The sequence below is a fragment of the Streptomyces sp. NPDC028928 genome (genome assembly GCF_055564915.1).
The window spans coordinates 115,098-171,468 of the sequence record NZ_JBVHVI010000012.1 but is presented as its reverse complement, the minus strand read 5'-3'; the positions used below and the strand labels follow the sequence as shown (position 1 = coordinate 171,468).

General features: G+C 72.1%; 50 protein-coding genes, 2 tRNA genes and 1 riboswitch (1 of these 53 running past the window's edge). Of the genes, 35 read left to right on the top strand and 17 right to left on the bottom strand.

The window, feature by feature from the left end; all coding sequences use genetic code 11:
* The 5 genes from ACZ4U1_RS27805 to nudC form a co-directional block, all read left to right on the top strand.
* On the top strand, positions 1 to 126 hold the 3' portion of the coding sequence (locus ACZ4U1_RS27805) for an MGMT family protein (RefSeq protein ID WP_467906889.1). 261 nt of this gene lie to the left of the window's left edge; 126 of the gene's 387 nt are visible here — the last part of the coding sequence; its start codon lies beyond the left edge, outside the window; it ends in the stop codon at positions 124 to 126.
* Positions 127 to 383: 257 nt separating this feature from the next.
* Complete coding sequence (locus tag ACZ4U1_RS27800) at positions 384 to 3,752, top strand: ATP-dependent helicase (protein WP_467906888.1); 3,369 nt, start codon at positions 384 to 386, stop codon at positions 3,750 to 3,752.
* Between the two features lie 151 nt (positions 3,753 to 3,903).
* Positions 3,904 to 7,467: a UvrD-helicase domain-containing protein gene (locus ACZ4U1_RS27795; protein ID WP_467906887.1), complete on the top strand. Its 3,564-nt coding sequence runs from the start codon at positions 3,904 to 3,906 to the stop codon at positions 7,465 to 7,467.
* Between the two features lie 53 nt (positions 7,468 to 7,520).
* On the top strand, positions 7,521 to 8,924 hold the full coding sequence (locus ACZ4U1_RS27790; RefSeq protein ID WP_467906886.1) for a dipeptidase: 1,404 nt from the start codon (positions 7,521 to 7,523) through the stop codon (positions 8,922 to 8,924).
* Positions 8,925 to 9,096: 172 nt separating this feature from the next.
* On the top strand, positions 9,097 to 10,041 hold the full coding sequence (gene nudC / locus ACZ4U1_RS27785) for an NAD(+) diphosphatase (RefSeq protein ID WP_467906885.1): 945 nt from the start codon (positions 9,097 to 9,099) through the stop codon (positions 10,039 to 10,041).
* Positions 10,042 to 10,185: 144 nt separating this feature from the next.
* Here the strand turns inward: nudC and ACZ4U1_RS27780 are convergent, their stop codons facing one another.
* Complete coding sequence (locus ACZ4U1_RS27780) at positions 10,186 to 10,428, bottom strand: mycoredoxin (RefSeq protein ID WP_030338954.1); 243 nt, start codon at positions 10,426 to 10,428, stop codon at positions 10,186 to 10,188.
* A 202-nt stretch (positions 10,429 to 10,630) separates the two neighbouring features.
* On the opposite strand from ACZ4U1_RS27780, the gene ACZ4U1_RS27775 reads away from it, so the two are divergent.
* The 5 genes from ACZ4U1_RS27775 to ACZ4U1_RS27755 all read left to right on the top strand — a co-directional run bounded on the left by ACZ4U1_RS27775 (position 10,631) and on the right by ACZ4U1_RS27755 (position 14,523).
* The gene (locus tag ACZ4U1_RS27775) at positions 10,631 to 12,826 is read left to right on the top strand and encodes an ATP-dependent DNA helicase UvrD2 (RefSeq protein WP_467906884.1); all 2,196 of its coding nucleotides are present in this window, start codon (positions 10,631 to 10,633) and stop codon (positions 12,824 to 12,826) included.
* Positions 12,827 to 12,990: 164 nt separating this feature from the next.
* On the top strand, positions 12,991 to 13,314 hold the full coding sequence (locus tag ACZ4U1_RS27770; protein WP_467906883.1) for a hypothetical protein: 324 nt from the start codon (positions 12,991 to 12,993) through the stop codon (positions 13,312 to 13,314).
* A 170-nt stretch (positions 13,315 to 13,484) separates the two neighbouring features.
* A complete protein-coding gene (locus ACZ4U1_RS27765) occupies positions 13,485 to 13,853 on the top strand; it encodes a WhiB family transcriptional regulator (RefSeq protein WP_023546912.1) in 369 nt (122 codons plus the stop codon).
* On the top strand, positions 13,850 to 14,173 hold the full coding sequence (locus ACZ4U1_RS27760) for a hypothetical protein (protein WP_467906882.1): 324 nt from the start codon (positions 13,850 to 13,852) through the stop codon (positions 14,171 to 14,173). Before ACZ4U1_RS27765 ends, ACZ4U1_RS27760 begins: the two co-directional genes overlap by 4 nt.
* A gap of 137 nt (positions 14,174 to 14,310) precedes the next feature.
* The gene (locus ACZ4U1_RS27755) at positions 14,311 to 14,523 is read left to right on the top strand and encodes a hypothetical protein (RefSeq protein ID WP_467906881.1); all 213 of its coding nucleotides are present in this window, start codon (positions 14,311 to 14,313) and stop codon (positions 14,521 to 14,523) included.
* Between the two features lie 46 nt (positions 14,524 to 14,569).
* On the opposite strand, the gene ACZ4U1_RS27750 is transcribed toward ACZ4U1_RS27755, so the two are convergent.
* The gene (locus tag ACZ4U1_RS27750; RefSeq protein ID WP_467906880.1) at positions 14,570 to 15,943 is read right to left on the bottom strand and encodes an ABC1 kinase family protein; all 1,374 of its coding nucleotides are present in this window, start codon (positions 15,941 to 15,943) and stop codon (positions 14,570 to 14,572) included.
* Positions 15,936 to 17,150, bottom strand: coding sequence for a TOMM precursor leader peptide-binding protein (locus tag ACZ4U1_RS27745; RefSeq protein WP_467906879.1), 1,215 nt, complete (start codon positions 17,148 to 17,150; stop codon positions 15,936 to 15,938). Before ACZ4U1_RS27745 ends, ACZ4U1_RS27750 begins: the two co-directional genes overlap by 8 nt.
* Positions 17,151 to 17,477: 327 nt before the next feature.
* On the opposite strand from ACZ4U1_RS27745, the gene ACZ4U1_RS27740 reads away from it, so the two are divergent.
* The 4 genes from ACZ4U1_RS27740 to ACZ4U1_RS27725 all read left to right on the top strand — a co-directional run bounded on the left by ACZ4U1_RS27740 (position 17,478) and on the right by ACZ4U1_RS27725 (position 21,364).
* The gene (locus tag ACZ4U1_RS27740) at positions 17,478 to 18,083 is read left to right on the top strand and encodes a M48 metallopeptidase family protein (protein ID WP_467906878.1); all 606 of its coding nucleotides are present in this window, start codon (positions 17,478 to 17,480) and stop codon (positions 18,081 to 18,083) included.
* Positions 18,084 to 18,218: 135 nt separating this feature from the next.
* On the top strand, positions 18,219 to 19,898 hold the full coding sequence (locus ACZ4U1_RS27735) for a TerD family protein (RefSeq protein WP_467906877.1): 1,680 nt from the start codon (positions 18,219 to 18,221) through the stop codon (positions 19,896 to 19,898).
* Between the two features lie 12 nt (positions 19,899 to 19,910).
* The gene (locus ACZ4U1_RS27730) at positions 19,911 to 20,591 is read left to right on the top strand and encodes an AIM24 family protein (protein ID WP_467906876.1); all 681 of its coding nucleotides are present in this window, start codon (positions 19,911 to 19,913) and stop codon (positions 20,589 to 20,591) included.
* A 17-nt stretch (positions 20,592 to 20,608) separates the two neighbouring features.
* Entirely contained in the window at positions 20,609 to 21,364 is a 756-nt protein-coding gene (locus ACZ4U1_RS27725; RefSeq protein ID WP_467906875.1) for an AIM24 family protein, read from the top strand.
* Between the two features lie 46 nt (positions 21,365 to 21,410).
* Here the strand turns inward: ACZ4U1_RS27725 and ACZ4U1_RS27720 are convergent, their stop codons facing one another.
* Entirely contained in the window at positions 21,411 to 21,926 is a 516-nt protein-coding gene (locus ACZ4U1_RS27720; RefSeq protein WP_467906874.1) for an NUDIX hydrolase, read from the bottom strand.
* Complete coding sequence (locus ACZ4U1_RS27715) at positions 21,923 to 23,332, bottom strand: zinc-dependent metalloprotease (RefSeq protein WP_467906873.1); 1,410 nt, start codon at positions 23,330 to 23,332, stop codon at positions 21,923 to 21,925. The genes ACZ4U1_RS27720 and ACZ4U1_RS27715 overlap by 4 nt, the downstream gene beginning before the upstream one ends.
* Positions 23,333 to 23,523: 191 nt before the next feature.
* Here ACZ4U1_RS27715 and ACZ4U1_RS27710 point away from each other — a divergent pair, with 191 nt between their 5' ends.
* The 4 genes from ACZ4U1_RS27710 (at position 23,524) to ACZ4U1_RS27695 (ending at position 26,702) form a co-directional block, all read left to right on the top strand.
* Positions 23,524 to 24,687: an SDR family oxidoreductase gene (locus tag ACZ4U1_RS27710; RefSeq protein ID WP_467906872.1), complete on the top strand. Its 1,164-nt coding sequence runs from the start codon at positions 23,524 to 23,526 to the stop codon at positions 24,685 to 24,687.
* 95 nt (positions 24,688 to 24,782) lie between these two features.
* On the top strand, positions 24,783 to 25,244 hold the full coding sequence (locus tag ACZ4U1_RS27705; protein ID WP_467906871.1) for a molybdenum cofactor biosynthesis protein MoaE: 462 nt from the start codon (positions 24,783 to 24,785) through the stop codon (positions 25,242 to 25,244).
* A gap of 136 nt (positions 25,245 to 25,380) precedes the next feature.
* A complete protein-coding gene (locus ACZ4U1_RS27700) occupies positions 25,381 to 25,554 on the top strand; it encodes a hypothetical protein (protein WP_467906870.1) in 174 nt (57 codons plus the stop codon).
* Between the two features lie 50 nt (positions 25,555 to 25,604).
* Positions 25,605 to 26,702 carry a YlbL family protein gene (locus ACZ4U1_RS27695; RefSeq protein WP_467906869.1) on the top strand — a complete coding sequence of 366 codons (1,098 nt, stop codon included), beginning with the start codon at positions 25,605 to 25,607 and terminating at the stop codon, positions 26,700 to 26,702.
* Positions 26,703 to 26,774: 72 nt separating this feature from the next.
* On the opposite strand, the gene ACZ4U1_RS27690 is transcribed toward ACZ4U1_RS27695, so the two are convergent.
* Complete coding sequence (locus ACZ4U1_RS27690; protein WP_467906868.1) at positions 26,775 to 27,317, bottom strand: PPA1309 family protein; 543 nt, start codon at positions 27,315 to 27,317, stop codon at positions 26,775 to 26,777.
* Positions 27,318 to 27,482: 165 nt separating this feature from the next.
* Here ACZ4U1_RS27690 and ACZ4U1_RS27685 point away from each other — a divergent pair, with 165 nt between their 5' ends.
* The 4 genes from ACZ4U1_RS27685 (at position 27,483) to ACZ4U1_RS27670 (ending at position 32,641) form a co-directional block, all read left to right on the top strand.
* Positions 27,483 to 30,368, top strand: coding sequence for a UPF0182 family membrane protein (locus ACZ4U1_RS27685; protein ID WP_467907039.1), 2,886 nt, complete (start codon positions 27,483 to 27,485; stop codon positions 30,366 to 30,368).
* Positions 30,369 to 30,409: 41 nt separating this feature from the next.
* Positions 30,410 to 30,483, top strand: a tRNA-Met gene (locus ACZ4U1_RS27680).
* A 205-nt stretch (positions 30,484 to 30,688) separates the two neighbouring features.
* Positions 30,689 to 32,500, top strand: a complete 1,812-nt coding sequence (locus tag ACZ4U1_RS27675) for a sel1 repeat family protein (RefSeq protein WP_467906867.1) — start codon at positions 30,689 to 30,691, stop codon at positions 32,498 to 32,500.
* Positions 32,501 to 32,567: 67 nt separating this feature from the next.
* A tRNA-Met gene (locus ACZ4U1_RS27670) sits at positions 32,568 to 32,641 on the top strand.
* 126 nt (positions 32,642 to 32,767) lie between these two features.
* On the opposite strand, the gene ACZ4U1_RS27665 is transcribed toward ACZ4U1_RS27670, so the two are convergent.
* Entirely contained in the window at positions 32,768 to 33,184 is a 417-nt protein-coding gene (locus tag ACZ4U1_RS27665; protein ID WP_467906866.1) for a Fur family transcriptional regulator, read from the bottom strand.
* A gap of 145 nt (positions 33,185 to 33,329) precedes the next feature.
* On the opposite strand from ACZ4U1_RS27665, the gene ACZ4U1_RS27660 reads away from it, so the two are divergent.
* On the top strand, positions 33,330 to 34,784 hold the full coding sequence (locus ACZ4U1_RS27660) for a catalase (protein ID WP_467906865.1): 1,455 nt from the start codon (positions 33,330 to 33,332) through the stop codon (positions 34,782 to 34,784).
* A gap of 67 nt (positions 34,785 to 34,851) precedes the next feature.
* Here ACZ4U1_RS27660 and ACZ4U1_RS27655 read toward each other — a convergent pair whose 3' ends face one another.
* A complete protein-coding gene (locus tag ACZ4U1_RS27655) occupies positions 34,852 to 35,247 on the bottom strand; it encodes a CBS domain-containing protein (protein ID WP_467906864.1) in 396 nt (131 codons plus the stop codon).
* A 144-nt stretch (positions 35,248 to 35,391) separates the two neighbouring features.
* Positions 35,392 to 36,192, bottom strand: coding sequence for a histidinol-phosphatase (hisN, locus tag ACZ4U1_RS27650; protein WP_467906863.1), 801 nt, complete (start codon positions 36,190 to 36,192; stop codon positions 35,392 to 35,394).
* A 162-nt stretch (positions 36,193 to 36,354) separates the two neighbouring features.
* On the opposite strand from hisN, the gene ACZ4U1_RS27645 reads away from it, so the two are divergent.
* A complete protein-coding gene (locus tag ACZ4U1_RS27645) occupies positions 36,355 to 36,960 on the top strand; it encodes a TetR/AcrR family transcriptional regulator (RefSeq protein WP_467906862.1) in 606 nt (201 codons plus the stop codon).
* An 8-nt stretch (positions 36,961 to 36,968) separates the two neighbouring features.
* Here ACZ4U1_RS27645 and ACZ4U1_RS27640 read toward each other — a convergent pair whose 3' ends face one another.
* From ACZ4U1_RS27640 to ACZ4U1_RS27620, 5 genes are all read right to left on the bottom strand, one after another.
* Positions 36,969 to 37,583: a hypothetical protein gene (locus ACZ4U1_RS27640; RefSeq protein ID WP_467906861.1), complete on the bottom strand. Its 615-nt coding sequence runs from the start codon at positions 37,581 to 37,583 to the stop codon at positions 36,969 to 36,971.
* Between the two features lie 11 nt (positions 37,584 to 37,594).
* Complete coding sequence (locus ACZ4U1_RS27635; protein ID WP_361697499.1) at positions 37,595 to 37,918, bottom strand: DMT family transporter; 324 nt, start codon at positions 37,916 to 37,918, stop codon at positions 37,595 to 37,597.
* 84 nt (positions 37,919 to 38,002) lie between these two features.
* Positions 38,003 to 39,013 (bottom strand): ribosome small subunit-dependent GTPase A, encoded by a 1,011-nt coding sequence (gene rsgA / locus ACZ4U1_RS27630; RefSeq protein WP_467906860.1) that lies wholly within the window; start codon positions 39,011 to 39,013, stop codon positions 38,003 to 38,005.
* 11 nt (positions 39,014 to 39,024) lie between these two features.
* The gene (gene aroA, locus ACZ4U1_RS27625; protein WP_467906859.1) at positions 39,025 to 40,341 is read right to left on the bottom strand and encodes a 3-phosphoshikimate 1-carboxyvinyltransferase; all 1,317 of its coding nucleotides are present in this window, start codon (positions 40,339 to 40,341) and stop codon (positions 39,025 to 39,027) included.
* A 28-nt stretch (positions 40,342 to 40,369) separates the two neighbouring features.
* Positions 40,370 to 41,092: a M50 family metallopeptidase gene (locus ACZ4U1_RS27620; protein ID WP_467906858.1), complete on the bottom strand. Its 723-nt coding sequence runs from the start codon at positions 41,090 to 41,092 to the stop codon at positions 40,370 to 40,372.
* 50 nt (positions 41,093 to 41,142) lie between these two features.
* Here ACZ4U1_RS27620 and ACZ4U1_RS27615 point away from each other — a divergent pair, with 50 nt between their 5' ends.
* The 10 genes from ACZ4U1_RS27615 to ACZ4U1_RS27570 all read left to right on the top strand — a co-directional run bounded on the left by ACZ4U1_RS27615 (position 41,143) and on the right by ACZ4U1_RS27570 (position 51,157).
* Positions 41,143 to 41,958, top strand: coding sequence for an SOS response-associated peptidase (locus ACZ4U1_RS27615; RefSeq protein ID WP_467906857.1), 816 nt, complete (start codon positions 41,143 to 41,145; stop codon positions 41,956 to 41,958).
* Between the two features lies 1 nt (position 41,959).
* The gene (locus tag ACZ4U1_RS27610; RefSeq protein WP_467906856.1) at positions 41,960 to 42,586 is read left to right on the top strand and encodes an alpha/beta hydrolase family protein; all 627 of its coding nucleotides are present in this window, start codon (positions 41,960 to 41,962) and stop codon (positions 42,584 to 42,586) included.
* 258 nt (positions 42,587 to 42,844) lie between these two features.
* Positions 42,845 to 43,540 (top strand): sigma-70 family RNA polymerase sigma factor, encoded by a 696-nt coding sequence (locus ACZ4U1_RS27605; protein ID WP_467906855.1) that lies wholly within the window; start codon positions 42,845 to 42,847, stop codon positions 43,538 to 43,540.
* Positions 43,537 to 43,848, top strand: a complete 312-nt coding sequence (gene rsrA / locus ACZ4U1_RS27600; RefSeq protein WP_059252525.1) for a mycothiol system anti-sigma-R factor — start codon at positions 43,537 to 43,539, stop codon at positions 43,846 to 43,848. The genes ACZ4U1_RS27605 and rsrA overlap by 4 nt, the downstream gene beginning before the upstream one ends.
* Before the next feature lie 133 nt (positions 43,849 to 43,981).
* Positions 43,982 to 45,286, top strand: coding sequence for an HD-GYP domain-containing protein (locus ACZ4U1_RS27595; RefSeq protein WP_467906854.1), 1,305 nt, complete (start codon positions 43,982 to 43,984; stop codon positions 45,284 to 45,286).
* Positions 45,283 to 46,611 carry an HD-GYP domain-containing protein gene (locus tag ACZ4U1_RS27590; RefSeq protein WP_467906853.1) on the top strand — a complete coding sequence of 443 codons (1,329 nt, stop codon included), beginning with the start codon at positions 45,283 to 45,285 and terminating at the stop codon, positions 46,609 to 46,611. The genes ACZ4U1_RS27595 and ACZ4U1_RS27590 overlap by 4 nt, the downstream gene beginning before the upstream one ends.
* A gap of 99 nt (positions 46,612 to 46,710) precedes the next feature.
* Positions 46,711 to 47,691, top strand: coding sequence for a tetratricopeptide repeat protein (locus ACZ4U1_RS27585; protein WP_467906852.1), 981 nt, complete (start codon positions 46,711 to 46,713; stop codon positions 47,689 to 47,691).
* 62 nt (positions 47,692 to 47,753) lie between these two features.
* The gene (gene def / locus ACZ4U1_RS27580) at positions 47,754 to 48,404 is read left to right on the top strand and encodes a peptide deformylase (protein WP_467906851.1); all 651 of its coding nucleotides are present in this window, start codon (positions 47,754 to 47,756) and stop codon (positions 48,402 to 48,404) included.
* Between the two features lie 291 nt (positions 48,405 to 48,695).
* Positions 48,696 to 49,781, top strand: a complete 1,086-nt coding sequence (gene cyc1, locus ACZ4U1_RS27575) for an epi-isozizaene synthase (protein ID WP_467906850.1) — start codon at positions 48,696 to 48,698, stop codon at positions 49,779 to 49,781.
* Entirely contained in the window at positions 49,778 to 51,157 is a 1,380-nt protein-coding gene (locus ACZ4U1_RS27570; protein WP_467906849.1) for a bifunctional albaflavenone monooxygenase/terpene synthase, read from the top strand. Before cyc1 ends, ACZ4U1_RS27570 begins: the two co-directional genes overlap by 4 nt.
* A 19-nt stretch (positions 51,158 to 51,176) precedes the next feature.
* On the opposite strand, the gene ACZ4U1_RS27565 is transcribed toward ACZ4U1_RS27570, so the two are convergent.
* A complete protein-coding gene (locus ACZ4U1_RS27565) occupies positions 51,177 to 52,139 on the bottom strand; it encodes a GlxA family transcriptional regulator (protein ID WP_467906848.1) in 963 nt (320 codons plus the stop codon).
* A gap of 93 nt (positions 52,140 to 52,232) precedes the next feature.
* On the opposite strand from ACZ4U1_RS27565, the gene ACZ4U1_RS27560 reads away from it, so the two are divergent.
* Positions 52,233 to 52,445: a hypothetical protein gene (locus ACZ4U1_RS27560; RefSeq protein WP_467906847.1), complete on the top strand. Its 213-nt coding sequence runs from the start codon at positions 52,233 to 52,235 to the stop codon at positions 52,443 to 52,445.
* Between the two features lie 82 nt (positions 52,446 to 52,527).
* Here the strand turns inward: ACZ4U1_RS27560 and ACZ4U1_RS27555 are convergent, their stop codons facing one another.
* Both ACZ4U1_RS27555 and ACZ4U1_RS27550 read right to left on the bottom strand, forming a co-directional pair.
* On the bottom strand, positions 52,528 to 53,541 hold the full coding sequence (locus ACZ4U1_RS27555; protein WP_467906846.1) for a ribonucleotide-diphosphate reductase subunit beta: 1,014 nt from the start codon (positions 53,539 to 53,541) through the stop codon (positions 52,528 to 52,530).
* The gene (locus ACZ4U1_RS27550; RefSeq protein ID WP_467906845.1) at positions 53,541 to 55,916 is read right to left on the bottom strand and encodes a ribonucleoside-diphosphate reductase subunit alpha; all 2,376 of its coding nucleotides are present in this window, start codon (positions 55,914 to 55,916) and stop codon (positions 53,541 to 53,543) included. Before ACZ4U1_RS27550 ends, ACZ4U1_RS27555 begins: the two co-directional genes overlap by 1 nt.
* 129 nt (positions 55,917 to 56,045) lie before the next feature.
* A riboswitch (cobalamin riboswitch) is annotated at positions 56,046 to 56,169 on the bottom strand.
* Positions 56,170 to 56,371 lie beyond the last annotated feature (202 nt).

The window sequence follows — 56,371 nt, the reverse complement described above, 5'->3', positions numbered from 1 at the left end:
GCCCACTACCGCGCGGAGGGCACCCCGCTGAAGCAGGCGGGCAGGACCACCGAGGGCCATCTGCCGCGGCTCGACATGCGACGGGCCCGATGGGACGGTGACGCGGACGCGGAGGGTCACACCTGACAGCTTCCGCCATCGGATGCCGCCGGGGCAGACCTGTGGCCCGTTCGGGGGACACGGGGGACGTCCGTGGCATGCCGTACGTTCGTGAGGTGTGGGACGCGCGCGGCGCGAGCGTCGCGAGGGAACAACCGGAAGCCCTGCTTCCGACCGGAGCGGCGACGTAACGTCGGCAGCACGTGTCCCCCTCACCCCGCGGCCACCGCCTCACGCGCGTGACCGCCTGCCCGCCAGCACAACCACCAGGACCGGCCAACCACGTGAGCTCCTCTTCCTCCACCAGTCGCCTGCCGCACCCCCCGGTGCGGCAGGGGAGCCGTGGCGCTTACCGACTGGTCCGTACCCCACCGGCCGTCGTGGATCCCCCTCGTCTGGACGCGCGGCAGCAGGCCGTGGTTGACCACCGCACCGGACCGCTTCTCGTCCTCGCCGGCCCCGGCACCGGCAAGACCACCACCCTCGTGGAGTCCGTGGCCGCCCGGATCGCCCGGGGCGGCGACCCCGAGCGGATCCTCGTGCTCACCTTCAGCCGCAAGGCCGCCGTCGACCTGCGCGACCGCATGGCCCTGCGCATGGGCGCGGCCCGCGCGCCCAGGGCGACCACGTTCCACTCGTACTGCTACGCGCTGGTCCGCGCCCACCAGGACAGCGGCCGGTTCGCCGAACCGCTGCGCCTGCTCTCCGGCCCCGAGCAGGACGTGGCCGTCCGCGAGCTGCTCGCCGGCCAGCCCGAGCTGGAGCAGCTCGGCCTGACCCACGTGCGCTGGCCGGACGAGCTGCGCGCCTGCCTGACCACGCGCGGCTTCGCCGACGAGGTCCGCGCCGTGCTCGCCCGCAGCCGCGAGCTGGGCCTGGGCCCGGACGCCCTCGACGCCTTCGCCCGCCGCATCGGCCGCCCCGACTGGCGGGCAGCCGCCGCCTTCCTCGCCGAGTACCTCGACACCCTCGACCTCCAAGGCGTGATCGACTACGCGGAACTGGTCCACCGCGCGGTCCTGCTCGCCCGCCGCCCGGAGACATCGGCCCGGCTCGCCGCCCGCTACGACGCCGTGTACGTGGACGAGTACCAGGACACCGACCCCGCCCAGGTCCGGCTCCTGCACGCCCTGGCCGGCGGTGGCCGCACCCTGGTCGCGTTCGGCGACCCCGACCAGTCGATCTACGCCTTCCGGGGCGCCGACGTGAACGGCATCCTCGACTTCCCGGCCGCCTTCCCGCGCGCGGACGGCCGCCCCGCCCCCGTCGAGGTGCTGCGCACCTCCCGCCGCTCCGGCGCCGCCCTGCTCGCCGCGACCCGCCTGATCACCCAGCGCATGCCGCTGACCCGGCTGCCCGCCGACAAGGTCCGCGCCCACCGGGAGCCGGCCGCCGTACGCGACGGCGGCCGGGTCGAGGTCCACACGTACCCGACGCCCGGCGCGGAACTGGACAACGTCGCGGACCTGCTGCGCCGCGCACACCTGGAGGACGGCGTCCGCTGGAGCGACATGGCCGTCCTGGTACGCGCCGGTTCCCGCCTCCCGACCCTCCGCCGCGCCCTCACCGCGGCCGGCGTCCCCGTGGACATCGACGGTGACGACCTGCCCCTGCGGCACGAGCCCGCCGTGGCTCCGCTGCTCACGGCCCTGCGCGCGGTGGCCACGGCGGAGACACGGCGCCGCGAGGAACCCGCCGCCGAGGAGGAGCGTCCGGCCGCCGAAGGCGCCGCGTCACCGGGCGAGGCAGCCGCCGGCGACACCGGAACCCCTGACACCTCCTGGCTGGACACCGAGACCGCCCTCACCCTGCTCACCTCCCCGCTCGCCGGCATGGACGCCGCCGACCTGCGCCGCCTCGGCCGCGCCCTGCGCGAGGAGGAGCGCGCCGCCGGGAACCCCCTGCCGCCCCCGTCCGACGAGCTGCTCGCGCGGGCGCTCGCCGAACCCGAGCGCCTGGCCGTGCACGACCCGGCGTACGCGCGCGGGGCACAGCGCCTCGGCGCGCTGCTCCGCAAGGCCCGCGAGCGCCTCGCGGGCGGCGGTACGGCCGAGGAGGCGCTGTGGGACCTGTGGGAGGGCACGCCGTGGCCCGGGCGCCTGGAGCGGGCCGCCCGGCGCGGCGGCGCGGCCGGCCGCAACGCCGACCGCGACCTGGACGCCGTCTGCGCCCTGTTCGCCACCGCCGCGCGCGCGGAGGAACGCACCGGGGGCCGCGGCGCCCTGAACTTCCTGGAGGAGATCGAGGCCGAGGACATAGCCGCCGACACGCTCGCCCGCCGCGTGGTACGGCCCGACGCCGTCCGCGTGATGACCGCGCACCGCGCCAAGGGCCTGGAGTGGCGGCTGGTCGTCGTCGCCGGTGTCCAGGAGGGCCTGTGGCCCGACCTGCGGCGGCGCGGCTCCCTGCTGGAGGCCGACCGCATCGGCCGCGACGGACTCGCCGAGCCGCTCACCCCGGGAGCGCTGCTCGCCGAGGAGCGCCGCCTGTTCTACGTCGCCGCCACGCGCGCGCGTGACCGGCTCGTCGTCACCGCCGTGAAGGCCCCGGCCGACGACGGCGACCAGCCGTCCCGGTTCCTGACCGAGCTGGGCGTCGAACCCAGGGACGTCACCGTCCGCCCCCGCCGCCCGCTGTCCGTCGCCGCGCTCGTCGCCGAGCTGCGCGCGACCACCGTCGACCCGCGCGCGTCGGCCGCACTGCGGGAGGCCGCCGCCCGCCGGCTCGCCCGGCTCGCCGCCCTCGCCGACGAGGACGGCCGCCCGCTGGTGCCGTCGGCGCACCCCTACCGCTGGTGGGGCATGTTCGAGCCGACCGAGAGCAAGGTGCCGCTGCGCCACCGCGACCAGCCCGTGGTGCTCTCCGGCAGCGCCCTCGACCAGCTCGCCAACACCTGCGCGCTGCAGTGGTTCCTGGGCCGCGAGGTGAAGGCGGACGCCCCCGCCACCGCCGCGCAGGGCTTCGGCAACGTCGTCCACGTCCTCGCCGACGAGGTCGCCTCCGGCCGCACCCCCGCCGACCTCGACGTCCTCATGGAGCGCCTGGACTCGGTGTGGAACGCGCTCGCCTTCGACGCGCCCTGGAAGTCGCAGCAGGAGAAGGACAACGCGCGCGGGGCGCTCGAACGCTTCCTGAACTGGCACGTCCTGGACCGGGCCGGCCGCACCCCGGTGGCGAGCGAGCAGGACTTCGACGTCACCCTCGAAGCCGGCGACTACCAGGTCCGCATCCGTGGCCAGATGGACCGCGTGGAGACGGACGCCGAGGGCCGGGCCTACGTCGTCGACTTCAAGACCGGCAAACAGGCGCCCGCCGGGCGCGAGGTGGAGCGGCACCCGCAGCTCGCCGTCTACCAGCTCGCCGTCCGCGAAGGCGCCGTCGACGAGGCCTTCGACGGCGTACGCCCCGAACCGGGCGGCGCCGAACTGGTCCACCTCCGCCAGGGCGCCGCCAAGCGCGACGGCGGCGACAGCCTGCCCAAGGTGCAGACCCAGGAGCCGCTGGCGGGGGAGTGGGTCGGCGAGCTGCTGGCCACCGCCGCCGGAAAGGTCCTGGACGAGCGGTTCGCACCGAGCACCGGCCAGCACTGCACGCACTGCGCGTTCCGCGCCTCGTGCAGCGCCCGGCCGGAGGGACGGCACGTGATCGAGTGAGCCGCCCGCGCCCGGGATGAGGGCATGTGGTCGAGTGTGCCGCCCGCGTCCAGGGTGACGTACGGCACCACACACGCTGACCTGCGGTTCTTCCGTACCGGGCGATCGATTCGTCCTCGACTGTCAGTGCCCGCCGCTAGCCTCTTTCGACATGTCCGCCCATATCACCGACCCCGAGCAGCTCAAGGAGCTCCTCGGCATCCCGTTCACCCCGGAGCAGACGGCCTGCATCACCGCGCCGCCCGCCCCGCAGGTGATCGTGGCCGGAGCCGGGTCGGGCAAGACCACCGTGATGGCGGCCCGCGTGGTCTGGCTGGTCGGCACCGGGCAGGTCGCCCCGGAACAGGTCCTCGGCCTGACCTTCACCAACAAGGCCGCCGGCGAGCTGGCCGAACGCGTCCGCACCGCACTCGTCAAGGCCGGCGTCACCGATCCTGATCTGATCGACCCGGACAACCCGCCCGGCGAGCCGGTCATCTCCACATACCACGCCTTCGCCGGCCGCCTGCTCACCGACCACGGCCTGCGCATCGGCCTGGAACCCAGCTCCCGGCTGCTGGCCGACGCCACCCGCTACCAGCTCGCCGCCCGCGTACTGCGCGAGGCCCCCGGCCCCTACCCGGCGCTGACCCGCTCCTTCGCCGACCTGGTCAGCGACCTGCTCACCCTCGACTCCGAACTCGCCGAACACCTGGTGGACCCCGAGGAACTGCGCGCCTGGGACACCGGCCTGCTGCACACCCTCGAAGGCGCCAAACTCACCAACGCCGACCTGCGCAAGGTCCCCGAGACGGCCGCCGCCCGCCGGGAACTCGCCGACCTGGTCCAGCGCTACCGGACCGCCAAGCGCCGGCGGGACCTGCTCGACTTCGGCGACCAGATCGCCCTGTCGGCCCGCCTCGCCCGCATTCCCGAGGTGGGCCGCCTGCTGCGCGAGGAGTTCCGCGTGGTGCTCCTGGACGAGTACCAGGACACCTCCGTGGCCCAGCGCGTCCTCCTCGCGGGCCTCTTCGGCGGCGGCACCGGCCACCCGGTGACCGCCGTCGGCGACCCCTGCCAGGCCATCTACGGCTGGCGCGGCGCCTCCGTCGCCAACCTGGACGACTTCCCCGACCACTTCGCCCACGCCGACGGCCGGCCCGCCACCCGGCAGGCGCTCAGCGAGAACCGCCGCAGCGGCGGACGCCTGCTCGACCTCGCCAACGACCTCGCCACGCCCCTGCGCGCCATGCACGCGGGCGTGGAGGCCCTCCGCCCAGCCCCCGGCGCCGAGTACGACGGCACGGTCCGCTGCGCCCTGCTGCCCACCCACGCCGAGGAGATCGACTGGATCGCCGACTCCCTCGCCCACCTCGTGCACACCGGCACCCCGCCCGGCGAGATCGCCGTACTGTGCCGGACCGCGACCGACTTCGCCGAGATCCAGGGCGCCCTCGTCGCCCGCGACATCCCCGTGGAGGTGGTCGGCCTCTCCGGGCTGCTGCACCTGCCCGAGATCGCCGACCTCGTCGCCGTCTGCGAGGTCCTGCAGGACCCCGGCGCCAACGCCGCCCTGGTGCGCCTGCTGACCGGACCGCGCTGGCGCATCGGCCCCCGCGACCTCGCCCTCCTCGGCCGCCGGGCCCGCCTGCTCGTCGCCCACGCGCGCGTGGACGCCACCGACGACCCGGACCGCCGGCTTGCCGCGGCCGTCGAGGGAGTCGACCCGGCCGAGGTGATCTCGCTCGCGGACGCCCTGGACACCTTCCTCGAAGCGCCCCTGCGGGAGGCAGACGACGACGGGCTGCCGTTCTCCCCGGACGCGCGCGTGCGCTTCGCCCGGCTCGCCGCCGAGCTGCGCGACCTGCGCCGCTCGCTGTCCGACCCGCTGATGGACGTCCTGCACCGCGTCCTCGCCGTCACCGGCCTGGAGGTGGAGCTGTCGGCGTCCCCGCACGCGCTCGCCGCCCGCCGCCGCGAGACCCTGTCCAATTTCCTGGACATCGCCGCCTCCTTCGCCGCGAGCGACGGCGAGGCCACGCTGCTCGCCTTCCTCGGCTTCCTGCGCACCGCCGCCCAGTACGAGAAGGGCCTCGACAACGCCCTGCCCGGCGGCGAGAACACCGTCAAGGTGCTCACCGCGCATAAGTCCAAGGGCCTGGAGTGGGACGTCGTGGCCGTCCCCGGACTGGTGACCGGCACCTTCCCCAGCGCCCAGGGCCGCGAGAAGTGGACCGCCCAGGCCAGGGTGCTGCCGCACGCCCTGCGCGGCGACACCGACACCCTGCCCGACGTCGACACCTGGGACGCACGCGGCATGAAGGCCTTCCACGAGGCCATGAAGGACCACCAGCACACCGAGGAGCTGCGCCTCGGCTACGTCACCTTCACCCGCCCCCGTTCCCTCCTGCTCGGCTCCGGCCACTGGTGGGGCTCCAGCCAGAAGAAACCGCGCGGCCCCTCCGACTTCCTCAAGGCCCTGTACGACCACTGCGCCGCCGGACACGGAGAGATCGAGGTCTGGGCGGACGAGCCCGCCGAGGACGAGGAGAACCCGGCCCTGCACACGGCCACCGCCGACCAGGTGTGGCCGCTCCCGCTGGACGACGCCGCCCTGGCCCGCCGCCGCGCCGCCGCCGAGACCGTCCTCGCCCACCTGGAGACCCTCGCTGCCGAACCCGCCGAGTCCGCAGGCGGCCGGCCCGCCCTGCACGACCCCGCCGGCGACGAGCACCCGGACTGGCCCGCGCCCCCGGACGACGACCCGTACGGGGACGACCCCTACGGCGACCCGTTCAGCGAGGATCCGTACGACCAGCCGTACGACGACTTCCCCCCTGAGGAGGACCTGCCACCCCTCCACGAGGACTCCGTCGGCGAGGCTTCCCCGCGCCGCACGCCCGTCCCCGGCCCTGACGACCCCGCCGACCGGGACACCTGGAGCGCCGAGCGGCCCGTCGTCCCCCACCAGGCGTCCGCCCCGCAGGACCGCCCCCGTCCCGCCGAGCCGCTGCGCCCTGCCTTCCTCACCCCCGAGGAGGCCCGCACCGTCGCCTCCTGGGACCGCGACCTGGACGCACTCACCGGGGAGCTGCTGCGCGCCCGGCAGACCGTCACCGACGTGCCCCTGCCCGCCACCCTCACCGCCTCCCAGCTGCTGCGGCTCGCCGAGGACCCGGACGGGCTCGCGCAGGAACTCGCGCGCCCCATGCCGCGCCCCCCGCAACCGGCCGCGCGCCGGGGCACCCGGTTCCACGCATGGGTGGAAGCCCGCTTCGAGGAGCTGACGCTGCCCCTGCTGGAACCGGACGAGCTGCCCGGCAGCGACGCCGAGATCGCCGACGAACGCGACCTGGAAGCCCTGAAAGAGGCCTTCGAACGCACCGAGTACGCCCGGCGCACCCCGTACCGGGTCGAGGCGCCCTTCCAGCTCACCCTCGCCGGCCGCGTCATCAGAGGCCGCATCGACGCCGTCTACCGGCACGGCGACGGCGACGAGGCGACGTACGAGATCGTCGACTGGAAGACCAACCGGGCCCGCACCGCCGACCCGCTCCAGCTCGCCGTGTACCGGCTGGCCTGGGCCGAGCAGCAGGGCATACCCCCCGAGTCGGTCACGGCCACCTTCCTGTACGTACGCAGCGGCGAGGTCGTACGCCCCGAGGGACTGCCGGACCGGGCCGCGCTGGAGCGGCTGCTCACGGGTGAGACGGAGAGCACACGGGAGGCAAGCTGAGTGTGACGAACCGCCCGCCGAGGATGTCGGTGCGGGCGGATAGGCTCGGGACCATGAGCCAGACCCCGGACAGCGCCGTCCGCACGTACATCGAGCAGCACCGCGCCGCCTTCCTCGACGACCTCGCCGCATGGCTGCGCATCCCCTCCGTGTCGGCACAGCCCGACCACGCGCCCGACGTACGGCGCAGCGCCGACTGGCTCGCCGCCAAGCTCAAGGAGACCGGCTTTCCCACCGCCGAGGTCTGGCCCACCCCGGGCGCCCCCGCCGTCTTCGCCGAGTGGCCCTCGGGCGACCCGGAGGCACCCACCGTCCTGGTCTACGGCCACCACGACGTGCAGCCCGCCGCCCGCGAGGACGGCTGGGACAGCGACCCCTTCGAGCCGGTCGTCCGCGGAAACCGCCTCTACGCGCGCGGGGCCGCCGACGACAAGGGCCAGGTGTTCTTCCACACACTCGGCGTCCGCGCCCACCTCGCCGCCACCGGCCGCACCGCGCCGGCCGTCAACCTCAAGCTGCTCATCGAGGGCGAGGAGGAATCCGGCTCCCCGCACTTCCGGGCCCTGGTCGAGGAGCGGGCCGGGCGGCTCGCCGCCGACGCCGTGATCGTCTCCGACACCGGCATGTGGTCCGAGGACACCCCGACCGTGTGCACCGGCATGCGCGGCCTCGCCGAGTGCGAGATCCGGCTGTACGGCCCCGATCAGGACATCCACTCCGGCTCCTTCGGCGGCGCCGTGCCCAACCCGGCCACCGCCGCCGCCCGCCTGGTCGCCGCCCTCCACGACGAGCACGCGCGCGTGGCGATCCCCGGCTTCTACGACGGCATCATCGAGCTGACCGACCGCGAGCGCGAACTCTTCGCCGAACTTCCCTTCGACGAGGAGCACTGGCTGCGCACCGCCAAGTCCCGCACCATCCACGGCGAGGCCGGCCACACCACCCTGGAGCGCGTCTGGGCCCGCCCGACCGCCGAGGTCAACGGCATCGGCGGCGGCTACCAGGGCCCCGGCAGCAAGACGATCATCCCCTCCACGGCGATGGTGAAGCTGTCCTTCCGGCTGGTCGCCGGCCAGGACCCCGACCACATCGAGAAGGCCGTCCGCGCCTGGGCCGCCGAGCAGGTGCCCGCCGGGATCCGGTACGAGATCGACTTCGGCTCGGCCACCCGCCCCTGCCTGACCCCGCTCGACCACCCCGCCCTCCAGTCCGTGGTCCGCGCCATGGGCCGCGCCTTCGAGCAGCCGGTCCGCTTCACCCGGGAAGGCGGCTCCGGACCCTCCGCCGACCTCCAGGAAGTCCTCGGCGCCCCCGTCCTCTTCCTGGGAATCTCCGTCCCCTCCGACGGCTGGCACGCGCCCAACGAGAAGGTCGAGCTGGACCTCCTCCTCAAGGGCGTCGAGACCAGCGCCTACCTGTGGGGTGACCTCGCCCGGAACTGGCGTCCCGCACTCTGACCGGCCGGCGCCGTACGGAGGGGCACCGCGCGCGGGGCACACTGGAAGGACCGCCCCGCCCGCCCCGCCAGCCCCGCCCGCCCCGGCCGCTCCCGGCCCGGTGCCCGCCCGCCCACGTCCCGCCGAACCGCCCGCCGAAAGAACCGCCGCACTGGGGGAGTTGGAAGCACCCGTGACCACCTGGACCGACGACACAGCCGACCGACCCATCTCGCTGACCGCCCCGAGCGGCATCGACCGCGCCGCCCACCACCGGCTGGACGAGGCCTGGCTCGCGGCGGCGTGGAGCCACCCCACGACCCGCTGTTTCGTGGTCTCCGGCGGCCAGGTACTGATCGACGAGACCCCGGACGGCCGGACGGAACTCGTCATGACGCCGTCCTTCGAGGCCCCGCTCACCGAGGCGCACCGCTACTTCCTCGGCATCGACAAGGACGGCGTCAGCTACTTCGCGCTCCAGAAGGACTCGCTGCCCGGCCGTATCGACCAGTCCGCGCGCCCGGCGGGGCTGCGCGAGGCCGGCCTGCTGCTGTCCCCGCGCGACGCCGGTCTCATGGTCCACGCGGTCGGACTGGAGAACTGGCAGCGCACCCACCGCTTCTGCTCCCGCTGTGGCGAGCGCACCGTCATCGCGGCGGCCGGCCACATCCGCCGCTGCCCGGCCTGCGGCGCCGAGCACTACCCGCGCACGGATCCGGCCGTGATCATGGCGGTCACCGACGAGGACGACCGCATCCTGCTCGGCCGCCAGGTCCACTGGCCCGAGGGCCGCTTCTCCACGCTCGCCGGGTTCGTCGAGCCCGGCGAGTCCATCGAGCAGGCGGTGCGCCGCGAGGTGTCCGAGGAGGTCGGGGTCACCGTCGGCCAGGTCGAGTACGTCGCCAGCCAGCCCTGGCCCTTCCCGTCCAGCCTGATGCTCGGCTTCATGGCCCGCGCCACCTCCACCGAGATCGACGTGGACGGGGACGAGATCCACGAGGCCCGCTGGTTCTCCCGCGAGGAACTGCACGCGGCCTTCGAGTCCGGAGAGGTACTGCCGCCGTACGGCATCTCCATCGCGGCCCGCCTGATCGAGATGTGGTACGGCAAGCCGCTGCCGACCCGCAGCTTCGTCTGAGACGCCGGCGTCCGGGACGGCGAGGCTTCGTCCGAGACGGCGACGTCCGGGACGGTGAGCACTTCGTCCGAGACGGCGAAAACGGCGAACGGCGGCCCCTGAACCCCTCCGGGCTCGGGAGCCGCCGTCCGGCGCAGCTCGGGCCTACGCGGCGAGCTTCTGCTTGACCTGGGCCAGCGACGGGTTCGTCAGCGTGGAGCCGTCCGCGAAGAGCACGGTCGGGACGGTCTGGTTGCCGCCGTTCGCCTTCTCCACGAAAGCGGCGGACTCGGGGTCCTGCTCGATGTTGATCTCGGTGTAGGCGATGCCCTCCCGGTCCATCTGGCTCTTCAGCCGCCGGCAGTAGCCGCACCAAGTCGTGCTGTACATCGTCACAGTGCCCTGCATCTCTCGCGCTCCTCAGGCAGCTCGGAAAAGGTCGTCCAGGGGGAGAACGTAAGCGACCGGCCCGCCATTCCCGCCAGGGGTACCCACCCGCCGGAGTGACACCCGCCGCACCCATGTGACACCGGCCGCATTAATACGACTGCGAGCCCCCGCCTGTGGACAACCGGCGCAGCCGTCCCGGCAGACCTGGCAGCATGGCGGTGTGACAGCAGCAACGCACTCCCCCGTCTTCCCGCAGGCACCGGACACGGCCGACGCGGTGCTCGAAGGGCTCGACCCCGAGCAGCGCGAGGTCGCCACCTCCCTGCACGGCCCGGTGTGCGTCCTGGCCGGAGCGGGCACGGGCAAGACCCGGGCGATCACCCACCGCATCGCCTACGGAGTCCGCGCCGGCATCCTGCCCCCGTCCAGCGTGCTCGCCGTCACCTTTACCAACCGCGCCGCCGGAGAGATGCGCGGCCGGCTGCGCCAGCTCGGCGCGCACGGCGTCCAGGCCCGCACCTTCCACTCCGCGGCCCTGCGCCAGCTCCAGTACTTCTGGCCGAAAGCGATCGGTGGCTCCCTGCCCCGGATCGTCGACCGCAAGATCCAGCTCGTCGCCGACGCGGCCGCCGCCCTCGGTACCCGCCTCGACCGCAACGAGCTGCGGGACGCGACCGCCGAGATCGAATGGGCCAAGGTCACCCAGACCGTCCCCGCCGACTACCCGTACGCTGCTGCGAAGGCCGGCCGCGAGACCCCCCGCGACCCCGCCGAGATCGCCCACCTCTACGCGGCCTACGAGGACCTCAAGCGCGACCGCGCGGTCATCGACTTCGAAGACGTCCTTCTGCTGACCGTCGCCATCCTCCAGGACCGGCACGACATCGCCGAACAGGTCCGCTCCCAGTACCAGCACTTCGTCGTGGACGAGTACCAGGACGTCAGCCCGCTGCAGCAGCGGCTGCTGGATCTCTGGCTCGGCGACCGTGACAACCTGTGCGTCGTCGGTGACGCCAGCCAGACCATCTACTCGTTCACGGGAGCAACGCCCGACCACCTCCTCGACTTCCGCCTCCGGCACCCCGGCGCCACCGTCGTCAAACTGGTCCGCGACTACCGCTCCACCCCCCAGGTGGTCCGCCTCGCCAACGGCCTGCTCGCCCAGGCCCGGGGCCGCGCCGCCGACCACCGGCTGGAACTCGTCTCCCAGCGCCCCCCGGGACCCGACCCCGTCTACACCGAATACACCGACGAACCCGCCGAGGCCGAAGGCGCCGCCCGCCGCATCCGCGAGCTGATCGACGCCGGCGTCCCCGCCGCCGAGATCGCCGTCCTGTTCCGTACGAACTCCCAGTCCGAGACCTACGAGCAGGCCCTCGCCGACGCCGGCGTCCCCTACCAGCTGCGCGGCGCCGAACGCTTCTTCGACCGGCCCGAGATCCGCAAGGCCGGCATCGCCCTGCGCGGCGCCGCCCGCTTCGGCGGCAACGACTCCCTCCTCGACGACGTCGTGGACCTGCCCTCCCAGGTGCGCGCCGTCCTCTCCGGCGAAGGCTGGACCAGCGAACCCCCGGCCGGCTCCGGCGCCGTCAGAGAACGCTGGGAATCCCTGGCCGCCCTGGTCAACCTCGCCCACGACATCGCCGCCGCCCGGCCCGCGGCCACCCTCGCCGACTTCGTGGCCGAACTGGACGAGCGGGCCAACGCCCAGCACGCCCCCACCGTCCAGGGCGTCACCCTCGCCTCCCTGCACGCCGCCAAGGGACTGGAGTGGGACGTCGTCTTCCTCGTCGGCGTCGCCGAGGGCATGCTGCCCATCACCTACGCCCGCACCGACGAACAGATCGAGGAGGAACGCCGCCTCCTCTACGTCGGCGTGACCCGCGCCCGGGAACGCCTCCACCTCTCCTGGGCCCTGTCCCGCTCACCCGGCGGACGCCCCAACCGCCGGCCGAGCCGCTTCCTCGACGGGCTGCGCCCCGGCACCACCCCCACCGTCGGCCACACCGGCGCCGGCACGGGCGCAGGCGTCGAACACGGCATCACCGCGAGGGCCGCCGCAGCCCCCCGGCGCGTTCAACGGACCCCGGCCCGCTGCCGGGTCTGCGGCCGCACGCTCACCGACGCGGGCGAGATGAAGCTGATGCGCTGCGCGGACTGCCCCTCGGACATGGACGAAGGGCTCTACGAACGGCTCCGGGACTGGCGGGCCGTCCAGGCCGAGCGCAGCGGCCAGCCGGACTTCTGCGTCTTCACCGACCGGACGCTCATGGCCATCGCCGAGGCTTGCCCCGAGAGTTCCGCCGAACTCGCCCGCATCCCCGGCGTCCTCAGCCGCAAGCTGCGCAGCTACGGAGCCGACGTTCTGGCCATCTGTGCAGGTCAACAGCCCGGCGACGACAGCCCGGACGACTGATACGAACTCGTCGAAAAAATAGTTTGCGCATGCCCCAGCAATCCCCATAGGTTCTAGGCACGGAAGCAGCGGCCTTCTCGAAGGCGCGGTTCCGTGTTGTACTTGCATATCCGAACGGACTGGCTCACCCCCAGTCCCAGAGACGCCGAGAGGAGGCGAGTCCAGTGATCAGCATCAACATCAGCACCACCGTCAGCACGGCCAAACTGACCGATCGCTCGGCCGTCTCCACGTGCATGCTCGGCGCCTCGAACCAGGGCACCGGTCTGTCCGGCATCCGTGCCGTGCGTCCGGCGTCCTCCCCTGCCCTCGCGGGTCTTCCCATCCGTGAGCGCAATGAGCGACCGACCAAGGCACTGGAAGCAGTAGAGGCACAGGCCCACGCCTATGCCTTTGCGGCGGCCGGTGCCGGATTCCGGAAGCAGACGACGCAGCACCACCTGATGTGGGCCTTCCGTGGGCCAAAACCCTGGAGTGATCCAGCCTGATCGCCGATCAGGCCGGCGCCTTCAGGGCCGCGGAACCCCATCCGGGATCCGCGGCCCTTCTGTTTTCCCCGAACGGGGACGACGGAGCGAAGGGGCCTCGGGACAAGGAACCCGGTACCAAGCCGACACCCGGTCAACCGGCCGGAACGACCAGACGAGGAAGACCAATCGTGCAACTCGAAGCGCACGCCCCGTCCGTACCGCCTTCGCAAACGATCCCCCCGCCCGGCCTCACGGAGGACTCCACCTTGACCCCCCTCACCGCGCTCACCGCGCTCGACGACGCCATCGAGAACCTCGGCGTACCCGTCCCCTGCCGCTCCTACGACCCGGAGGTCTTCTTCGCCGAGTCGCCCGCGGACGTGGAGTACGCCAAGTCCCTCTGCCGCACCTGCCCGCTGATCGAGGCCTGCCTCGCCGGCGCCAAGGAGCGGCGTGAGCCCTGGGGCGTCTGGGGTGGCGAGCTGTTCGTCCAGGGTGTCGTCGTCGCCCGGAAGCGGCCCCGTGGCCGCCCGCGCAAGAACCCGGTCACGGCATGAACACCGCAGGAACGATCGACCGCCCCCTCACGCACGACCCCAAGAAGCAGGCCCCGATGAAGCCGTCCACCAGCGAGCCCGCCGGCTCCGCGACCCCAGACTTCACCACCACCGGCGCGACCGAAGCGCGCCAGAACAGGAACCGAGAGATGCAACTCATGCAAGAAGCCCTGGCTCGTGCGCATATGCACGAGCGACTCCATGACGCCGTGCGTGAACGCCGGGCCATGCGCCTGGCGGTCGCCCAGCGCATGCAGCGCCGGGCCGAGCGCGCCTCGCTGCGCGCCCGCCGCGCGCTCGCCATGGCGGTCATGCAGTAAGGAACACACCTGAGCAGCGGTGGCCTCCCGAACCCGGGAGGCGAAGCCTCCCCGCGGGGGCCGGTCCGGCCGAACGGACCGGCCCCCGCGGTGCGTTCCCCAGGGCGATCGGCCGGTCCCGGAGTTATCGTCGCCGGGTGACGAGTGTTCCCGGCGGAAGTGATCAGGGCGGCTCCACCCCGGAGCCCCGCCACATCGTGTGCGCCCGCTGCGGCACCCCCGCCGACGGCCCCCCGCCGGCCACCTGGACCTGCTCCGTGGAGAACGGCGTCCGCCAGTACTTCTGCGACACCTGCTCCCGCGACAACCTCCGCGCGATCGAGGGACGCCTGGACTCGGCCTGGTGGTGAAAGGATCGGGCCGACAGGCAGAGGGAGGGGGAGAGGGTGGCCCCGATCACGCCCCCGCCGCCGGCTCGTCCTGCGTGTTCTCGGGGGCGTCGGGCATGAAGCCCGGGAGCCATTCCTCCAGTTCCTCGCGGAGGCGGACGTTGGCGCCCAGTTGGCACAGGACGCCGATCGTGCTCAGGGTCACCCGGTGTATCAGGAGATAGGCCGGGGGCAGGTTGAGCTGTTTGCCGAGCTGGTAGGCGGGGGAGCGGGGGTCGGCGATGCGGGCGGCCTGGCTGCGCATCCAGGAGCGGGTGAAGGTGAACGCCTCGACCCGGGCCGGCTCGATGATCGGCAGCAGGTAGTCCAGGACGGCGTCCGGTTCCAGTTCGATGGTCTCCTTGACGAACCCCTCGGTGCAGAGCAGTTCGTAGACCGTCTCGGCGTCACCGTCCAGGGTCATCCGCAGGGAGACGCCGATCGGGGCCGGAAGGCCGCCGGGGAGCCGGTCGACCGTGCCGAAGTCCAGGACCCCCAGGCGCCAGTCGTCCTCACCGGCCGGCCCGCCGGGCAGCAGGCGGAAGTTGCCCGGGTGCGGGTCGGCGTGCAGCAGGCCGGTGCGGGCCGGTCCCGAGAAGAGGAAGCGGGCCAGGAGCTGGCCGGCCCGGTCGCGCTGTTCCTGGGTGCCGTCCGCGATGATCTCGGACAGCGGGATGCCGTCGATCCACTCGGTCACCAAGACCTGCTCGCACTGGTGCACCACCGCCGGGACGACCACGTCCGGGTCGTCCGCGAACTCCTCCGCGTGCGCGGTCTGGGCCTGGGCCTCCAGGCCGTAGTCCAGTTCCTCGGAGACCCGGTCCCGCAGCTCAGCGATCAGCGGCTTGATGTCCATGCCCGGGATGAGCGGGCCCAACAGTCGGGCGAAGCGGCTCAGTTGGCCGAGGTCGGAGAGCAGTGCCTCGCCGGCTCCCGGGTACTGGACCTTGACCGCGACCTCACGGCCGTCGTGCCACACCGCCCGGTGCACCTGGCCGATCGAGGCCGCGGCGGACGGCTTGTCCTCGAACTCCTCGAACAGCTCGCGCCAGTCCGGCCCCAGCCGCTCCTCCAGGACCGCGTGCACCGTGCGGGTCGGCATCGGCGGGGCCGCGTCCTGCAGCCTGGTCAGGGCCGCGCGGTAGGGGCCGGCGACCTCCTCCGGCAGCGCCGACTCGAAGACGGACAGCGCCTGCCCGAACTTCATCGCACCGCCCTTCAGCTCGCCGAGCACCTTGAACAACTGCTCCGCCGTGCGCTGTTGCAGCTCGCGGCCGACGATCTCCGCGGACTCGCCCACGATCCGCTTGCCCAGCCCCCAGGTCGCCCGGCCGGCGAAGCCGAGCGGGAGCGCGGCGAGCTTGGCGGTACGGGTGACCGCCTTCCGGGGAAGATCAGACATGCGCCCTCCAAGTCCCAGTCGGGCGTGCCGCGCCCGCTGTGCGTCGCCGCGCCGTCGACGGCCGTTGCACCGCCATTGTCGCGCGCTGCTCCCCGGTGGTTGAGGCGCGCTCCCGTTTACCTCTCTCCGCGGCCCCGCAGCCGCACTCCGGATGGGCCGGGACCGGCCGGGAGCGCCAGGTCAGACCGGGCAGGGACACCTCCCAGCGGGCGCCCGCGCTGGACGGCGACTCCCCGTCGAGGAAGGCCAGGGCATGCGCCGCCGCCACTCCCGCCACCGCCGTGGACAGGGTCAGGTCGCAGGCGCCGACCCGGCGGGCCCGGCCGGAACGCCACTGGGTGACCAGCCGGGGCCAGGCCGGGTCCCGGTCCGTGCGGTCCTGGTGCAGACAGCCGGCGCAGCCCGACTCGCCGGGCAGCACGAGCGGGCCGACGACGCCCGTGCCCTCCACGACACCGGCGTACAGATGGGGGGTGCCGGCGGCCATGAGGGGTTCGGCGGTGAACGGGTCCGGGGCGTGCACGGCGACGTCGTCGCGGGGCGCGAAGATCACCAGGGAGAGGCCGGGGTCCTCGGCGCCGGAACCGGGGGAGTGGGCGTGGCGGGGTGGCCGGTCCGGTGCGGCCCGGCGGACGGCGGTCCGCGCCGCCGCGTCCCGCCTGTCGCCGAGCGAGTCGGCGGGCAGCCCGCCCGGCGCCACGTCCCACGGCTCCACGCGGCCCACGTCACGTACGTCGACCTCGCCGACGCCGGCGCCCGACAGGACCGATGCCAGCAGGGCGCCGACCCGGCCCGCTCCCCGCACCCGCACCCGCAGCGCGCGCCGGGCCGCGAGCCGGGCCGGGGCGCCGCCCGGCTCGGGTGTGATCAGGGAGAGCGAGGCGAGGTCGGGGCGCAGCCGTTCGAGGACGTCCGTCTTCTCGCGCAGCGCGTCCGCGGCCGGTCCGCCGCCGCGCGCGTCGTCGACGAGGCCCGCGCGGGCCAGCCGTTCCACCAGCGCGTCGACATGGCGGGCCGGCACGTCCGCGCGGCGGCCCTCCTCGCGCAGCAGCGGCAGCCCGCGGGTGCCGTCGAGCAGGTCGAGGAAGCTGCCGGTCGCCGTGTCCATCGGGCTCAGTGTCACGGCGTGCGCCGGGGTCATCCCGAACTGCACAGTGTTGCGATCGCGCCAGCCGCGCCGCAGCGCGGGCTTCACCACCGGATGCATGACTGCCCCCCCGTATCCGTGTATCTGTCGGGATTCGTGTCTGTCGGGATCGTGTGTCTGTCGAGCTGCGCATCGGGAATCCAGGACGTCCGTCCCGTCGGCGGAAGCGGTCGCGCTGCGCCGATGCCTGTCAGCATGCCCGCCTCGTGCGGCGGGCGTCGTGAGTTATCCACAGGTGGGGGAAGTTTGTCATACCGGAGAGCCGGGGCGAAGTGGTGTAAATCGCATGACCAGGCCGGTCGTACGAATCAAACACATGGTGGGGTATCGGCGGTCAACCGTCCGGGAGCCGGGACTTTGCCCATGCCCACCGGGTAACGTCGGGGCGTGCCCGCCGACCCACTGCACCGCGCCGGTAAACCACAGCGCAGCACGACGAGCCAGCCGCCCGGCGGCTCGGGGGCGAGCGCGATCGAGGTCCGCAGGAGCGCCCGGCGCCGCCGGACGGTCTCCGCGTACCGCGAGGGCGATCGCACCGTCGTACTGATCCCCGCCCGCATGTCGAAGGCGGAGGAGCAGCGCTGGGTCACCGTCATGCTCGACAAACTCGCCGCCCAGGAGAGCAGGCGGGTGCTGGGCGACGCCGAGCTGGCCGAGCGTGCCGAGCGGCTGTCGGCCCAGTACTTCGACGGCCGGGCCCGGCCCGCGTCCGTGCGCTGGGTCACCAACCAGAACACCCGCTGGGGTTCGTGCACCCCGGCCGAGGGCAGCATCCGGCTCTCGCACCGCCTTCAGGGGATGCCGGAGTACGTCATCGACTACGTGCTCTGCCACGAGCTGGCGCATCTGCTGGTCCCCGGCCACGGCCCCGACTTCTGGCGGCTGCTGGAGGCATACCCGCGCACCGAGCGGGCCCGCGGCTACCTCGAAGGGGTGGTCGCGGCCGCGCGGCTGCCGCATGTGCCGGGCGCGCGGGATGAGCGGGACGCCTGAGCGTCCTGATGTGAGCGGCCGGGTGCGGTTGTGTACCGGGTCTGTACCGACGGCCACCCTTCGGGGCCGTTGTCGGTCTTTGCCGTTAGCCTGGCGCGACGCACTCACATTCGGGATGGGGGACGGTCGTAACGCATGGCCAGGGAATTCCAACGCGGCCACAAGGCCAGGATCAGTGACCTCACGGCGGGCACGGATCTGTACGTAGGCGTGCAGATCTCCGGCCCCGGACTGACCTTCGACATCAGCTGCTTCGGTCTGGACGCCGACGAGCGTCTCTCGGACGACCGGTACTTCGTCTTCTTCAACCAGCCGAAGTCCCCGGAGGAGTCCATCCAGCTGCTGGGCGCGCAGGCGGGTGACACGGAGTCGTTCCGGGTCACGCTCGACCGGATCCCCTCGCACATCCGCAAGCTGTCCTTCACGGCGACCATCGACGGCGCCGGCCAGATGTCGCAGGTCGCTCCCGGATACCTGCGCATCGTGGCGGGCGGCGAGGAGGTCGCGCGGTACTCCTTCACCGGTGCGGAGTTCTCCACCGAGCGGGCCGTGATGCTCGGTGACTTCTACTTCAAGGACGGGTGGCGGTTCGCCGCCGTCGGGCAGGGCTTCGACGGCGGTCTGGAGGCGCTGCTGAAGAACTTCGGCGGTGAGGTCCTGGAGGAGGAGGCGCCCGCCGCCCCGCAGCAGTCCCAGCAGCAGCCCGGCGCGGCCCCCGGTTTCGCCCCGCCCGCCCAGACCACGCCGCCCCCCGCGTTCGGCGTCCCGACCGCCCCGGCACCCGCCCCGGCACCTGCTCCCGCACCCGCCCCGACCCCGCAACCCGCTCCGGCGCCGCAGGGCTTCGCCCCGCCCCCGGCCCCGGCGCCCAACGTGCACGGCGCGCCGACGGTCGTCGCCCCCATGACGCCGCCCGGCGGCACCGTCCCGCCGCCGGCCGCGCCCACCGCCCCGGCCCCCGCGCCCCACGGCCAGCCGCCCCAGCAGCCGTCGTACGGCGGCCAGCCCGGCGCGCCCCTGCCCCCGGGCTACGGCCAGCAGCAGGCCCCCTACGGCGGTGGCCAGCCGACCCCGCCCATGCCCCCGGGCTACGGGCAGGTCCCCGGCCAGCAGACCGCTGCCTACGGGGTGCCGCAGGGCGCGCCCCAGGGCGGTGCCGGGGTGACGGCCGCGCTCCAGGCGTTCAAGGAGACGCCGACCGGCCAGCGCTGGACGCAGCAGAACAAGAAGCTGATCCGAGTCGACCTCGGCATCGGCGGCCAGCCGGTGCTGGCCCGGCAGGGCAGCATGGTGCTCTACCAGGGCAAGGTCGACTTCAGCTACAAGGGCGCCGGTTTCGCCGGGCGCATCGTCGGCAACGCCACCGGCCAGGAGATGCAGCTGATGCGCTGCACCGGCCAGGGCCAGGTGTTCCTCGCCGAGAACTCCACCCAACTGCACCCGGTCGAGCTGCAGGGCGACGCGATCTGCGTGTCCGCCGAGAACGTCCTCGCCTTCGACGAGAGCCTGCAGTACGAGGTCCGCCGCATCGAGGGCCACGGCATCCCGGGCGGCGCGCTGTTCACCATGCAGTTCCAGGGCACCGGCACGATCGTCGTCAAGACGCACGGCACGCCCGTGGTGCTGCCGGTCACGCCGACCACCTTCGCCGACTGCAACGCCGTCGTCGCCTGGTCGGCCGCGTCCCAGGTGATCGTCTCCAGCCAGGTCCGCATGCGCCGCAACGCCTACCCGGGCGACACCGGCGAGAGCGTCAACCTCCAGTTCCGGGGTGCGCCCGGCAACTTCATCGTCGTCCAGCCGTACGAGGTCTAAGGGGAGCCCGTCATGAACCAGCCGCTCGCGGGCCACGCCCCCGCACCCGTCACCGCCCGCATGGAGAACCACGGCAACCACATGCTGAAGGTCGCCATGCAGACCGGGAACGACCTCCTCGCGCGCGTGGGCTCGATGGTCGCCTACGAGGGTTTCATCCAGTACGAGCCCAACCCGCCGGCCGTCCGGCAGATCGCCCGTGACTGGGTCACCGGCGAGGGCGCGCCGCTGATGAAGTGCACCGGCGACGGCCTGCTCTACCTCGCCGACTACGGCGCCGACGTCGTCGTGATCAACCTCAACGGCGACGGCATCTCCGTCAACGCCACCAACCTGCTCGCCTTCGACGCGCACCTGACCTGGGGCGTGGAGCGCGTGAAGGGGCTCGCGAAGTTCGCCGGGCAGGGCCTGTGGAACACGAAGATCTCCGGGCAGGGCTGGGTCGCGCTGACCTCCCGGGGCAAGCCGATCGTCGTGGACTGCGGCGGCGGCGAGGACGAGACGTACGTCGACCCGGACGCGCTCGTCGCCTGGTCGCCGAACCTGAAGGTGAAGGGCAAGCGCAGCTTCAAGGCCCAGTCGCTGATCGGCCGGGGCAGCGGCGAGGCCTACCAGATGGCCTTCTCCGGCCAGGGCATCGTCGTCGTCCAGCCCAGCGAGGACAGCACCGACCGCCTCCGGATCCGGGGCTGAGGGGGAGCCAGAACACCATGCAGAGCCCGCTTTTCGCGCACAACGACCTCCAGACCCAGGAGCGCTGGAGCCTGCAGAACAAGCAGATGCTCCGGATCACCCTGGAGGGCCACGACGACCTCCTCGCCCGCAAGGGCACCATGGTCGCCTACCAGGGTCTCGTCGAGTTCGACGCCGAATACCGCAGCAACGGCCAGGCACGCGCGCGTGCGCGCACCGGCGAGGGCCTGGACCTGATGCGCTGCCACGGCCAGGGCACGGTCTACCTCGCCAACCTCGCCCAGCACGTGCACATCATGGACGTCGAGCAGGACGGGCTGACCGTCGACAGCTCCTACGTCCTCGCCATGGACTCCTCGCTGCACCACGAGGTCATCGCCGTCGACAGCCTCTACGGCATCTCCGGCTCGGGGAAGTACCAGCTCAACATCACCGGGCGCGGCAAGGTCGCCCTGATGACCTCGGGCGCGCCGCTGCTGATGCAGGTCACGCCCGACCGGTACGTCAACTGCGACGCCGACGCGATCGTGGCCTGGTCCACCGGGCTGCGCGTGCAGATGCAGGCGCAGACGCACTCCTCCGGTGTGTGGCGGCGGCGCGGCAACACCGGTGAGGGCTGGGAGCTGAGCTTCATGGGATCCGGGTTCGCGCTCGTGCAGCCCAGCGAGCTGCTGCCGCCGCAGAACGCCGTGATCGGGCAGGGCCTCGCCGCCCAGTTCGGCATGGGCCAGCAGGGGGCGCGTGGCCAGAACCAGGGCAACGTCTGGAGCTAGCCACCGGTGTAAGGGGTGACCGCCCGGACGGCCACCCCTCACACCGTCAGAGCCTCGCGCGCGTGGCGTCCAGCAGGCGTACGACGGACTCGTCGGCCACCCCGGCCACCTCGTCGTAGGCGTACCAGCGCAGGTCGAGCGATTCGTCGCTGATCGCCTCCACGGCCCCGCTCGGCGCGACGGCGGCGTACTGCACGTCCAGGTGCCAGGCACACGGCGTGTGATGGCGGTCCAGACGCACCGGACCGCTCTGCAGCAGGCGCAGGGCGGAGATACCCGACTCCTCCGTGGCCTCACGCAGCGCCGCCTCCGCGAGCGTGGTGTCGCCCCGCTCGCAGTGGCCGCCCATCTGGAGCCACATGCCGAGCTTCCTGTGCAGGGTGAGCAGGACGCGCCCGCCCTCCGGGTCGATCACCAGCGCGCTCGCCGTGATGTGCCCGTCCTTGCAGTCCTTCCACATTCCGTCGGGATGCGTGTCGAGATGGTCCAGGTAGATCCGGCGCAGATCCTGCTGCTGGTCGTACCGCTCCAGCACCTGTACCGCGTTCGTGTGCAGGGTCACTCTTTGTCGTCGCCTTCTTCGGCGGAGCCGCCCGCCGCCTCGCCGAGCATCTTGTCCAGCTCGGAGAAGTCCATGTGCTCGCGGTGGACGAAGCCGTCCGGGTCGTCCAGGTCGGTCGCGGTCGGCAGCATGTCCGGGTGGGCCCACAGGCCGTCCCGGCCGTCGATCCCGCGCGCGTCCGTGAGCGAGGCCCACAGGCGGGAGGCGTCGCGCAGCCGGCGCGGGCGCAGCTCCAGACCGATCAGCGTGGCGAACGTCTGCTCCGCCGGGCCACCGGTCGCGCGGCGGCGGCGCAGCGTCTCGCGCAGGGCGTCGGCCGATCCCAGGCGCGGCTTCGCGGCGGCGTGCACCACCGCGTCCACCCAGCCCTCGACGAGCGCCAGAGCGGTCTCCAGACGGGCCAGGGCCGCCTTCTGCTCGGGCGTGTCCTCCGGCTGGAACATGCCCTGCTGGAGCGCGTCCTGCAACTGCTCCGGGTTCTGCGGGTCGAACTGGCCGACCACGTCCTCCAGCTTGGCCGTGTCGACCTTGATCCCGCGCGCGTAGCCGTCGACCGCGCCGAACAGGTGCGAGCGCAGCCACGGCACGTGCGCGAACAGCCGCTGGTGGGCCGCCTCGCGCAGGGCCAGGTACAGCCGGACCTCCTCGTGCGGCACGCTCAGGTCCTTGCCGAACGCCTCCACGTTGACCGGGAGCAGCGCGGCCCGGCCGGCCGGGCCCAGCGGCAGGCCGATGTCGGTCGAGCCGACGACCTCGCCCGCGAGCACACCCACGGCCTGCCCGATCTGCGTGCCGAACATCGCGCCGCCCATCGAACGCATCATGCCGATCAGCGGGCCCGCCATGGCCTGCATCTCCTCCGGCAGGACGTCACCCATGGCCGCGCCGACCCGCTCGGCGACCGGGTCGACCAGCTCCTGCCAGGCCGGCAGGGTCGCCTCGACCCACTCCGCGCGCGACCAGGCCACCGCCGAGGCGGAACCCGACGGCAGGGACGTCACGTCGTCCAGCCACAGATCGGCCAGGCGCACGGCCTCCTCCACCGCCCTGCGCTCGGCCGGGCCGACACTGGCGTCCTTCGTGCCGTCCGAGGTGCCCTGGGCGACCGTCTGGCGGGCGATCTGCTTGGCCATGTCCCAGTTCACCGGCCCGCCCTCGTACGAGAGCATCTGGCCCAGCTGCTGGAACGCGGCGCCCAGGTCGGTGGGGTTCAGGGAACCGAACATGGCAGCGAGCGGGTTGTCGGCGCCGGGGCCGCCGAAGCCGCCGGCTCCGGGCAGGTCGCCGAAACCGAACGGATTCGCCGGTCCCTGCCCACCACCGCTCTGCTGGTCCTTCTTCTTGCCCTCGTCGCCGTCTTCCGGCTCCTCCGGCGGAAGGCCGAAACCGAATGGGGTGTCACTCACGGGATTCCTCGGCTGGTAAGGCCACCGGTTTCCTCCGGCGGCGCGGCTGCCCGACAACACCACCCAGCGTAGACACCCGGACCCGATCGGGCCTCGGTGCTTCGCCTGCGGAAGGCCTGCGGCAGGATGGATGCACCTGGTACGTACGCGTCACTCGCGCCCGTACTGAAGACAACCGCTGGAGACGCCCGGTGAGTTCCCCAGATCCGCAGGTTCGCGCAGCGCGAAACCCCTCAGCCCTCCCGTCGCCCGACCACCGCCCCTCGACGACGGCGCTTCGCGCCGGCGCGAAGCCTGCCGCCCGCGGGCCCGTCGTCGCGGTGACCGGCGCCGCCACCGGGGTCGGCGCCCTGCTCACCGAGCGGCTCGCCGCCTGTGAGGAGATCAAACAGGTCGTCGCCATCGACGAGCGGCGCGGTGAGTGCGCCGACGCCGAGTGGCACATCCTCGACGTGCGCGACCCCGCCATCGCGGACAAGCTGCGGGGCGCCGACGTGGTCGTCCACCTCGCACTCGACCTGGACCTGGAGACCGATCCGGCGGCGCGCACCGCTTACAACGTCCGGGGGACCCAGACCGTCCTGACCGCCGCCGCGGCGGCCGGGGTGCACCGTGTGGTGCTGTGCACCTCGGCGATGGTCTACGGCGCGCTGCCGGACAACGAGCTGCCCCTGTCGGAGGACGCCGAGCTGCGCGCGACCGCCGAGGCGACCGGGGTCGGCGACCTGCTGGAGATCGAGCGGCTGGCGCGCCGCGCCCCGCGCGCGCATCCGGGGCTGAACGTCACCGTGGTCCGGCCGGCCGTCCTGGTCGGCGGCACCGACACCGCGCTGACCAGGTACTTCGAGTCGCCGCGGCTGCTCGTCGTGGCCGGCTCGCGGCCCGCGTGGCAGTTCTGCCATGTCGAGGACCTGTGCAGCGCCCTGGAGTACGCCGTCCTGGAGAAGGTCGACGGGGAGCTGGCCGTCGGCTGCGACGGATGGCTCGAGCAGGAGGAGGTCGAGGAGCTGAGCGGGATCCGGCGCATGGAGCTGCCGTCGGCGGTCGCGCTCGGCGCGGCGGCGCGGTTGCACCGGATCGGACTCACCCCGTCCCCGGCGGGCGACCTCGCCTACACGATGTACCCCTGGGTGGTCAGCGGCAGCCGGCTGCACGACGCCGGGTGGCGGCCGAAGTGGACCAACGAGGAGGTGCTCGCGGAGCTGCTGGACGAGGTCGCCGGGCGGCACACGGTGGCCGGGCGGCGGCTCGGGCGCAAGGACGCGACGGCGGCCGGCGCGGCGGGCGCGACGGTCGCTCTGCTGGGCGCCGCGGCGGTCGTACGGCGGGCCCGCAAGGCCCGGCGGCGCGTGTGAGCCACGGGCGCTGTACGAGCCTCCAAAACGCCCCGCGCGCGTGACGGGCGAAACTCGTATTCCCCGTTGTCGGACCCGTACGGCACGATGGACGCATGGCACTCACGAACGACCACCCGGGTGAGCAGGCGGCTCAGGATCCCATCAAGCTGATCGGCATCCGCGAGACGCCGCTCTCCGTGGACGAGGTGTTCCGGGCCGTCGGGGACGACGCGGCCGGGGGCGTCGCGCTGTTCGTGGGCACCGTGCGCAACCACGACGGGGGCGCCGACGTGGACGCGCTCGGGTACTCGTGCCACCCCAGCGCCGAGGCCGAGATGCGGCGGATCGCCGAGAAGGTCGTCGCCGACTTCCCCGTGCGGGCGCTGGCCGCCGTCCACCGGGTGGGAGACCTGCGGGTGGGGGATCTCGCCGTCGTCGTCGCCGTGGCCTGCCCGCACCGCGGGGAGGCCTTCGAGGCCTGCCGCAAGCTGATCGACGACCTCAAGCACGAGGTGCCCATCTGGAAGCACCAGAAGTTCTCGGACGGCACGGAGGAGTGGGTCGGCGCCTGCTGAGGCCGGCTCCTGGTCACGTTGGGCCAACCGTGCACTCCGGTTGCGTAACCGGCCCCCTGGCGCGAGCGTTGTCCGTGCGGACGGTTAATCTGCTGATCAGTCAGTTGCGGACGCTCATGGCGTATGGGAGGTCGGCATGGGGGTGCTTGTCTGGCTGCTGATTCCGCTTGTGGCCGCGGTCGGCGGTGGGCTGTGGAGCAGTTGGGCCAATCGGACCCGGAAGGCCCGCAGCGATGGTCCTGAGCTGGACGGATACGCCCGGTTCCGGGAAGCCATGGAGAAGTCGCACTCGGGCGCGCGCGGCGCGTGACGGGGGTGCCCTGACGGTGCGCTGACAGAGGCGTCCCGTACTGTCGAGGCATGCCACGCCGCACCGCGACGATGCTCGCCTCGACCCTGATGCTGATCGCGCTCCTGTGCGCGGGAGTGCTCATCCCGGCGCCCTACGCGGAGATGTCCCCCGGCCCGACCGTGAACACGCTCGGGGAGCACGACGGCGAGCCGGTGCTGCAGATCTCCGGACACAAGACCTATCCGGCGGACGGTCACCTGAACATGACCACCGTCCGGGTCACCAGCGCCGAATACCGGATGAACCTCGTCGAGGCCGTCTACGGCTGGCTCTCCCACGACAGCAAGATCGTCCCGCACGACACGCTCTACCCGGACGGCAAGACGGAGGAGCAGTCCACCCAGGAGAACGCCGAGGAATTCAGCCAGTCCCAGGAGAGCGCCAAGGTCGCCGCCCTGAAGGAACTGGGCATCCCGGTGAAGTCCTGGGTGATCGTCTCCACCGTGGTCAAGGGCTCCCCGGCCGAGGGCAAGCTGCACGCCGGTGATGTGATCAAGGCCGTCGACGGTACGGCGGTCAAGCAGCCCGCCGACGTCGCCAAGCTGGTGACCAAGCACAAGCCCGGGCAGAACGTCGTCTTCACCGTCGTCCCCGCCAAGGAGCAGGAGGCCGCCGAGAAGGCCCACAAGGCGGCCACCCGGACGCAGGACGTCACGATCACGACCACGACCTCCGACGACACCGGGGCCAAGCGGGCCATCGTCGGCATCTCCGCCGGGACCGACCACACCTTCCCGTTCACCATCGACATCAAGCTCGCCGACGTCGGCGGGCCCAGCGCCGGCCTGATGTTCGCCCTCGGCATCTACGACAAGCTCACCCCGGGCGACCTCACCGGCGGCAGGTTCGTCGCCGGCACCGGCACCATCGACGACAACGGCACGGTCGGCCCGATCGGCGGCGTCGAGATGAAGACCGTCGGCGCGCGCAGCAAGGGCGCCCGGTACTTCCTGACGCCCGCCGACAACTGCGCGGCGGCCGCCAAGGACACTCCGGGCGGCCTCACCCTGGTCAAGGTCAAGACCATCGGCGACGCGCTCGACGCGCTGAAGGACATCCGCAGCGGGGACACGGCCGGCCTGCCGAAGTGCACCACCAAGGGCTGAGCGGACCCTGACACGGCTGGGGGCGCTCCCTGATCACCAGGGGCGCCCCCGTCGCCGTACCGGAGGAGGACCTCAGTCCGCGAACGTGGCCGCCAGCGCCTCCGCCAGGCCCGGCACCAGGTCCGGGCCGGTCAGGACCTCCGTCGGGGAGTCCTTCTCGCGCAGCCGCAGCGCCGACTCACGGCCGCCGTCGCGCAGCACCGCGACCGTCATCCGGACCTCCTGGCGCTCGGGGTGGTCCGCCACCCACTGGGCCAGCTTGGCCTCGCTCAGTCCCTGCGGGACCTGCGCCTCGGCGGACGGCGGCAGCATCAGGCGCTCCACCGAGAGCGCGCAGCCGACCACCGCGTCGGGCCAGGCGATGGTGCCGAGGAATTCGTCGAGCGGCTTGCCGGACGGGATCTCGTCCTGCTCGATCGGGGTGAGGCCGGCGGTCTCGGACTCGTCCTCCAGGCCCAGCTGGGCCGCGAGCGAAGGTTCCTGAGCCCGCAGCCGTGCGGTGTCTACGAGGGCGAAGAGGCGAGCGGGCTGGTCCCAGCCGAGGCCGGAGACGTACTCGTCGATCTCGAGTACGGCCCGGGTGAGCGGGCTCGCTGCCATGGGAGTGTTGGACATGGTCACAATCCTGCCTCGTTCCCGGCCGGAATCGGGAACCGAGTAAACCGTGAGTAAGTTGCATAGGGTGTGGGCCCGCGATCACGGGGGGCCACGGCGGGCCCGCGAACCCGGGGGTCTGACGGATCGACAGCGAACTTCGAGGTGCGCACCTTGGCTTTCCAGATGCCGGACCGCGGCGGAGGCCCGACGGGGCCACGGATCAGAGCGGGCCGCCCGTCCCGGAGGGTCCGAGCCCTGCTCGTGACACTGGGCGTCCTTGCCGTCCTCGGCATGGCGTTCACGATGTTCGCGGGCTTCTGGACGGACTGGCTGTGGTACCGGTCGGTGCACTACTCGTCCGTGTTCACCACCACCCTGTCGACCAAGATCGGGCTGTTCTTCGTCTTCGGCCTGCTGATGGCGTCCGCGGTCGGCCTCAACATCTGGCTCGCGCACCGGCTGCGGCCCCCGCTCAGCGCCATGTCCATGGAGCAGCAGAGCCTCGACCGCTACCGCATGGCCATCGCGCCGTACAAGAAGTGGCTGCTGATCGCCGTCACCTCCCTGGTCGGGCTGATCGCGGGCGCCTCCGCGTCGAGCCAGTGGCGGACCTGGCTGATGTGGGTGAACGGCGTACCCTTCCACCAGAAGGACCCGCAGTTCCACCTGGACGTCTCCTTCTACGCCTTCGACCTGCCCTGGTACCGGTTCCTGCTGGGCTTCGGCTTCGCCGCCGCGATCCTGTGCCTGATCGCCGCCGCGCTCACCCACTACCTGTACGGCGGGCTGCGCGTCACCAGCCCGGGCGCGCGTGCCACGGCCGCCGCGACCGGACACCTGTCGGTGCTGCTCGGCATCTTCGTCGCCCTCAAGGCGGTCGCCTACTGGCTCGACCGGTACGGCCTCGCCGTCAAGTCCAGCGACTTCAAGGCGACCGACAACTGGACCGGCCTGCGCTACGTCGACGCCAACGCCTATCTGCCGGCCAAGACGATCCTGTTCTGCATCGCCGTCATCTGCGCGCTGCTGTTCTTCGCCACGCTGTGGCGGCGTACCTGGCAGCTGCCGGTCATCGGCTTCGGCCTGATGGTGCTGTCCGCGATCCTGATCGGCGGTCTGTACCCGGCGATCGTGCAGAAGTTCCAGGTCCAGCCGAACGAGCAGGCGAAGGAGGCGCCGTACGTCCAGAAGAACCTGAAGGCGACCCGCGAGGCGTACGGCATCGACGACACCGAGGTCACCGAGTACGCGGGCAAGTCGACCACCACGGACAAGGCGAAGCTCCGCGACGCCGCGAACGACGCCGCGAGCATCCGCATCCTGGACCCGAACATCGTCTCGCCGACGTTCCAGGTGCTCCAGCAGATGAAGAACTACTACGGGTTCCCGACCAACCTGGACGTCGACCGGTACCCCACGAAGGACGGCAAGGAGCAGGACACCGTCCTCGGTCTGCGCGAGCTGAACCTGGACGGCATCCCGAAGAACAACTGGATCAACGACCACTTCCGTTACACGCACGGCTACGGCGTGGTCGCCGCCAAGGGCACCGAGGCCAACCCCAACGGCGAGCCGGTCTTCACCGAGTACGACCTGCCGTCCCGGGGTGACCTCGGCACGTACCAGCAGCGGATCTACTACGGCGAGAAGACCACCACCTACTCGATCGTCGGCGGTCCCCAGAAGGAGATCGACTACTCCGACAACAAGGGCGAGAAGACCACCAGCTACGAGGGCGGGAGCGGGGTCAACCTCGACAACCCGGTCAACCGGGCCGCGTACGCGGTGGCGTTCAACGAGCCGCAGATCCTCTACTCGGGCGCGATCGGCAAGGGCTCGCGGATCCTGTACAACCGCACGCCCAAGGAGCGCGTCGAGGCCGTCGCCCCCTGGCTGACCATCGACGGCGACGCCTACCCGGCCGTCGTCAAGGGCCGCATCCAGTGGATCGTGGACGCGTACACGACCACCAACGGCTACCCGTACTCCTCCCGTACGACCCTCGGCGACACGACGGCCGACTCGCTGACGGCGACGAACAACTCGCGCGCGGTGGTGGCCCAGCAGAACCAGGTCAACTACATCCGCAACTCGGTGAAGGCGACGGTCGACGCCTACACCGGCGAGGTAAAGCTGTACGAGTGGGACACCAAGGACCCCGTGCTCAAGACCTGGATGAAGGCGTTCCCCGGCACGGTGGAGCCGCGGAGCGCGATCTCCGGGGACCTGATGGACCACCTGCGCTACCCGCAGGACCTGTTCAAGGTGCAGCGCGAGCTGCTCACCCGCTACCACGTGACGGACGCCGAGACCTTCCTCACCGGCAGCGAGGTGTGGCAGGTGCCGGACGACCCGACCAACAAGTCGGGCAACGCGGTGCCGCCCTACTACCTGAGCATGAAGATGCCGGACCAGACGCAGCAGGCGTTCTCCCTGTCGACCACGTTCACGCCCAACGGGCGGTACAACCTGAGCGCGTTCATGTCGGTCGACGCCGAGGCCGGCACGCCCGACTACGGCAGGATCAGAATCCTGAAACTGCCGACCAGTACGACCGTCGACGGACCGAAACAGGTCCAGAGCCAGTTCAACTCCGAACAGGACATCGCCGCCGCGATCAAACTCCTCAAGGGCGGTGACTCGGAGGTCGAGTACGGCAACCTGCTGACCGTGCCCCTGGACGGCGGCCTGCTCTATGTCGAACCCGTCTACGTACGCGGTGGTGGTCTGAAGTACCCGCTGCTGCGCAAGGTGTTGGTCACCTACGAGGGCGAGACCGCCTTCGAGAACACGCTCGGCGAGGCGCTCGACAAGGTCTTCGGTACGAAGAGTTCGGGCAACGAGCCACCGGAGACCGGCACCGCCAACCCGCCGGGCACCACCAACCCCACGGTCAAACAGGCCCTGGAGGACGCCCAGAAGGCCTTCGACGCGGGGCAGAAGGCACTGAAGGAGGGGCCGGACTGGGACGCGTACGCCAAGGCGCAGAAGGAACTGGAGGACGCGCTGAAGCGGGCCGAGGAGGCACAGTCCAAGGTCGACAGGACCAGCGGCAAGAACAGGAATTGATCAAGCCCCCTCCGCGCCGTGGTACGGTTGACCAGCAACGGCGCGGGGTGGAGCAGCTCGGTAGCTCGCTGGGCTCATAACCCAGAGGTCGCAGGTTCAAATCCTGTCCCCGCTACTGAAGTCGAAGGCCCGGATCCAACAGGGATCCGGGCCTTCGTGGTGTGCGAACTCATGTGCTGAGGGGAGGGACGGCCGCGCCGCCGTGGGGAGTTGGGTGGTGTGTGTTTGACTTGTCTCCCTGTGGGCATGTCGACAAAACGCTGAAGTGACCTCACGGGCTGCGGTATACCGGGTGTACCCAGGTTGCAGGTGGTGCGACGATGGACGTTATGGGGGACAAGGCAACTCTGTTCGAGACAGGGCGATTTGTGCAGCCTTCCGGTACGGAGCCGGCCCGCGACGAGATGGTGGACATGGGGGAGGCCGCCGAGGAGACGCGCCTCGCGCTCGCCGCGCAGAGCGGTGACGCCGAGGCGGCGAGCGTCCTCGGAGCCATGCTGCTGCGCCGCGGCGACCTCGACGGAGCCGAACCCCACCTGCGCGCGGCCACCGCGGCCGGTGACCGGGCCGCCGCCAACAACCTGGGCGTCCTGCTGCACCAGCGCGGCTACCCCGAGGAGGCGGCCGGCTGGTGGCGGATCGCCGCCGTGGCCGGCTCCGCCGCCGCCGCGCACGCGCTGGGCCGCCACCACCGCGAGCGCGGGGACGAACCCGCCGCCGAGTACTGGCTGCGCCAGTCCGCCGAGCAGGGCCATGTCCTCGGCGCCTACGCGCTCGCCGACCTGCTGGAGCACCGCGGGGACGTCGGCGCCGAGCACTGGATGCGGGCCGCCGCCGAGCGCGGGCACCGGGAGGCCGCCTACCGGCTGGCGCGCGCGCTCGACCGCACGGCCGGCGCCGGGGAGGAGTCCGGCGCTGACAACGCTGTCGCGGAGGCCGAGCAGTGGTACCGCCAGGCCGCCGCGCGCGGTCACCGGCGGGCCGCGCTGCACCTCGGGGCGATCCTGGAGAAGCGCGGCGAGCTGAAGGAGGCCGGGCGCTGGTACCTGACCTCCGCCAAGGACGGCGAGCCCCGGGCCGCCTGCGCGCTCGGTTTCCTGCTGCGCGACGCCGGCGACACCGAGAGCGCGGCCGTGTGGTGGCTGCGCGCCGCCCAGGAGGGCGACGGCAACGCGGCCAACGCGCTGGGCGCGCTGCACGCCGAGCGCGGCGAGACCCAGACCGCCGAGCGCTGGTACCGGGCCGCGCTGACCGCGGGCGACGACAACGGCGCCTACAACCTCGGGCTGCTCTGCGCCGAGCAGGGCCGGACCGCCCAGGCCGAGCAGTGGTACCGGCGGGCCGCCTACGCCGGGCACCGGGAGGCCGCGAACGCGCTGGCCATCCTGCTGCTCCAGGGCGGCGACACGACCGGGGCCGAGCCGTGGTTCTCCAAGGCCGCCGAGGCCGGCAGCGTGGACGCCGCCTTCAACCTCGGCATCCTCTACGCCGGACGCGGCGAGGAGGAGATGGCCCTGCGCTGGTACGAGCGGGCGGCGGCCGCCGGTCACGCCGAGGCCGCGCTCCAGATCGGGATCGCCCGGCTGCGCGAGGGCGACGAGCAGGAGGCCGAGCGGCACCTGCGCTGTGCGGCGGGCGGCGGCAGCGCGGAGGGCGCATACCGGCTGGCCGCCCTGCTCGACGCGCGCCGGCCGCCGGAGCCCGCGCACGAGCTGGGGGAGATCGTGCAGGAGAAGACCGAGTGCGAGGAGTGGTACGAGCGTGCCGCCTCGCAGGGGCACCGGCGGGCGCAGGTCCGGGTCGGCATGCTCGCGGCGGCCCGGGGTGACGCGGTGGAGGCGGCGCGCTGGTACCGGGCGGCGGCCGAGGCCGGGTCCCGCAACGGAGCCTTCAACCTGGGCCTGCTGCTCGCCCGCGAGGGCAGCGAGCCGGAGGCGGCGGTGTGGTGGACCCGCGCCGCGGACGCCGGGCACGGACGGGCGGCCCTGCGGCTGGCCCTCGTCTACGCGCGTCGCGGCGAGCTGGCGGAGGGGCAGCGGTGGGCCGACCGGGCGGTGGCCCTGGGACCGGCGGAGGTGGCGGAGCGGGCGGGGCGCCTGCGGGACGCGCTGCGCGAGGAACTGTCGGCATGACCTGGACCACTCGCCGCTGAGCGATTTGCATCCCGGCGTCGGAGTCACGTAGTGTCGTGTTCACCGACGCGGGGTGGAGCAGCTCGGTAGCTCGCTGGGCTCATAACCCAGAGGTCGCAGGTTCAAATCCTGTCCCCGCTACTGAAGGCCGAGGGCCGGAATCCAGAGATGGATTCCGGCCCTCGGTGTTTGTGCGCACATACGCGAAGAACCCCGGCATACGCGAAGAGCCCCGGCGGATGCCGGGGCTCTTCGGAAGCGGTTGCGCTACGCGCTCGCGCAGTTCGGGCACAGCCCCCGGTACGTCACCTCGACGTCCGACACCGTGAAGCCGAAGCGCTCCGTGTCGGGGAGGTCGGCGAGGGGGTTGCCGGTCGGGTGCACGTCACGGATCGCGCCGCACCGGGCGCAGACCAGGTGGTGGTGCGGCCGGTGCGCGTTCGGGTCGTACCGCTTGGCGCGTTTGTCCGTCGTGACTTCCAGCACCTCGCCGAGCGTGACCAGCTCGCCCAGCGTGTTGTAGACGGTGGCCCGGGAGATCTCGGGCAGCTTCGCGACGGCCCGCGCATGGACCTCGTCAGCCGTCAGGTGGACGTGCTCGCCGTCCAGGACCTCGGCCACCACGCGCCGCTGCGCGGTCATCCGCCATCCGCGTCCACGCAGCCGTTCCAGAAGGTCGCTCATGGCCACCAGCCTAACAGGAAGCAGCACCAGGTCGGGAATAGGTGTGACTTTGGATCGTCGTTTGACTTAGACAAAGTCCATTGTAGGATCGGGAACGGCTTTGGCCACAGGACAGGACTAGTCAGTGATGACGCAGGAGGCGCACGTGACGCAGGGACCGCTCACCACGGAGGCCGGTGCTCCGGTCGCCGACAACCAGAACAGCGAGACGGCCGGCGTCGGCGGGCCGGTCCTGGTCCAGGACCAGCTGCTGCTGGAGAAGCTCGCCCACTTCAACCGCGAGCGCATCCCGGAGCGCGTGGTGCACGCCCGCGGCGCCGGCGCCTACGGCACCTTCACGGTGACCGCCGACGTCACGCCGTACACGCGCGCGGCCTTCCTCTCCGAGGTCGGCAAGCAGACCGAGGTCTTCCTGCGCTTCTCGACCGTGGCCGGCAACCTCGGCGCGGCGGACGCCGTCCGCGACCCGCGCGGTTTCGCGCTGAAGTTCTACACCGAGGAGGGCAACTACGACCTCGTCGGCAACAACACCCCGGTCTTCTTCATCCGGGACGCGATCAAGTTCCCGGACTTCATCCACACCCAGAAGCGCGACCCGTACACCGGCTCCACGGAAGCCGACAACGTGTGGGACTTCTGGTCGCTGTCTCCCGAGTCGACCCACCAGGTGACCTGGCTGTTCGGCGACCGTGGCATCCCGGCGTCGTACCGGCACATGGACGGCTTCGGCTCGCACACCTTCCAGTGGAACAACGAGGCCGGTGAGGTCTTCTGGGTCAAGTACCACTTCAAGACCGACCAGGGGATCAAGAACCTCACCACCGAGGAGGCGGAGATCCTCGCGGGCAAGGACCCCGACTCGCACCAGCGTGACCTGCGCGAGGCGATCGAGCGCGGCGAGTTCCCGAGCTGGACCGTGGGCGTGCAGATCATGCCGGCGGCGGACGCGGCGACGTACCGCTTCAACCCGTTCGACCTGACCAAGGTGTGGCCGCACGCGGACTACCCGGTCATCGAGATCGGCAAGCTGGAGCTGAACCGCAACCCGCGGAACGTCTTCGCCGAGGTCGAGCAGTCGATCTTCTCCCCGGCGCACTTCGTGCCCGGCATCGGCCCGTCCCCCGACAAGATGCTCCAGGGCCGGCTCTTCGCCTACGGCGACGCGCACCGCTACCGCGTCGGCATCAACGCCGACCACCTGCCGGTGAACCGCCCGCACGCCACCGAGGCGCGCACCAACTCCCGCGACGGCTTCCTCTACGACGGCCGGCACGGCGCTGCGAAGAACTACGAGCCGAACAGCTTCGGCGGGCCGCAGCAGACCGGCCGTCCGCTGTGGCAGCCGTTCGACGGCTTCACCGGCGGCACCGGCAACCACCCGACGCCGGTGCACGCCGAGGACGACGACTTCGTGCAGGCGGGCAACCTCTACCGGCTGATGTCGGAGGCCGAGAAGGAGCGGCTGGTCGCCAACCTCGCCGGCTTCATCTCCAAGGTCTCGCGCGAGGACATCGTCGAGCGCGCCGTCGGCAACTTCCGCAACGCCGACGCCGACTTCGGCAAGCGGCTGGAGGCGGCGGTGCAGGCGCTGCGCGGCTGAGCCGGCCGCCTTCGCGGCTGGGCGGGCCGGACCCCACGGTGCTCGGGGTCCGGCCCGCTTCGCGCGTTCAGGGCACGGGAGCGGGTTCGCGGGCCGGGACCCAGCGGCGGATGATGTCGCGGACCGAGACGATCCCGGCCACCTCGCCCCGGTCGAGGACGACCAGGTGCCGGAAGCCGCCGTGGGCCATGGCCCGGGCCGCCTCCTCCAGGGTCCAGGTCGGGGCGGCGAAGACGACGTCGGTGGTGGTGTGGGCGTGGGTGCGCTCCGCGTCCGGGTTCTGGCCCAGGCCGACGGAGTTGAGGATGTCGCGTTCGGTGAGGATGCCGATGCCGCCGGCGTCCGGGTCCAGGACCACGGCGGCGCCGATGCGGCGGGCGGACATCAGGGCGGCTGCCTGACGGAGGGTGTGGGCGGGACCGAGGGTGAGGATCACCGTGCTCATGGCGTCACGGACGAGCATGGATGGGCCACCTCCTAGGAATCCCTGAATGGTTCAGGGATTCACAAGTTCACAAGTGGGGTGGGCCCAGAGTGCCAGGTAAAGGGAGAGTCAACAAGGGGGCGCGCGACGCCAGTTGAGGGCGTACCGGGAGTGCTCCCCTTTTCACCGGCGCGGGTCGAGATACCCCAGCAGCTCGTCGTGGAGCAGCCCGTTGGACGCCGCCGCGTTGCCGCTGTGCGGGCCCGGGCGGCCGTCGAGACCGGTGAAGGTGCCGCCCGCCTCCGTCACGATGATCGCGTTGGCGGCCATGTCCCACAGGGACAGCTCCGGCTCGGCGCAGATGTCCACGGAGCCCTCCGCGACCATCATGTACGGCCAGAAGTCGCCGTACGCGCGCGTGCGCCACACCTGGCGGGTGAGGTCCAGGAAGCCGTCCAGGCGGCCCTGCTCCTCCCAGCCGGACAGCGAGGAGTACGCGAAGGACGCGTCCGCCAGCCTGCCGACGCGGGAGGCGTGGATGCGGGTCGCGGAGGTGAGGTTGCGGCCGGTGAACGCGCCGTGGCCCTTCGCGGCCCACCAGCGGCGGCCGAGGGCGGGGGCGGAGACGACGCCGACGACGGGCTGGTAACCGCCCTCACCCGCCTCCATCAGGGCGATGAGCGTGGCCCACACCGGGACACCGCGGACGTAGTTCTTGGTGCCGTCGATCGGGTCGACGACCCAGCGGCGGGGCCCGGTGCCCTCGATGCCGTACTCCTCGCCGAGGACGGCGTCCCGGGGGCGGGCGCGCTGGAGCTGGCCGCGGATCAGTTCTTCCGCCGCCTTGTCCGCTTCGCTCACCGGGGTCATGTCCGGCTTCGTCTCCACCTTCAGGTCGAGGGCCTTGAAGCGGGCCATGGTGGCGGCGTCGGCCGCGTCCGCGAGGACGTGGGCGAGGCGCAGGTCGTCAAGGTAGTCGGGCATGTAAGGCACGGTATCTGCCGTGGTCGGCACGGGGCCACAGGGGGCGGCGCGGCACGACTGCCGCAGCCGTGTACGAGCACGTACGACTGGCGCGAACCCTTGACAGTGCATACAAGCGCGTCAAATCTGGGCGCAGAGTCGCTGTGGCCCAGGGAGGCGCGGATGCCTGCTGCCCGGGAATCGCTGTTGGACGCCGCCTACCGGGCGCTCGCGCGCCGGCCCTGGTCCGCGGTGCGGATGGTCGACGTGGCCGCGCAGGCGGGGGTGTCCCGGCAGACCCTGTACAACGAGTTCGGCAGCAAGGACGGCCTGGCCAGGGCGCTGGTGCGGCGGGAGGCCGACGCATACCTCGCCGGTGTCGAGCGGGCCCTCGCCGGCTCCGCGGAGGTACGGGACCGGCTGACCGCCACCGCCGAGTGGACGGCCGCCGCGGCCCGGGAGAACGCGCTGGTGCGGGCCATGCTCACCGGCTGCTGGACCGAGTGGCTGCCGCGCCCGCCGCTCACCGCCGTACCCTCCACCACCGCCGTGCCGGCGCAGCGCCGGGCGGACGGGCCGCTGCCGGCGCCCCGCGACTTCGTGCGGATCGTCCGGGACCGCACGGCGAGCGCGCTGGCCGGCCCCGGCGCCGACCCGGCCGACACCGCCGAACTGCTCCGCTCCTGCGAACTGGTCGTCCGCCTCGCCCTGTCCTGCGTGGCGGCCCCGCCCGGCGAGGGCGGGATGGAGGAACTGGTGCGGGCGGTGCTGCCGCGGCACCTGGTGTGAGGCGAGCCTCAGACACCGTCCTCGTACGGGCCGCCCCGGAAGTACAGGGCCCCGTAGTGCCGGGGACGGTCCCCGCGTTCGTGCGCGGCGTCGGAGCGGTCGGCGGGCGCGGAACGCCGGGCCAGGTCCCGCAGCCGGTCCAGGCCGGCCAGCACCTCGGCGCGGTGGCCGGACTCCTTCATCCAGCGGGGCAGCCGCGCGAACATCGCCATCGTCGGACGCGCGGCGGAGCGCTCGCGCAGCCCGGCACCGACGTAGGCGGCCAGTGCTTCGAGGTGCTCCTCGTTGTAGGCCCACAGCACACGGCCGAGGCACCGGGTCTGGAGCCACAGGGGCCGCCGGAAGAAGGGGTCCTCGGTGCCGCCCGGCCGGGCCCCGACCAGTCCCCGGCCGCGCAGGTCCGCGGTCCAGCGGGCGATCGCACCGCAGCCCGCGCAGGTCAGCCGGCGGGGCAGGACCAGCAGCTCGCCGAAGGACGGCGGCGGGGGCAGATCCGGCCGGGGAGCGACCAGCGCGCGGCCGCCGCAGTCCGGGCAGACCACCAGCACCCGGCCGGTGTACTGGAGCAGCCAGCGGCCCGTGTCGTGGTGCCGGGACGGACCCGCGTCCCCCGTGGCCCCCATGTCCCCGCCCCCTAGTGCGCCGACCCCGACAGCTGAAGCCCGATGACCCCGATGATGACCAGGCTGATCGAGACGATCTTCAGGGTGGAGACCAGGTCGCCGAGGAAGACCATGCCGTAGATCGCGGTGCCCGCCGCGCCGATGCCGGTCCAGACGGCGTAGGCGGGGCCGACGTCCAGCTTCTTCAGGGAGAGGGTCAGCAGACCGAAGCTGCCCAGGGCGAACGTCGCGAAGGCGATCGTCGGCCAGAGGCGGGTGAACCCGTGCGAGAGCTTCAGGCACACGGCGAAGCCGGTCTCCAGAATCCCGGCCACTATGACCAGCAGCCACGCCATGTGCGTTCCTCCCGTTGATCCGGATCTCCGGCTCGGTGCGATTATGCACTTACCGGACTCACGCCACGGCAAACAACTCCAGGCTCAGTCGCCTTCCCTGCGCTCCCGGGTGGCCAGCAGCCGGCGCAGCGAGTACAGCCGCGCCGGGTCCGCGTGACCCTCCTCGACCCACGCGTCCAGCGCGCAGTCCTTCTCGTCGTGGCTGCACGCGCGCGGACAGCCCTCGGTGCCCGGCTCGAGGTCCGGGAAGGCGTGGATCACCCGGGACGGGTCGATGTGGGCCAGACCGAAGGAGCGGACCCCCGGGGTGTCGACGACCCAGCCCTCGGCGCCGGTCAACGGCAGGGCGAGGGCGGAGGTCGTGGTGTGCCGGCCGCGGCCCGTCACCGCGTTCACCAGGCCCGTCGTCCGCCGGCGCTCCTCCGGCACCAGCGCGTTGACCAGGGTCGTCTTGCCGACGCCCGAGTGGCCCACGAACGCGGTGATCTTGCCGTCCAGGTGTTCCCGCACCAGGTCCGCCGCGTCCCCGTTCTCCAGCTCCTCGCGGCTGGTGACGACGTACGGGATGTCCAGGGCGCCGTACAGCTCCAGCAGTTTGTCCGGCGGGGCGAGGTCCGACTTGGTCATGACCAGCAGCGGCTCCAGGCCGCCGTCGAAGGCGGCGACCAGGCAGCGGTCGATCAGCCGGGGGCGGGGCTCCGGGTCGGCCAGGGCCGTGACGATCGCCAACTGGTCCGCGTTCGCCACGACCACCCGCTCGTACGGATCGTCGTCGTCGGCCGTGCGCCGCAGCACCGAGGTGCGCTCCTCGATGCGGACGATCCGCGCGAGCGTGTCCTTCTTGCCGGACATGTCGCCGACCAGGGCCACCCGGTCACCGACCACGGCCGCCTTGCGGCCCAGCTCCCGGGCCTTCATCGCCATCACGACCCGGTCCTCGACCAGGCAGGTCAGCCGCCCCCGGTCGACGGTGAGGACCATCCCCTCGGCCGCGTCCTCGTGCTTGGGCCGGATGTTCGTCCGCGGCCGGTTGCCCTTGCGGTTGGGACGGCTGCGGATGTCGTCCTCGTCGGTGTGCTTGCCGTAACGGCGCATGACGTACGTCCCTACTGCCCGAGCATCCCGGTCCACAGCTCGGGGAAGTCCGGCAGGGTCTTCGCCGTCGTCGCCACGTTTTCGATGCGCACGCCGTCGACCGCCAGGCCGATGACCGCGCCGGCGGTCGCCATGCGGTGGTCCTCGTAGGTGTGGAAGGTCCCGCCGTGCAGCGGGCGCGGGCGGATGTGCAGGCCGTCGGCCGTCTCCGTGACGTCGCCGCCCAGCTCGTTGATCTCCTTGGTGAGCGCGGCCAGCCGGTCCGTCTCGTGCAGCCGCAGATGGGCCACGCCCCGCAGGGTCGACGGGGAGTCCGCGAGCGCGGCGACCGCCGCGATGCCCGGGGTCAGCTCGCCCACGTCACCCAGGTCCACATCGATGCCGTGGATCGCACCCGAACCGGTGAACTCCAGCCCGTAGTCGGTGAGTTCGCAGGAACCGCCCATCTCGGTGAAGATCTCCCGCAGCCGGTCACCCGGCTGGGTGGTGCGGGCCGGCCAGTCCGGGATCAGCACCTTGCCGCCGGTGACCAGGGCCGCCGCCAGGAACGGCTGCGCGTTGGACAGGTCCGGCTCGATCGTCAGGTCCCGGCCGAGCAGCGCGCCCGGCGTCACCCGCCACACGTTCGGCTCACCGCCCGACTCCGGGGTGTCCACCTGGGCGCCGACCGCGCGCAGCATGTCCACCGTCATCCGGATGTGCGGCAGAGAGGGCAGGTTCGCGCCGGTGTGGCGGACCTCGACGCCCTGGTTGAAGCGGGGGCCGGACAGCAGCAGCGCCGAGACGAACTGGGAGGACGAGGAGGCGTCGACCGACACCGGGCCGCCGTCCAGGGCCCCGCCGCCGTGCACGGTCAGCGGCAGCGCGCCCCGGCCGTCGTCGTCGATCCGGGCGCCGAGCGCGCGCAGCGCGTCGATCACACCGTGGAGGGGACGCTCGTACGACCGCGGGTCACCGTCGAACCGGATCGGGCCGTCGGCCAGCGCGGCCACCGGCGGCAGGAAGCGCATCACCGTGCCCGCGTTGCCGACGTCGACCGTGGCCGGGCCGCGCAGGCCCGTGGGCAGCACCCGCCAGGCCTCGCCGGTGCCGTCGGGGCCCACCCCCTCCTCGATCTCGACGCCCATGGCCCGCAGGGCCCCGGCCATCAGCAGGGTGTCCCGGGACCGCAGCGGGCGGCGCAGCCAGCCGGGCTCGGAGGCAAGGGCGGCCAGGACCAGGGCGCGGTTGGTGACCGACTTGGACCCCGGCACGTGGACCGTCGCGTCGACGGCTCCGCTCGCGTGCGGGGCGGGCCAGAGGGCGGGAGAGGCGGTGTTCGGGGCCATGAGGCCACTTTATAAGGAGGGCCCGGTGTCAACCCTCCAGCAGCCAGCGGCCCCCGCCGATCAGCGAGCACAGCGACACCGCGTGGAACAGGAACAGCCACAGGCCGGCCGGTACGTGCGTCAGCCGGGACAGCTGGTCCGCGTCCGAGTCGCCCGCGCCTCCCCTCGACCGCTTGGCCTGCAGCTCGAACGGCGGCCGTACCCCGCCGAACAGCAGGAACCACACCACCGCGTACGCGAACGCCGCCTGCACCTGCGGCCCCGCCAGCCAGGACACCAGCAGGAACGCCCCGCCCGCGAGGACCACGGTCAGGACGCCGTACGCGTTGCGGATCATCACCAGCATCGCCACCAGCAGGGCGGTGGCCGCCCACAGCAGCAGGGTGATCCGCCCGGCGGCCAGCAGCGCGGCCCCGCCGAGGCCCAGCAGCGAGGGGGCGGTGTACCCCGCGGCGGCCGTCAGGATCATGCCCACCCCGTACGGCTTGCCCCGGCTCACGGTGAGCCCGCTGGTGTCGGAGTGCAGCCGGATGCCGGTGAGCTGCCGGCCGGTGAGCAGGGCGATCAGGCCGTGGCCGCCCTCGTGCGCGATGGTGACCGCGTTGCGGGATATCCGCCACACCGGGTGCGGGACGACCACGGCGAGCGCCGCCCCCAGGGTGGCCAGCACCACCCACAGATCGGGATCGGGCTGGGTCCCGGTGAGCCGGTCCCAGAGGTCGGGCAGCGCGGTGGCGGCGAGGCTGTCCATGTGTCCGAGTGGCTCCCTTACGCTGTGCGGAATCTGGCAGTGTGGCACGTATGTGCGGACGGTATGCATCGAGTCGTAGGCCCGAGGATCTCGCGGGAATCTTTGAGATCGAGAAGTGGGAACCGGAGGAGACCTTGGAGCCGGACTACAACGTGGCTCCCACCAAGGAGGTCTACGCCGTCCTCGACCGTCCCCTGAAAGACGCGGACTCCCCGCGTCCGGTTCGCCAGCTGCGCACGCTCAGGTGGGGCCTGGTCCCGTCCTGGGCCAAGACCCCCGAGGGCGGCGCCCGGATGATCAACGCCCGCGCGGAGACCGTGCACGAGAAGCCCGCCTTCCGGCGCGCCTTCGCCGCCCGCCGCTGCATCGTGCCCGCCGACGGCTACTACGAGTGGGTCACCGGCAAGCAGGAGCGCGAGCTGGAGGTGGAGGGGAAGAAGAAGCGGCCGCGCAAGCAGCCGTACTTCGTGCTGCCCGCCGACGGCTCGGTGTTCGCGATGGCCGGCCTGTACGAGTTCTGGCGCGACCGGACCCTGCCCGACGACCACCCCCGGGCCTGGTGGGTCACCTGCTCGGTGATCACCACCGAGGCGGAGCGGACCCCGCTGGCCGTCGCCCCCGCCGAGGGCCCGCACTCCCTCGCCGAGATCCACCCCCGGATGCCGCTGATGCTCACCCCGGACCGCTGGGACGCCTGGCTCGACCCCTCCCGCACCGACCCCGACGACCTACGCGAGCTGCTCACCCCGCCCCCGGCCGGCCTCATGCGCGCCTACCCCGTCACCACCGCCGTCAGCAACGTCCGCAACAACGGCCCGGAGCTGCTGAAGGAGCTGGAGGCGCCGGAAGAGGGCACACTCTTCTAGCGTGATCGAGATTGTCGAGACCGACGCCGGGACCGCGCGCATCACGTGGCACAGGGCGAAGCAGGGGCGGCTGGTGCTTGCCGTGAGTCACGGCGCGGGCGGCGGCATCGAGGCACGGGACCTCCAGGCGCTCGCCCGGGTGCTCCCGGAGCACGGCGTGACCGTGGCCCTCGTGGAGCAGCCCTGGCGCGTCGCCGGGAAGAAGGTGGCCCCCGCACCGAAGACCCTGGACACCGGCTGGCGGGGCGTGTGGCCCGCGCTGTCCGGGATGGAGCTGCCGGTGATCTCCGGCGGCCGCAGCGCCGGGGCCCGGGTCGCCTGCCGTACGGCGGCCGAGCTGGGCGCGCACGCCGTGCTCGCGCTGAGCTTCCCGCTCCACCCGCCGGGCAAGCCGGAGAAGTCACGCGCCGAAGAACTGCTGGCCGCCGGGGTGCCGACGCTGGTCGTGCAGGGAGGCAACGACCCCTTCGGCAAACCGGAGGAGTTCCCCGACGGCGGCTTCCGGCTGATCGAGGTGCCGTACGGGGATCACGGGTTCGCGATCCCCAAGCGAGCGGAGATCACCGGGGAGCGAGCACTGGAGATCATCACCGACGGTGTCGTGGAGTGGATCGCGTCACTCGGGTGACCCCCGGGAATGCCGCGGGGCGGACCTCTGTTGAGCCGGACAGAAGTGCTGAGGCCTCGGCACCGACGTCGTGTAGGAGAGGAAGTCCGCCGCATGGGTTCGACCATCTGCCCGAGCCGTGAGCGCCGCACTGACCTGGACTGGTCGGTGCTGCACGCGGCCAAGACCGCTCCTATTCGAGCGGCGGCAGGCACGGGTCGTGTTCTATCCTCCGAATCGAGTGGGACCGGTTTCGGTCCCGCCCGGGATCTTGAGGAGGTGGGTCCGGTCACTGGGACCGACGCAGGGACCGACAACGGCCAGGCGGAGCTGCCCGAGGGCCAGGGCGCCAGCGCGGACGCGTCCGATGAGACGACCGCGGAGCGCAGCGCGCGCTTCGAGCGGGGCGCGCTCGAATTCCTCGACCAGATGTACTCGGCGGCGCTGCGCATGACGCGCAACCCGGCCGACGCCGAGGACCTGGTGCAGGAGACGTACGCCAAGGCGTACGCGTCCTTCCACCAGTTCCGCGAGGGCACCAACCTCAAGGCGTGGCTGTACCGCATCCTCACCAACACCTTCATCAACTCCTACCGCAAGAAGCAGCGCGAGCCGCAGCGCTCCGCCGCGGAGGAGATCGAGGACTGGCAGCTCGCCCGCGCCGAGTCGCACATGTCGACCGGTCTGCGCTCCGCCGAGTCGCAGGCGCTCGACCACCTGCCCGACTCGGACGTGAAGGAAGCCCTCCAGGCGATCCCCGAGGAGTTCCGCATCGCCGTCTACCTCGCGGACGTAGAGGGCTTTGCCTACAAGGAGATCGCGGACATCATGGGGACACCCATCGGTACGGTGATGTCCCGGCTGCACCGGGGCCGCCGTCAACTGCGCGGCATGCTGGAGGACTACGCCCGTGAGCGAGGCCTGGTCCCGGCCGGCGCCGGAGAGTCGAACGAAGCGAAAGGCTCGGGCTCATGAGCTGCGGAGAGCCGCACGAGACGGACTGCAGTGAGGTCCTCGACCATCTGTACGAGTTCCTCGACAGCGAGATGCCGGACGTCGACCGCGACAAGTTCCAGCACCACTTCGAGGAATGCTCGCCGTGCCTGGAGAAGTACGGCCTGGAGCAGGCCGTGAAGAAGCTGGTGAAGCGATGCTGCGGGCATGACGACGTGCCCGCCGACCTGCGGGCCAAGGTCATGGGACGGATCGAGCTGATCCGTTCCGGGCAGACCGTGCCCGAGCACGACGTGACCAAGGCCCCGGCGGCACCGCAGGAGTCCTGACCCGCCCGGGACCACGGAAAAGCCGCATCACCCGAACGTGCTAATCCTCAGGTCATAGGCCCCGCACCCGCCGATCCCCGTCCTACGCTCCGAGCCTGGACGGGCACGGTCGGGGAGGTCGGGGAGGGGCGTGATGGACGCGGTACCGGCGAGGGCACGCGGCTATGTGACCGGCGTCGCCCTGCTGGCCGCCCTCTGCGTGCTGCCGCTGCCGGCGACGCACACCCCCTGGTGGGCGCTGGGCCTGCTCGCCGTGCTCTACGCGGCCTGCGAGCACGTCGTACGCCGTCGCTTCGGCGGCCCCTTCTACCCGGTCCTGCTCGCCGGCGCGTTCCTGCTGCCCCCGCCGGCCGCCGCGCTCGTCGCGGTGCCCGCCGCCCTGCTGTCGCCGGTCGAGCACCGGCCCGCGCTGCTCCGGCGCGTCTGGCGGGCCGCACAGCCCGCGCTCGCCGTGTGGGCCGCCGCCCGGGTGCACGAGGGACTCGGCGGCCGGGACACCGTCGCCGGCTCCGACTTCCCGTGCACCCTGCTGCCCGCCGGCGCGGCCGTGCTCGCCTTCTGCCTGGTGCTCACCGCGCTCGACGGCGGGATGCGCGCGGCGACCGGGCTGGTGCCGCTGCGGCGGGCCTGGCGCGGGCTGCTGGCCCGCTCCCTCGCGCCCGTCGCCGTCCACGGACTCGTCGGCCTGATGATGGCCGTGCTGTGGCGCAGCCCGTACGGCCCGGTCGCCGCACTGCTCGTGCTGCTGCCGATGTGCGTCTCCTGGTGGGTGTTCGCCCAGTACCACCGCGAACGCGCCGCCCACCAGGCCACCATCCGCGCCCTCGTGCAGGCCGTCGACATCAAGGACGGCTACACCCGCGGCCACAGCGAACGCGTCGGACAGGCCTCCGTGCTGATCGCCCGCGAACTCGGCATGGACGACGAGCGGGTGGAGGTGCTGCGCTTCGCCGGCATCCTGCACGACGTCGGCAAACTCGGCGTACCCACCCGGCTGCTGCGCAAGAACGGCCCGCTCACCCCCGAGGAGCGGCGGATCATCGAGCTGCACCCCGAGTACGGCCACGAGATGGTCCGCGGCATCTCCTTCCTCGGCGAGGCCCGCGCGGCCATCCTCCACCACCACGAGCGGCTCGACGGCAGCGGCTACCCGTACGGCCTGAGCGGCGACCGGATCCCCGAGTGCGCCCGGATCGTCGCCGTCGCGGACGCCTTCGACGCCATGACCTCCACCCGCTGCTACAGCCGGGCCCGCCCGGTCGAGGCCGCCGTCGCCGAGCTGGAGCGCTGCGCCGGCGCCCACTTCGACCCCCGCATGGTCGGCGCCCTCGTACGCGCCCTGCGCCGCTCCGGCTGGCATCCGGCGGTCACCGCCGACGAACCGGCCCACGACAGCCCGCCCGCGCCGCGGGCCGCCGGCACCGGAGCGTCCCGATGAAGCCCGCCCGCGCCGCGGGCCGCCGGCACCGGGGCGCTCCGCTGACCACCCTGCGGCTCATCCACGGCGCCGCCGCCCTCGTCGCGGCCGGCTCCCTCGCCGTCACCCTGTGGACCGGCCTGCACGACCGGGGCGTCGCGCTCGCCTTCGGCGTGCTCATCACCGTGGGCGAGCTGACCCGGTGGAGCGACGCCCACGGACGGCGGCAGGCCGCGCCCCTCGGCGCCGCCTGCTCCCTGGCGTACGCCCTGCTGGGCGCCGACGCCGGCCGGCCCAGCCAGCACGACGCCGCCCAGGTCGTCACCGTCGTCCTCGTCGCCACCGTGCTCGGCGCCGTCCCGCACATCTGGTCCGGCTCCGGCCCCACCGCCGACCACCTGGCCCGCCGCCTCCTCACCGTCGGCTTCGCCGCCGTCTGCTTCCAACCCCTCTACAACCGGGGCGTCTTCACCCCCTGGAGCGGCCCCGCCTACGCCCTGCTGCTGCTCACCCTGCTCGCCCTCACCTCCCTGTGCGGCGCCGTGCTGGCCGCCGCGCTCGCCCACTGCCGTACCCGCTGGCCGTTCGGCCCGCTGCTGCGCGAGGAGCTGCGCGGGCTGCTCGGCATCGGCTCCGCCGTCTGCGCGACCGGCGCGGTGATGGCCCTCGCGGTCGCCGTCGTCGGCCTGTGGGCACTGCCCGTGTTCTGCCTGCCCATGCTGCTCGTCCAGCTGTCCCTGCGCCGGTACGCGGCCGTCCGCTCCACCTACCGGCAGACCATCGCCTCCCTCGCCCGCGCCACCGAGATCGCCGGCTGCACCCCCGCCGGGCACGCCCACCGCGTCGCCGCGCTCAGCCAGGCCGTCGGCCGGGACCTCGGCCTGACCGGCCCCGAACTGACCGTCCTGGAGTACGCGGCCCTGATGCACGACATCGGCCAGCTCAGCCTGGTCGACCCGGTCCCGGGCGGCGCCACCGCCGCCCTGCCCGCCGCGGAGCAGCGGCGCATCGCCCTGCTCGGCGGGGCCGTCGTCCGGCAGACCGGCGTCGACCCCGCCGTCGCCGTCGTCGTGGAGCGGCAGGCCGACCCCTACCCGGAGCAGCCGCTCGCCGCCCGGATCGTGCGCGCCGTGAACGCCTACGAGGAGAAGACCCGGGACGCCGGCCCCGAAGGTCCGCTGCGCGCGCTGGAGGAGCTGCGGCTCGGCACCGCCGGGACCTACGCCCCCGAGGTCGTGGAGTCGCTCGCCCGGGTGCTGGCCCGTCCCCCGGGCAGCCGAGAGCCCGCGCCGGTGAGACGAACGGGACTGTCTGACCCCGTGCCCGGCTGGGTAACCCATGGGTAATGAGCGCCTTTCCCGCCGCACGTGGTTGGATGCGAGGGAGAGGGTGTCCGGGGGCACAAGCCAGCCCACAGCGGGAAATGGAACTGGCAGGCGGGAATCGTGAGGATCTTCGGCAAGGGACGGCACCGGCCCTCCGCCTCCTGGCGGCAGGCCACCGACCGCGCGTTCACGCTCATCGGCGACGGCCGGTACGAGGACGCGGGCGAGCTGCTGACACGCGCCGCCGATCTGGAACCCTGGCTGTCGGAGTCCTGGTTCAACCTCGCGCTGCTGCACAAGTTCCGGCACGACTGGGAGCAGGCCCGCGCGGCCGGCCTGCGCGCGGTGGCCCTGCTGGACCGGGAGACCGGGGCGCCCGACTGGTGGAACGTGGGCATCGCCGCGACCGCCCTGCAGGACTGGCCGCTGGCCCGCCGCGCCTGGCAGGCGTACGGGCTGAAGGTGCCCGGGGGCGCCGCGGCCGCCGCGGAGCCGGTCGGCATGGAGCTGGGCAGCGCGGCCGTACGACTCTCCCCGGAGGGCGAGGCCGAGGTGGTCTGGGGCCGCAGGCTGGACCCCGCCCGGCTGGAGGTGCTGTCCATCCCGCTTCCCTCGTCCGGGCGACGCTGGGGCGAGGTCGTGCTGCACGACGGCGTCCCGCACGGTGAGCGCACCACGTCCACCGGGCACTCCTACCCGGTCTTCGACGAGATCGAGCTGTGGGCGCCGTCGCCCGTCCCCACCTGGGTGGTCCTGCTCGAGGCGGCCACCGAGGCGGACCGGGACGCGCTGGAGCAGCTGGCCGCGGACGCGGGGTTCGCCGCGGAGGACTGGTCGTCCTCGGTGCGGCTGCTGTGCCGGATGTGCAGCGAGTCCCGTATGCCGTCCGACGAGGGCGAGGGCGTGCACCTCGACCCGCACGACCACAGCGAGCCGGGACACCCCGGGCCGCTGGGACACCGGACGGACGGGCAGCTGTGGGTGCCGGAGCGGGAGTGCGGGGTCGCCGCGCCGGCTTCGCTGGTCCGGGGGCTTCTGGAGGGGTGGGTCGCGGACAGCCCGGACTCGCGTGACTGGCGGGATCTGGAAGAGGTCTGCTGACCGGTCGCCGTACCCTGTATCAGCATCACCCCCTGTTTTTCCGAGGAAGGCGTACGTCGGTCATGGCGCAGCAGGACACCGATCAGCAGCACGCGGGCGTGCTCCCCGTCGACGACGAGGGCTACGTCGTCGACACGGAGGACTGCGAGGAGCGCGAGAGGGCCTGGCGTGAGCGCGGCACCTCGCGGCCGATCACGGTCGTCGGCAATCCCGTGCTGCACAAGGAGTGCAAGGACGTCACCGAGTTCGGCGAGGAGCTGCAGCAGCTGGTCGCCGACATGTTCGCCAGCCAGCGCACCGCCGAGGGCGTGGGCCTGGCCGCCAACCAGATCGGTGTCGACCTGAAGGTCTTCGTCTACGACTGCCCGGACGACGAGGGCGTCCGGCACGTCGGCGTGGTGTGCAACCCGAAGCTGGTCGAGCTGCCCGCCGAGCGGCGTCGGCTGGACGACAGCAACGAGGGCTGCCTGTCCGTCCCCACGGCGTACGCGCCGCTCGCGCGTCCCGACTACGCCGAGGTGACCGGCCAGGACGAGCGGGGCAACCCGATCAAGGTCCGCGGCACCGGCTACTTCGCGCGCTGTTTGCAGCACGAGACCGACCACCTCTACGGCTACCTGTACATCGACCGGCTGTCGAAGCGGGACCGCAAGGACGCGCTGCGGCAGATGGCCGAGAACGAGCCACGCTACCCCGTGGTCGCCAACGACTGAGCAGCACCGCGTACTCGGGGCGCCCCGGCCGGGATCCTTCCTGGCCGGGGCGCCTTCGCGTCGTCGCTGTTCGTTCGCGCGTGCGTCGTACAACCGATCCCTTCCGTGCTCCTAATGATCCTTAATCAGTCACACAAGGGGGGATTCTCAGCACCTTGGGGTAGTGAGTGAAGCAAATCCGTTCCCACGGCGGTCAGTTGTGGTGCTGAATGGAAGTGCGGGATACGCAACGGCGCACGCCCGGCACAACAGGCGGGGTGTGCGCTCCTGGCGGCTGAGAGGGGTTTGTTCGTGCAAGCTTTCCCACACAGCACCACAGCGACACCGACGGCGGTCGTAGTCCCACCCTCACTGGCACTCCCGGTGATCGAGTCCGCCTTTCCCCGGCAACTGCATCCGTATTGGCCGAGACTCCAGGAGAAGACACGGCTCTGGCTCCTGGATAAACGGCTCATGCCGGCGGCCAAGGTGCAGGAATATGCCGATGGACTGTGCTACACCGACCTCATGGCGGGCTACTACACCGGAGCCCCCGAGGAGGTCCTGCAGGCCATAGCCGACTACAGCGCCTGGTTCTTCGTCTGGGACGACCGCCACGACCGTGACATCGTGCACGGCCGGGCGGGCGACTGGCGGCGGCTGCGGTACCGGCTGCACACGGCTCTCGACGCACCCAGGCACCACCTGCACCACCCCGACCCGGTCGTGGCGGGCTTCGCGGACAGCGTGCTGCGGCTGTACGGCTTCCTGCCGTCCACCTGGAACCAGCGGTTCGCCCGGCACTTCCACGCGGTCATCGAGGCCTATGACCGTGAATTCCGCAACCGCGCCGAGGGATACATACCCGGCGTCGAGGAGTATCTCGCCCTGCGCCGCCTCACCTTCGCGCACTGGATATGGACGGACCTGCTGGAACCCAGTGCCGGGTGTGAACTCCCGGACGCGGTGCGGAAAAACCCGGCCTACCGCCGGGCAGCCCTGCTCAGCCAGGAATTCGCCGCCTGGTACAACGACCTCTGCTCGCTGCCGAAGGAAATCGCGGGCGACGAGGTGCACAATCTCGGAATCAGCCTCATCACCCATGCGGGGCTGACCCTCGAAGAAGCGGTGGACGAAGTCAGGCGGCGCGTCGAGGAATGCATCAGCGAATTCCTCGAAGCCGAGGAGAGGGCCCTGGTGTTCGCCCGCGAACTCGACGACGGAACGGTCGGCGGCAAGGAACTGAGCGCCGCCGTCCGCTCCTGCGTCGGAAATATGCGCAACTGGTTCAGCTCCGTCTACTGGTTCCACCACGAGTCCGGCCGGTACATGGTCGACAACTGGGACGACCGGTCCACGCCCCCGTACGTCACGAACGAAGCGGCAGGTGAGAAATGACCGTCGAGTCGGTGAAGCCCGAGACCCACGGGATCTCCGGGACGCCCGCACTGAGCGAACCGCCCCTGGCCGGAGGCGCCGTACCGGTCCTCGGCCACGGCCTGAAGCTGGTCCGCGACCCGCTGGCCTTCATGTCCGGGCTGCGCGAGCACGGCGACGTCGTACGCCTGAAGCTCGGCCCCAAGACGGTGTACGCCGTCACCACACCGGAACTCACCGGAGCCCTGGCCCTGAGCCCCGACTTCAAGATCGACGGCCCGCTGTGGGAGTCCCTCGAAGGCCTGCTCGGCAAGGAGGGCGTGGCCACCGCGAACGGCCCCCGGCACCGCCGGCAGCGGCGCACCATCCAGCCCGCGTTCCGGCTCGACGCGATACCCAGCTACGGGCCGGTCATGGAGGAGGAGGCGCACGCGCTGACCGATCGCTGGAAACCCGGCGAGACCATCGACTGCACCTCCGAGTCCTTCCGCGTCGCCGTCCGCATCGCCGCCCGCTGTCTGCTGCGCGGCGAGTACATGGACGAGCGCGCGGAACGGCTCAGCATCGATCTCGCCACCGTCTTCCGCGGCATGTACCGGAGGATGGTCATCCCGCTCGGGCCGCTCTACCGGCTGCCGTTTCCGGCCAACCGCGAATTCAACCGGGCGCTGGCCGATTTGCATCTGCTGGTGGACGAGATCGTCGCCGAGCGGAGGGCATCTGGTCAAAAGCCGGACGATTTGCTGACGGCATTGCTGGAGGCGAAGGACGACAATGGCGACCCCATCGGGGAACAGGAGATCCACGACCAGGTCGTCGCGATACTCACCCCCGGCAGCGAAACAGTGGCGTCCACGATCATGTGGCTGCTACAGGTCCTCGCCGAACACCCGGAACACGCCGAGAAGGTACGGACCGAGGTCGAATCCGTGACCGGCGGCCGACCCGTCGGATTCGAGCATGTCCGCTCACTCACGCACACCAACAATGTGGTCGTCGAGGCCATGCGGCTCAGGCCCGCCGTATGGATATTGACGCGCCGCGCGGTGACCGACACCGCACTCGGCGGGTATCGCATTCCGGCCGGGGCGGACCTCGTCTACAGCCCGTACGCGATCCAGCGCGACGGCCGCTCCTACGCCCGCCACCTCGACTTCGACCCCGGCCGCTGGCTGCCCGAACGGGCCAAGGACGTACCGAAGTACGCCATGAGCCCCTTCAGCGTGGGCAACCGCAAGTGCCCCAGCGACCACTTCTCCATGACCCAGCTGAGCCTGATCACCGCGGCGATCTCGGCGAAGTACCGCTTCGAGCAGGTCAGCGGGTCCGACGACACCACCCGTGTGGGCATCACGCTCCGCCCGCACCGTCTGCTGCTGCGGGCGACGCCCTGGTAGGCCTGGTACCGGCGCGCGCTCAGGCGGCCTGCGGGCCCCGGAACGCGCCCCGGTAGGCGTTCGGGGTGGTCCCGAGCGCCCGGACGAACTGGTGGCGCAGCGCGGCGGCCGTACCGAACCCGGTACGCCAGGCGACGGCGTCCATGGTCTCGTCCGTTCCTTCCAGCAACTCCTGTGCCAGCAGCACCCGTTGCCGCAGAATCCACCGGTAGGGCGTGGTCCCCGTCTCCTGCTGGAAGCGCCGGGCGAAGGTGCGCGGCGCCATATGGGCGCGGGCGGCGAGCTGTTCGACCGTGACCTCCTGGTCGAGATGGGCCTCCATCCACGCCAGCACCTCCCCGACCGTGTCGCAGGGTGCCTTCGGCAGGGGGCGCTCGATGAACTGCGCCTGCCCGCCGTCCCGGTGCGGCGGCACCACCATCCGGCGGGCGATCTTGTTGGCCACCTCCGGGCCCTGCTCCTTGCGCACGAGATGCAGACAGGCGTCGATCCCGGCGGCGGTGCCGGCCGAGGTGATCACGGGATCCTCGTCCACGTACAGCACGTCCGGCTCGACCGTGAGCCGGGGGTAGCGCCGGGCGAGCTGCTCGGCGTGGTGCCAGTGCACCGCACACCGCCGCCCGTCCAGCAGCCCCGCCGCGGCCAGCACGAACACCCCGGAGCAGACGCTGAGCACCCGCGTGCCCCGGTCCGCGGCCCGCCGCAGCGCCGCCAGCAGCTCCGGCGGATACGCGCGCTCCGCATAGGTCTCACCGGCCGGTACGGCGATCAGGTCGGCCTCCTCCAGCCGCTCCAGGCCGTACGGCGTGGACACGGTGAACCCGCAGTGGGTGCCCAGCTCGGGCCCCTCCGCCGACACCACGGCGAAGTCGTACACCGGCAGCCCGTCATCGCTGCGGTCGATGCCGAACACCTCGCACACGACACCCAGCTCGAAGGGGTGCACCCCGTCCAGCAGCACGGCTGCCACGTTCTTCAGCATGCTGCCAGTGTGCCTCGGTGGTGGCAGTAATTCGAGGGTCCACGGCAGTCCTGCCACTCCCGGTAAGGAGCATCCGGCGCGACAGTGGTGTCCATGAACGGAAACCAGATCGAAGGCCTGATCGGAATGCTCGCGACCCTCGGGATCCTGATCCTCCTGGTCCTCCCGTCCGCCCTCGGTGCCCTGCGCGACAGGCGCATCGACCGGCAGCTGAAGGAGGCCGAGCGCGCCCGGACCCCCACCGAGCCGACGGGCACCACCACCAAGCCCCGCAGGGCACACCACGGCGTGACCCGTCACGCCTGACCGGAAAGCGAACGGCGCCGCACGCCACCGCACCCCCGCGAAGGCGGTGCGGACGGGCGACGCCGAACACGCTCCTGGCCGGTCAGAAGTCCTCGTCCAGGTCGACGGTGCCCTCCACCGCGACCTGGTACGCCGACGGGCGGCGCTCGAAGAAGTTGGTCAGCTCCTGGACGCCCTGCAGCTCCATGAAGGAGAACGGGTTCTCCGAGCCGTACACCGGGGCGAAGCCCAGGCGGGTGAGGCGCTGGTCGGCGACGCACTCCAGGTACTGGCGCATGGAGTCGGTGTTCATCCCGGGCAGGCCGTCGCCGCACAGGTCGCGGGCGAACTGCAGCTCGGCCTCGACGGCTTCGCGGAGCATGTCGGTGACCTGCTGCTGGAGCTGGTCGTCGAAGAGGTCCGGCTCCTCCTTGCGGACGGTGTCGACCACGTCGAAGGCGAAGCTCATGTGCATGGTCTCGTCACGGAAGACCCAGTTGGTGCCGGTGGCGAGGCCGTGCAGCAGGCCGCGGCTGCGGAACCAGTAGACGTAGGCGAAGGCGCCGTAGAAGAACAGACCCTCGATGCACGCCGCGAAGCAGATCAGGTTGAGCAGGAAGCGGCGGCGGTCGGCCTTGGTCTCCAGCCGGTCGATCTTCTCGACCTCGTTGATCCACTTGAAGCAGAACTCGGCCTTCTCGCGGATGGAGGGGATGTTCTCCACGGCATCGAAGGCGGCGGCGCGGTCGTCCGGGTCGGGCAGGTAGGTGTCCAGCAGGGTCAGATAGAACTGGACGTGGACGGCCTCCTCGAAGAGCTGGCGCGACAGGTACAGGCGCGCCTCCGGGGAGTTGATGTGCTTGTACAGCGTCAGCACCAGGTTGTTCGCCACGATCGAGTCGCCCGTGGCGAAGAACGCGACCAGCCGGCCGATGAGGTGCTGCTCCTCGGGCGTGAGCTTGGCGAGGTCGGCGACGTCGGAGTGGAGGTCGACCTCCTCCACGGTCCAGGTGTTCTTGATGGCGTCCCGGTAGCGCTCGTAGAAGTCGGGGTAGCGCATGGGGCGCAGGGTCAGTTCGAAGCCCGGGTCGAGCAGGTTGGCGTTACGGGTGGACATTACTGGCAGGCCTCGCAGGACTCGGGGTTTTCCAGGGAGCAGGCGATCGCGTCGGGGTCGACGGCCTGCTGCACGGGGATGGGCTTGGCGGCCTGCGCCTGGCCCTGGGCGGCGCGGGCGATGCGCGTCGCGGGACGGGAGCGCAGGTAGTACGTCGTCTTCAGCCCGGACTTCCAGGCGTAGGCGTACATGGAGGAGAGCTTGCCGATGGTCGGGGTCTCCATGAACAGGTTCAGCGACTGGGCCTGGTCGAGGAAGGGGGTGCGGGCGGCGGCCATGTCGATCAGGCCGCGCTGGGGGATCTCCCAGGCCGTGCGGTACAGGGCGCGGACGTCTTCCGGGATCCAGAGGAAGTCCTGGACGGAGCCGCCCGACTCGCGCAGGGCCTCGCGGGTGCGGGCGTCCCAGACGCCGAGGTCCTTGAGGTCCTGGACCAGGTAGGAGTTGACCTGGAGGAACTCACCCGACAGGGTCTCGCGCTTGAACAGGTTGGAGACCTGCGGCTCGATGCATTCGTACACCCCCGCGATGGACGCGATGGTGGCCGTCGGCGCGATCGCGAGGAGCAGCGAGTTGCGCATGCCCGTCTCCGCGACGCGCCTGCGCAGGGCCTCCCAGCGCTCGGGCCAGGTCAGCTCGGCGTCGTAGTGGTCGGGGTGGAGGACTCCGCGGGCGGTGCGGGTCTGCTCCCAGGCGGGCAGGGGGCCGTTGCGCTCGGCGAGGTCGGCGGAGGCCTCGTAGGCGGCGAGCATGATGCGCTCGGCGATCCGGGTGGACAGCGCCTTGGCCTCGGGGGAGTCGAAGGGCAGGCGCAGCTTGAAGAAGACGTCCTGCAGGCCCATCGCGCCCAGGCCGACCGGGCGCCACTTGGCGTTGGAGCGGCCCGCCTGCTCGGTGGGGTAGAAGTTGATGTCGACCACGCGGTCGAGGAAGGTGACGGCGGTGCGGACGGTCTCGTCCAGCCGTTCCCAGTCGATGTCACCGCCGGCCGTGTCGACGAAGGCGCCGAGGTTGATGGAGCCGAGGTTGCAGACGGCGGTCTCGCCGTCGTTGGTGACCTCCAGGATCTCGGTGCAGAGGTTGGAGGAGTGGATGACGTTGCCGGGCTCGGCGGTCTGGTTGGCGGTGCGGTTGGCGGCGTCCTTGAAGGTCATCCAGCCGTTGCCGGTCTGCGCGAGGGTGCGCATCATCCGGCCGTACAACTCCCGTGCGGGGATGGTCTTCTTGGCCAGGCCCGCGGCTTCGGCCTTGCGGTAGGCGGCGTCGAACTCCTCGCCCCACAGGTCGACCAGCTCGGGCACGTCGGCGGGGGAGAACAGCGACCACTGCTGGTCGGCGTTCACCCGGCGCATGAACTCGTCCGGGACCCAGTGCGCCAGGTTCAGGTTGTGGGTACGGCGGGCGTCCTCGCCGGTGTTGTCCCGCAGCTCCAGGAACTCCTCGATGTCGGAGTGCCAGGTCTCCAGGTAGACCGCGGCCGCGCCCTTGCGCCGCCCGCCCTGGTTCACGGCCGCGACCGACGCGTCCAGGGTCTTCAGGAACGGCACGATGCCGTTGGAGTGCCCGTTCGTCCCCCGGATCAGCGAACCCCGCGAGCGGATACGGGAGTACGACAGACCGATGCCGCCGGCGTGCTTCGACAGCCGGGCGACCTGGTGGTAGCGGTCGTAGATGGAGTCCAGCTCGTCCAGCGGGGAGTCCAGCAGGTAGCAGGACGACATCTGGGGGTGCCGCGTGCCGGAGTTGAACAGGGTGGGGGAGGAGGGCAGGTAGTCCAGGCGGCTCATCAGGCCGTAGAGCGCCGCCACTTCGTCCACCGAGCGGGTCGTGTCGTCCTCGGCGAGGCCGCTCGCCACGCGCAGCATGAAGTGCTGGGGCGTCTCGATCACCTTGCGGGTGATGGGGTGGCGCAGCAGGTAGCGGCTGTAGAGGGTGCGCAGGCCGAAGTAGCCGAACCGGTCGTCGGCCGTGCGGTCGACCAGCGCGTCCAGCCGCTCGGCGTGCAGCCGTGCGAACTCGGCGGTGCGGTCGGCGATGAGACCCTCACGGTGCCCGACCGCGACGGACTCGGTGAAGGAGGTCACGCCCTGCGAGGCGGCCTCGTCCCGGATGGTGAGGGTCAGCAGCCGGGCGGCCAGCTTCGAGTACGCGGGGTCCTCGGCGATCAGTCCGGCGGCGGCCTCCGTGGCCAGCTCACGCAGCTCCGCCTCGTCGGCCCGCGATGACCGGCCCCGCAGCGCGGCGGCGGCGACCCGGCCCGGGTCGGCGTCGGGCAGGTCGGCGGTCAGCTCGGTCAGGGTCCGCAGCAGCGCGGCACCGGGACCGTCGGTCTCCAGCTCGCTGACTGAAGCCGGATCGGCTGGCGCGATGGTCACGTGGGGCTCTCCCTCGCTCGGCACGGGGGCCCGGCGGAGGGCAGGGGGCAGCCACGAGCGCGCACGGCGTCGCGTCCACCGGCCCACTCCGCGAGGCCCGGACGTTCAGAAACCCACCCGGACCGGACGGCCGGGTGTGCGCTGTCGGCAGGTCGTCGGACTCAACAGGCGCGCGGATGCACGCAGGTACACCGTTGCGGGACAGTTCCGGACTCACACCGGATTCCCCTGCGGCGACAGCGATCACGAGCATACATCTAGTGCCGGGTTCTCGCGGCACCCCCAGATGTTGTGCCGTTCGGTCTCAGAGGGTCAACTCGTCGGCGAGGAGCGTGACGCCGCCCGCGGCGTACGGGGCGGGCGCGCACGACAGCGGGGGGGGGGGGGGGGGGGGGGGGGGGGGGGGGGGGGGGGGGGGGGGGGGGGGGTGGGGGGGGGGTGGGGGGTGGCGCGAC

Bases quoted from the DNA above. Each gene is read 5' to 3' on its own strand.
- ACZ4U1_RS27750 (WP_467906880.1), bottom strand. From the start codon at position 15,943: ATGTCTGATCTTCCCCGGAAGGCGGTCACCCGTACCGCCAAGCTCGCC.
- ACZ4U1_RS27655 (WP_467906864.1), bottom strand. From the start codon at position 35,247: ATGCTCGTCCGTGACGCCATGAGCACGGTGATCCTCACCCTCGGTCCC.
- ACZ4U1_RS27685 (WP_467907039.1), top strand. From the start codon at position 27,483: ATGCCGGACCGCGGCGGAGGCCCGACGGGGCCACGGATCAGAGCGGGC.
- ACZ4U1_RS27790 (WP_467906886.1), top strand. From the start codon at position 7,521: ATGAGCCAGACCCCGGACAGCGCCGTCCGCACGTACATCGAGCAGCAC.
- hisN (WP_467906863.1), bottom strand. From the start codon at position 36,192: ATGCCCGACTACCTTGACGACCTGCGCCTCGCCCACGTCCTCGCGGAC.
- ACZ4U1_RS27725 (WP_467906875.1), top strand. From the start codon at position 20,609: ATGCAGAGCCCGCTTTTCGCGCACAACGACCTCCAGACCCAGGAGCGC.
- ACZ4U1_RS27640 (WP_467906861.1), bottom strand. From the start codon at position 37,583: ATGGGGGCCACGGGGGACGCGGGTCCGTCCCGGCACCACGACACGGGC.
- ACZ4U1_RS27560 (WP_467906847.1), top strand. From the start codon at position 52,233: ATGAACGGAAACCAGATCGAAGGCCTGATCGGAATGCTCGCGACCCTC.
- rsrA (WP_059252525.1), top strand. From the start codon at position 43,537: ATGAGCTGCGGAGAGCCGCACGAGACGGACTGCAGTGAGGTCCTCGAC.
- ACZ4U1_RS27700 (WP_467906870.1), top strand. From the start codon at position 25,381: ATGGGGGTGCTTGTCTGGCTGCTGATTCCGCTTGTGGCCGCGGTCGGC.
- ACZ4U1_RS27620 (WP_467906858.1), bottom strand. From the start codon at position 41,092: ATGGACAGCCTCGCCGCCACCGCGCTGCCCGACCTCTGGGACCGGCTC.
- aroA (WP_467906859.1), bottom strand. From the start codon at position 40,341: ATGGCCCCGAACACCGCCTCTCCCGCCCTCTGGCCCGCCCCGCACGCG.
- ACZ4U1_RS27645 (WP_467906862.1), top strand. From the start codon at position 36,355: ATGCCTGCTGCCCGGGAATCGCTGTTGGACGCCGCCTACCGGGCGCTC.
- ACZ4U1_RS27570 (WP_467906849.1), top strand. From the start codon at position 49,778: ATGACCGTCGAGTCGGTGAAGCCCGAGACCCACGGGATCTCCGGGACG.
- rsgA (WP_467906860.1), bottom strand. From the start codon at position 39,013: ATGCGCCGTTACGGCAAGCACACCGACGAGGACGACATCCGCAGCCGT.
- ACZ4U1_RS27730 (WP_467906876.1), top strand. From the start codon at position 19,911: ATGAACCAGCCGCTCGCGGGCCACGCCCCCGCACCCGTCACCGCCCGC.
- ACZ4U1_RS27780 (WP_030338954.1), bottom strand. From the start codon at position 10,428: ATGCAGGGCACTGTGACGATGTACAGCACGACTTGGTGCGGCTACTGC.
- ACZ4U1_RS27705 (WP_467906871.1), top strand. From the start codon at position 24,783: ATGGCACTCACGAACGACCACCCGGGTGAGCAGGCGGCTCAGGATCCC.
- ACZ4U1_RS27555 (WP_467906846.1), bottom strand. From the start codon at position 53,541: ATGTCCACCCGTAACGCCAACCTGCTCGACCCGGGCTTCGAACTGACC.
- def (WP_467906851.1), top strand. From the start codon at position 47,754: ATGGCGCAGCAGGACACCGATCAGCAGCACGCGGGCGTGCTCCCCGTC.
- ACZ4U1_RS27635 (WP_361697499.1), bottom strand. From the start codon at position 37,918: ATGGCGTGGCTGCTGGTCATAGTGGCCGGGATTCTGGAGACCGGCTTC.
- ACZ4U1_RS27690 (WP_467906868.1), bottom strand. From the start codon at position 27,317: ATGTCCAACACTCCCATGGCAGCGAGCCCGCTCACCCGGGCCGTACTC.
- ACZ4U1_RS27735 (WP_467906877.1), top strand. From the start codon at position 18,219: ATGGCCAGGGAATTCCAACGCGGCCACAAGGCCAGGATCAGTGACCTC.
- ACZ4U1_RS27615 (WP_467906857.1), top strand. From the start codon at position 41,143: ATGTGCGGACGGTATGCATCGAGTCGTAGGCCCGAGGATCTCGCGGGA.
- ACZ4U1_RS27695 (WP_467906869.1), top strand. From the start codon at position 25,605: ATGCCACGCCGCACCGCGACGATGCTCGCCTCGACCCTGATGCTGATC.
- ACZ4U1_RS27675 (WP_467906867.1), top strand. From the start codon at position 30,689: ATGGACGTTATGGGGGACAAGGCAACTCTGTTCGAGACAGGGCGATTT.
- ACZ4U1_RS27590 (WP_467906853.1), top strand. From the start codon at position 45,283: ATGAAGCCCGCCCGCGCCGCGGGCCGCCGGCACCGGGGCGCTCCGCTG.
- ACZ4U1_RS27565 (WP_467906848.1), bottom strand. From the start codon at position 52,139: ATGCTGAAGAACGTGGCAGCCGTGCTGCTGGACGGGGTGCACCCCTTC.
- ACZ4U1_RS27665 (WP_467906866.1), bottom strand. From the start codon at position 33,184: ATGAGCGACCTTCTGGAACGGCTGCGTGGACGCGGATGGCGGATGACC.
- ACZ4U1_RS27760 (WP_467906882.1), top strand. From the start codon at position 13,850: ATGAACACCGCAGGAACGATCGACCGCCCCCTCACGCACGACCCCAAG.
- ACZ4U1_RS27795 (WP_467906887.1), top strand. From the start codon at position 3,904: ATGTCCGCCCATATCACCGACCCCGAGCAGCTCAAGGAGCTCCTCGGC.
- ACZ4U1_RS27745 (WP_467906879.1), bottom strand. From the start codon at position 17,150: ATGCATCCGGTGGTGAAGCCCGCGCTGCGGCGCGGCTGGCGCGATCGC.
- ACZ4U1_RS27595 (WP_467906854.1), top strand. From the start codon at position 43,982: ATGGACGCGGTACCGGCGAGGGCACGCGGCTATGTGACCGGCGTCGCC.